The 57371-nt window shown below is 53.0% G+C and carries 57 protein-coding genes (1 of these 57 running past the window's edge); 39 read left to right on the top strand and 18 right to left on the bottom strand.

The features are described 5' to 3' along the window. Both ACLPGZ_RS14950 and ACLPGZ_RS14945 read right to left on the bottom strand, forming a co-directional pair. A protein-coding gene (locus tag ACLPGZ_RS14950) for an autotransporter outer membrane beta-barrel domain-containing protein (RefSeq protein WP_060186689.1) crosses the window boundary here: on the bottom strand, positions 1-919 show its 5' end (the start). It extends 2369 nt beyond the left edge of the window; the window shows 919 of its 3288 coding nt (coding positions 1-919); its start codon is at positions 917-919; its stop codon lies off the left edge, out of view. 185 nt (positions 920-1104) lie between these two features. Continuing rightward, on the bottom strand, positions 1105-3063 hold the full coding sequence (locus tag ACLPGZ_RS14945; protein WP_429641609.1) for an alkyl/aryl-sulfatase: 1959 nt from the start codon (positions 3061-3063) through the stop codon (positions 1105-1107). A 154-nt stretch (positions 3064-3217) separates the two neighbouring features. Here ACLPGZ_RS14945 and ACLPGZ_RS14940 point away from each other — a divergent pair, with 154 nt between their 5' ends. After that, complete coding sequence (locus tag ACLPGZ_RS14940; RefSeq protein WP_042486323.1) at positions 3218-3976, top strand: hypothetical protein; 759 nt, start codon at positions 3218-3220, stop codon at positions 3974-3976. Here ACLPGZ_RS14940 and ACLPGZ_RS14935 read toward each other — a convergent pair. Further along, the gene (locus tag ACLPGZ_RS14935) at positions 3973-7563 is read right to left on the bottom strand and encodes a BTAD domain-containing putative transcriptional regulator (protein WP_181900197.1); all 3591 of its coding nucleotides are present in this window, start codon (positions 7561-7563) and stop codon (positions 3973-3975) included. The two genes, ACLPGZ_RS14940 and ACLPGZ_RS14935, sit on opposite strands and share 4 nt — an antisense overlap. A 365-nt stretch (positions 7564-7928) precedes the next feature. Here ACLPGZ_RS14935 and ACLPGZ_RS14930 point away from each other — a divergent pair, with 365 nt between their 5' ends. Further along, positions 7929-9575 (top strand): long-chain-fatty-acid--CoA ligase, encoded by a 1647-nt coding sequence (locus ACLPGZ_RS14930; RefSeq protein ID WP_429641607.1) that lies wholly within the window; start codon positions 7929-7931, stop codon positions 9573-9575. A 198-nt stretch (positions 9576-9773) separates the two neighbouring features. Here ACLPGZ_RS14930 and ACLPGZ_RS14925 read toward each other — a convergent pair whose 3' ends face one another. Together ACLPGZ_RS14925 and ACLPGZ_RS14920 are read right to left on the bottom strand one after the other, a co-directional pair. Continuing rightward, positions 9774-10997 (bottom strand): amidohydrolase family protein, encoded by a 1224-nt coding sequence (locus ACLPGZ_RS14925; protein ID WP_429641605.1) that lies wholly within the window; start codon positions 10995-10997, stop codon positions 9774-9776. 378 nt (positions 10998-11375) lie between these two features. Next, positions 11376-11993, bottom strand: a complete 618-nt coding sequence (locus ACLPGZ_RS14920) for a LysE family translocator (protein WP_083054595.1) — start codon at positions 11991-11993, stop codon at positions 11376-11378. 362 nt (positions 11994-12355) lie between these two features. Here ACLPGZ_RS14920 and ACLPGZ_RS14915 point away from each other — a divergent pair, with 362 nt between their 5' ends. Next, complete coding sequence (locus ACLPGZ_RS14915; RefSeq protein WP_115634406.1) at positions 12356-13234, top strand: LysR substrate-binding domain-containing protein; 879 nt, start codon at positions 12356-12358, stop codon at positions 13232-13234. Positions 13235-13243: 9 nt separating this feature from the next. On the opposite strand, the gene ACLPGZ_RS14910 is transcribed toward ACLPGZ_RS14915, so the two are convergent. Next, on the bottom strand, positions 13244-14365 hold the full coding sequence (locus ACLPGZ_RS14910; protein WP_081055444.1) for a transporter substrate-binding domain-containing protein: 1122 nt from the start codon (positions 14363-14365) through the stop codon (positions 13244-13246). A 260-nt stretch (positions 14366-14625) separates the two neighbouring features. On the opposite strand from ACLPGZ_RS14910, the gene ACLPGZ_RS14905 reads away from it, so the two are divergent. The 7 genes from ACLPGZ_RS14905 to ACLPGZ_RS14875 all read left to right on the top strand — a co-directional run bounded on the left by ACLPGZ_RS14905 (position 14626) and on the right by ACLPGZ_RS14875 (position 20192). After that, the gene (locus tag ACLPGZ_RS14905) at positions 14626-14949 is read left to right on the top strand and encodes an ArsR/SmtB family transcription factor (protein WP_009460707.1); all 324 of its coding nucleotides are present in this window, start codon (positions 14626-14628) and stop codon (positions 14947-14949) included. An 89-nt stretch (positions 14950-15038) separates the two neighbouring features. Beyond that, entirely contained in the window at positions 15039-16328 is a 1290-nt protein-coding gene (locus ACLPGZ_RS14900; RefSeq protein WP_060186681.1) for an arsenic transporter, read from the top strand. A gap of 22 nt (positions 16329-16350) precedes the next feature. Beyond that, entirely contained in the window at positions 16351-16782 is a 432-nt protein-coding gene (arsC, locus tag ACLPGZ_RS14895) for an arsenate reductase (glutaredoxin) (RefSeq protein WP_009460703.1), read from the top strand. Next, positions 16769-17485: an arsenical resistance protein ArsH gene (arsH, locus tag ACLPGZ_RS14890; protein WP_115634576.1), complete on the top strand. Its 717-nt coding sequence runs from the start codon at positions 16769-16771 to the stop codon at positions 17483-17485. Before arsC ends, arsH begins: the two co-directional genes overlap by 14 nt. Positions 17486-17631: 146 nt before the next feature. After that, positions 17632-18300, top strand: coding sequence for a response regulator transcription factor (locus tag ACLPGZ_RS14885; RefSeq protein WP_060186743.1), 669 nt, complete (start codon positions 17632-17634; stop codon positions 18298-18300). Next, entirely contained in the window at positions 18297-19697 is a 1401-nt protein-coding gene (locus tag ACLPGZ_RS14880; protein ID WP_239054665.1) for an ATP-binding protein, read from the top strand. The genes ACLPGZ_RS14885 and ACLPGZ_RS14880 overlap by 4 nt, the downstream gene beginning before the upstream one ends. Before the next feature lie 87 nt (positions 19698-19784). Then, on the top strand, positions 19785-20192 hold the full coding sequence (locus tag ACLPGZ_RS14875) for a YgiW/YdeI family stress tolerance OB fold protein (protein ID WP_060186678.1): 408 nt from the start codon (positions 19785-19787) through the stop codon (positions 20190-20192). Positions 20193-20277: 85 nt separating this feature from the next. Here ACLPGZ_RS14875 and ACLPGZ_RS14870 read toward each other — a convergent pair whose 3' ends face one another. The 4 genes from ACLPGZ_RS14870 to ACLPGZ_RS14855 all read right to left on the bottom strand — a co-directional run bounded on the left by ACLPGZ_RS14870 (position 20278) and on the right by ACLPGZ_RS14855 (position 23326). Beyond that, positions 20278-20475 (bottom strand): hypothetical protein, encoded by a 198-nt coding sequence (locus ACLPGZ_RS14870; protein WP_009460694.1) that lies wholly within the window; start codon positions 20473-20475, stop codon positions 20278-20280. Between the two features lie 9 nt (positions 20476-20484). Then, positions 20485-21789, bottom strand: coding sequence for a PLP-dependent transferase (locus ACLPGZ_RS14865; protein ID WP_429641601.1), 1305 nt, complete (start codon positions 21787-21789; stop codon positions 20485-20487). Continuing rightward, positions 21722-22936, bottom strand: a complete 1215-nt coding sequence (locus ACLPGZ_RS14860; protein ID WP_415709759.1) for an MFS transporter — start codon at positions 22934-22936, stop codon at positions 21722-21724. Before ACLPGZ_RS14860 ends, ACLPGZ_RS14865 begins: the two co-directional genes overlap by 68 nt. A gap of 90 nt (positions 22937-23026) precedes the next feature. Beyond that, the gene (locus ACLPGZ_RS14855; protein ID WP_429641600.1) at positions 23027-23326 is read right to left on the bottom strand and encodes a hypothetical protein; all 300 of its coding nucleotides are present in this window, start codon (positions 23324-23326) and stop codon (positions 23027-23029) included. Between the two features lie 253 nt (positions 23327-23579). On the opposite strand from ACLPGZ_RS14855, the gene ACLPGZ_RS14850 reads away from it, so the two are divergent. The 27 genes from ACLPGZ_RS14850 to ACLPGZ_RS14720 all read left to right on the top strand — a co-directional run bounded on the left by ACLPGZ_RS14850 (position 23580) and on the right by ACLPGZ_RS14720 (position 48723). After that, positions 23580-24563, top strand: coding sequence for a GlxA family transcriptional regulator (locus ACLPGZ_RS14850; protein ID WP_115634410.1), 984 nt, complete (start codon positions 23580-23582; stop codon positions 24561-24563). Between the two features lie 262 nt (positions 24564-24825). After that, entirely contained in the window at positions 24826-25134 is a 309-nt protein-coding gene (locus tag ACLPGZ_RS14845) for a plasmid mobilization protein (RefSeq protein WP_026485337.1), read from the top strand. Between the two features lie 252 nt (positions 25135-25386). Continuing rightward, positions 25387-25716 (top strand): H-NS histone family protein, encoded by a 330-nt coding sequence (locus tag ACLPGZ_RS14840; protein ID WP_026485335.1) that lies wholly within the window; start codon positions 25387-25389, stop codon positions 25714-25716. 99 nt (positions 25717-25815) lie between these two features. After that, positions 25816-26493, top strand: a complete 678-nt coding sequence (locus tag ACLPGZ_RS14835; RefSeq protein WP_321291568.1) for a TrbM/KikA/MpfK family conjugal transfer protein — start codon at positions 25816-25818, stop codon at positions 26491-26493. Positions 26494-26502: 9 nt separating this feature from the next. Then, positions 26503-27315 (top strand): lytic transglycosylase domain-containing protein, encoded by an 813-nt coding sequence (locus tag ACLPGZ_RS14830; protein WP_080655620.1) that lies wholly within the window; start codon positions 26503-26505, stop codon positions 27313-27315. Positions 27316-28059: 744 nt separating this feature from the next. Further along, on the top strand, positions 28060-28377 hold the full coding sequence (locus tag ACLPGZ_RS14825) for a conjugal transfer protein (protein WP_321291566.1): 318 nt from the start codon (positions 28060-28062) through the stop codon (positions 28375-28377). A gap of 2 nt (positions 28378-28379) precedes the next feature. After that, complete coding sequence (locus ACLPGZ_RS14820) at positions 28380-28739, top strand: VirB3 family type IV secretion system protein (RefSeq protein ID WP_321291565.1); 360 nt, start codon at positions 28380-28382, stop codon at positions 28737-28739. An 11-nt stretch (positions 28740-28750) separates the two neighbouring features. After that, positions 28751-31222 (top strand): VirB4 family type IV secretion/conjugal transfer ATPase, encoded by a 2472-nt coding sequence (locus ACLPGZ_RS14815; RefSeq protein WP_321291564.1) that lies wholly within the window; start codon positions 28751-28753, stop codon positions 31220-31222. 77 nt (positions 31223-31299) lie between these two features. Next, complete coding sequence (locus tag ACLPGZ_RS14810; RefSeq protein ID WP_321291563.1) at positions 31300-31461, top strand: hypothetical protein; 162 nt, start codon at positions 31300-31302, stop codon at positions 31459-31461. 29 nt (positions 31462-31490) lie between these two features. Beyond that, entirely contained in the window at positions 31491-31679 is a 189-nt protein-coding gene (locus ACLPGZ_RS14805) for a hypothetical protein (RefSeq protein WP_321291562.1), read from the top strand. A 78-nt stretch (positions 31680-31757) separates the two neighbouring features. Continuing rightward, on the top strand, positions 31758-32189 hold the full coding sequence (locus tag ACLPGZ_RS14800; RefSeq protein WP_321291561.1) for a hypothetical protein: 432 nt from the start codon (positions 31758-31760) through the stop codon (positions 32187-32189). A gap of 55 nt (positions 32190-32244) precedes the next feature. Then, the gene (locus ACLPGZ_RS14795) at positions 32245-32784 is read left to right on the top strand and encodes a hypothetical protein (RefSeq protein ID WP_321291560.1); all 540 of its coding nucleotides are present in this window, start codon (positions 32245-32247) and stop codon (positions 32782-32784) included. An 87-nt stretch (positions 32785-32871) separates the two neighbouring features. Further along, positions 32872-33243 (top strand): hypothetical protein, encoded by a 372-nt coding sequence (locus ACLPGZ_RS14790; protein ID WP_321291559.1) that lies wholly within the window; start codon positions 32872-32874, stop codon positions 33241-33243. 103 nt (positions 33244-33346) lie between these two features. Then, a complete protein-coding gene (locus ACLPGZ_RS14785; protein ID WP_026485328.1) occupies positions 33347-34033 on the top strand; it encodes a TrbJ/VirB5 family protein in 687 nt (228 codons plus the stop codon). Between the two features lie 8 nt (positions 34034-34041). Beyond that, positions 34042-34983, top strand: a complete 942-nt coding sequence (locus ACLPGZ_RS14780; protein ID WP_321291558.1) for a TrbL/VirB6 family protein — start codon at positions 34042-34044, stop codon at positions 34981-34983. 236 nt (positions 34984-35219) lie between these two features. Then, positions 35220-35906: a VirB8 family type IV secretion system protein gene (locus tag ACLPGZ_RS14775; protein ID WP_026485326.1), complete on the top strand. Its 687-nt coding sequence runs from the start codon at positions 35220-35222 to the stop codon at positions 35904-35906. A 19-nt stretch (positions 35907-35925) separates the two neighbouring features. Beyond that, entirely contained in the window at positions 35926-37047 is a 1122-nt protein-coding gene (locus tag ACLPGZ_RS14770; RefSeq protein ID WP_321291557.1) for a TrbG/VirB9 family P-type conjugative transfer protein, read from the top strand. Continuing rightward, positions 37044-38144: a type IV secretion system protein VirB10 gene (gene virB10, locus ACLPGZ_RS14765; RefSeq protein WP_321291556.1), complete on the top strand. Its 1101-nt coding sequence runs from the start codon at positions 37044-37046 to the stop codon at positions 38142-38144. Before ACLPGZ_RS14770 ends, virB10 begins: the two co-directional genes overlap by 4 nt. 25 nt (positions 38145-38169) lie before the next feature. After that, positions 38170-39171: a P-type DNA transfer ATPase VirB11 gene (virB11, locus tag ACLPGZ_RS14760; protein ID WP_321291555.1), complete on the top strand. Its 1002-nt coding sequence runs from the start codon at positions 38170-38172 to the stop codon at positions 39169-39171. A gap of 20 nt (positions 39172-39191) precedes the next feature. Continuing rightward, positions 39192-39458: a hypothetical protein gene (locus ACLPGZ_RS14755; protein WP_321291554.1), complete on the top strand. Its 267-nt coding sequence runs from the start codon at positions 39192-39194 to the stop codon at positions 39456-39458. Positions 39459-39499: 41 nt separating this feature from the next. Beyond that, the gene (locus tag ACLPGZ_RS14750) at positions 39500-40504 is read left to right on the top strand and encodes a TrfA (RefSeq protein ID WP_321291553.1); all 1005 of its coding nucleotides are present in this window, start codon (positions 39500-39502) and stop codon (positions 40502-40504) included. A 654-nt stretch (positions 40505-41158) separates the two neighbouring features. Next, a complete protein-coding gene (locus ACLPGZ_RS14745; protein WP_321291552.1) occupies positions 41159-41605 on the top strand; it encodes a hypothetical protein in 447 nt (148 codons plus the stop codon). Between the two features lie 42 nt (positions 41606-41647). After that, positions 41648-42391, top strand: coding sequence for a StbB family protein (stbB, locus tag ACLPGZ_RS14740; protein ID WP_321291551.1), 744 nt, complete (start codon positions 41648-41650; stop codon positions 42389-42391). Beyond that, entirely contained in the window at positions 42384-42818 is a 435-nt protein-coding gene (locus tag ACLPGZ_RS14735; protein WP_321291550.1) for a hypothetical protein, read from the top strand. The genes stbB and ACLPGZ_RS14735 overlap by 8 nt, the downstream gene beginning before the upstream one ends. A 61-nt stretch (positions 42819-42879) precedes the next feature. Next, positions 42880-44469 (top strand): helicase HerA-like domain-containing protein, encoded by a 1590-nt coding sequence (locus ACLPGZ_RS14730; protein ID WP_321291549.1) that lies wholly within the window; start codon positions 42880-42882, stop codon positions 44467-44469. Positions 44470-44507: 38 nt separating this feature from the next. Next, complete coding sequence (gene mobF / locus ACLPGZ_RS14725) at positions 44508-47432, top strand: MobF family relaxase (RefSeq protein WP_321291548.1); 2925 nt, start codon at positions 44508-44510, stop codon at positions 47430-47432. Between the two features lie 556 nt (positions 47433-47988). Continuing rightward, positions 47989-48723 (top strand): hypothetical protein, encoded by a 735-nt coding sequence (locus ACLPGZ_RS14720; RefSeq protein ID WP_321291547.1) that lies wholly within the window; start codon positions 47989-47991, stop codon positions 48721-48723. Positions 48724-48763: 40 nt separating this feature from the next. Here the strand turns inward: ACLPGZ_RS14720 and ACLPGZ_RS14715 are convergent, their stop codons facing one another. From ACLPGZ_RS14715 to ACLPGZ_RS14690, 6 genes are all read right to left on the bottom strand, one after another. Then, entirely contained in the window at positions 48764-49027 is a 264-nt protein-coding gene (locus ACLPGZ_RS14715; RefSeq protein ID WP_321291546.1) for a BrnA antitoxin family protein, read from the bottom strand. Next, entirely contained in the window at positions 49011-49310 is a 300-nt protein-coding gene (locus tag ACLPGZ_RS14710) for a BrnT family toxin (protein WP_321291545.1), read from the bottom strand. The genes ACLPGZ_RS14715 and ACLPGZ_RS14710 overlap by 17 nt, the downstream gene beginning before the upstream one ends. A gap of 64 nt (positions 49311-49374) precedes the next feature. Further along, complete coding sequence (gene ssb / locus ACLPGZ_RS14705) at positions 49375-49863, bottom strand: single-stranded DNA-binding protein (RefSeq protein WP_321291544.1); 489 nt, start codon at positions 49861-49863, stop codon at positions 49375-49377. A 452-nt stretch (positions 49864-50315) separates the two neighbouring features. Beyond that, positions 50316-50846, bottom strand: coding sequence for a hypothetical protein (locus tag ACLPGZ_RS14700; RefSeq protein ID WP_321291543.1), 531 nt, complete (start codon positions 50844-50846; stop codon positions 50316-50318). A gap of 76 nt (positions 50847-50922) precedes the next feature. Then, positions 50923-52728 (bottom strand): ParB/RepB/Spo0J family partition protein, encoded by a 1806-nt coding sequence (locus ACLPGZ_RS14695; RefSeq protein WP_240631493.1) that lies wholly within the window; start codon positions 52726-52728, stop codon positions 50923-50925. A 332-nt stretch (positions 52729-53060) separates the two neighbouring features. After that, positions 53061-53291 carry a hypothetical protein gene (locus ACLPGZ_RS14690; protein WP_162988191.1) on the bottom strand — a complete coding sequence of 77 codons (231 nt, stop codon included), beginning with the start codon at positions 53289-53291 and terminating at the stop codon, positions 53061-53063. Positions 53292-53773: 482 nt separating this feature from the next. On the opposite strand from ACLPGZ_RS14690, the gene ACLPGZ_RS14685 reads away from it, so the two are divergent. Beyond that, a complete protein-coding gene (locus ACLPGZ_RS14685; protein ID WP_026484376.1) occupies positions 53774-54049 on the top strand; it encodes a hypothetical protein in 276 nt (91 codons plus the stop codon). A 27-nt stretch (positions 54050-54076) separates the two neighbouring features. Here ACLPGZ_RS14685 and ACLPGZ_RS14680 read toward each other — a convergent pair whose 3' ends face one another. Together ACLPGZ_RS14680 and ACLPGZ_RS14675 are read right to left on the bottom strand one after the other, a co-directional pair. Continuing rightward, positions 54077-55384 (bottom strand): Y-family DNA polymerase, encoded by a 1308-nt coding sequence (locus ACLPGZ_RS14680; protein ID WP_321291542.1) that lies wholly within the window; start codon positions 55382-55384, stop codon positions 54077-54079. Beyond that, complete coding sequence (locus ACLPGZ_RS14675) at positions 55354-55785, bottom strand: LexA family protein (protein ID WP_026484378.1); 432 nt, start codon at positions 55783-55785, stop codon at positions 55354-55356. Before ACLPGZ_RS14675 ends, ACLPGZ_RS14680 begins: the two co-directional genes overlap by 31 nt. A gap of 218 nt (positions 55786-56003) precedes the next feature. Between ACLPGZ_RS14675 and ACLPGZ_RS14670 the strand changes: the two genes are divergently transcribed. Further along, positions 56004-57029 (top strand): helix-turn-helix transcriptional regulator, encoded by a 1026-nt coding sequence (locus tag ACLPGZ_RS14670; protein WP_321291541.1) that lies wholly within the window; start codon positions 56004-56006, stop codon positions 57027-57029. The last annotated feature ends 342 nt before the right edge of the window (positions 57030-57371 follow it).

Below are 57371 nucleotides of genomic sequence, written 5' to 3'. Positions count from 1 at the left end.
CCGCGATTTCAGCTTCCATGAAGTTGGTGTAATTGCGGTAACGTTGATGGCTCATCAGGCTGTTGCGCAACTCGCTGTGACTCATGTAATCCGTGTCTATACCGGCAGCAGGATTGTCATGAAAAGTCAGAATGCTGACCGGGACGCCGGGCATGGCATCACCCAACACCTCCTGCACATGCTGGCCGGTAAAGTAGCCCTGATCCTTGCGCAGATCGAAGGCCTGCGCATCATAGGGATGACTGCAAGGCGTACACAGAATGTTCTGCTCAGGGCGGGCCGGATTGCCATTGTCATCCCGCAAACCCGCCGCCCACCGATTCAGGAAAGGAGCAAACTGCGGTGTACCTGTGCCAGGCCCATTCCTGTCGGCAACCACATTCCCCAAACCCAGGGCATGCGCCAACTCGTGAAAAATGACCCCGTTATAGTCCGCCTGACCCGTCAAGGGTAATTGGCTGGGATTGACCGGGGCCGTATCAAAGGGCATCAGCCCGATATTGATAATCCCATGGGGGCTGTCGTAGTCCTCTGGCGACAAGGCATTGAACAGAGCGGCCTGCAGCATGGAAACCGCCACCGGATCACCCGCCATCAACCAGGGATCGCCGCTGGCAGAGGCACCGGGCGCCGCGAAGGTGCCCAGATGGACAACGCCGGGACGGTAATTCGGCGGCAGAATCAGGATTTCAGCCCAGCGCTCCAGCGCCGCACGAATCTTGCGGCGGCCATTTTCGTCCACATCAAAAGCAGACGGCCCAATATTGCCATAGGGACCATCCTGAGGGCCAAAGACCCGCAGTTCAAAGGCCGCTTCCCCTTTCTTGTTATAGATAATCTCAGTCTGATAGGCGTGGGCGCTGGCCGAAGCGGCCAGCAAGACACCAGCACTGAACAGGGTTTTCAAAATCGCGGACATGAGCTTGGGCTCCAGGCGTGGGCAATACACAAGACGTCCCGTGTAGTAAACGCCCCAGGGACAACCTCCGAGCAAGCACATTAATGCAAATAAAGCCTGGAAACCGTTTAATTCGTGCCACCCAAAACCCTTGTCGCCACATAGCAACAAGCACGCAGCCAGGCTGCGTGCTCCTGACTACCTGCTCAAGGCGTCACGATGTTGAACCACAAGCCGGGTTCCTCAAACAAACCCGCAAATTCCTGGAACTTGCGACCCGCCCCTTGCAACTTGGCACGATCCGTTTTCATAGCCGTTTTCCAGTCCAGCATCTTGCCTTGGATCAGTTTGAAATCCGCCAGGCTAACTGACATGGTGGCCTGAGCCGGCAAACCGGGGCGCGTACTGTAATTGAGCACCGAATTGCCAATGCTGATGGTGTAGGTCGTATCTATATCCACAAAGTGAAAAGCAACCGTCAGCTCCTTGTCTTTGACCTTTTCATCGTCCAGACGCACAGCCATCAAGTCAAACATCATCTCTGGCGTCAGTGCGGCCAGCATATCGGCGTTATTGTTCGGCGGCACAGGCAAGTCCGGCGCTCCATTGCGCAGTTCCAAAGCCCCTTGCAGGTAGATGGAACGCCACGGCCCGGATTCGGCCTGATAACCCAGCTGCTCATAGCTATTGGCCAGCAATTGGCGCGCTTCCGTATCTTTGGCATCGGCAAAGACCAGATGCTTCACCACCATGGCCACCCAACGGTATTCGCCACGATCGAAGTCTTCCTGGGCTTTTTGCAGCAGACGATCACGCCCTATATATTCCACATACTTCGCCCCCGCTGCCGTGGGTGGCAAGACATCCAGGCTGGAAGGATTGCCGTCGTACCAACCCATGTAGTACTGATACACCGCCCGCGCATTGTGCTTGAGCGTGCCGTAATAACCGCGCGTCGCCCAGTCTTTCTGCAAGGACGCGGGCAGCTCGATCAGCTCGGCAATTTCTTCGCCGGTATAGCCCTTGTTCATCAGGTTCACGCTGCGATCGTGAATGTACTTGTACAGATCACGCTGCTTGATCAGGTAATCGTGGACCTGCTCCTTGCCCCACACAGGCCAGTGGTGCGCCTGAAACTTCACCTCCGTGCCATCGCCAAACAGATCAATTGTTTCATTGATGTAGTTGGCCCATTCCCTGGCATCCCGCACCTGTGTACCGCGCAAGGACAGAATATTGTGCATGGTGTTGATAGTGTTCTCGGCCATCCACATGGCTTTGAACTGCGGCAGGTAGGTATTCATTTCTACCGGAGCCTCGGTGCCCGGCGTCAGTTGCATGACCATTTCAACGCCATCCACCACCAGTTTTTCACCCGACCTGGACACCGAACGCGTAGGCGCAATCAGGGAGACGGAACCCAGCGGATTAGTCATGCCCAGCCCCGAGCCCACGCTGTGCTCCGGACCGCGCGGCAAGAAGGCCCCGTACATATAAGTCGCACGGCGCTTCATGGCATTGCCGGCAATCACCCCTTCGCTGATGGCATGCTCCACAAAACCTTCTGGCGCAATGATCTGTACCTGCCCTGAATCCACCGCGGCCTGATCCACCAGTCCCTTGGCTCCGGCGTAATGGTCTATGTGGGAATGGCTGTAAATAATCGCCTTGATGGGGGCGGCCTGCACATGCTTTTGCAGCAAGGCATACGCAGCGGCGGCCGTTTCGGTAGAGGTGCCCACATCAAACACAATCCAGCCGCTTGTGCCGCGTACAAAAGTGATGTTGGACAAGTCATAGCCGCGCACCTGATAAATATTGTCCGTCACCTTGTACACGCCATCGAGCAGGTTCAACTGCGACATACGCCACAAGCCCGGATGCACCGTGCTGGGCGCAGCGCTATCGGGCTTGATGAAGGCCTTGTAGGAATCCAGATCCCACACCACGTTGCCGTTCACGCCTTTGATCTGCAGGCTGGGCTCGCGATAAATCAAACCGCGCTGAGCATTCTTGAAATCCTGGGTGTCATCAAACGGGAGCGTTTTCATCCACTGAGCGTGGCGCTCCTGCGTTGCCTGCGTGGCAGGTGCGGCCTGTGCCTGCCCCAAACCCGCACTGACTACTGCCGCCAGCATGACTGTTCTTATTGCTGCATGTGCCATGACACGCTCCTCCTGATGGGCTTTTTCAACAAGCGTCTCATTCTGGGAGCAAAGCGGACCTGATAGCCCAATCTGCGGATTTGCCACAGTGGCCCGCTTTAAATGCTTTTTCAACGCCGCTTTTCTACCTTCTGTTTTTCGAGGAGGTATGCATATGCAAAAGACAATATTTGGCCTGTTGGCCACCAGCCTGATCAGCACGGGTGCCCTGGCCCAGTCCCAGAACGACGCCAATAACCCGCTGAGCCCCCGGCCCATGGTCAGCCTGCACGACTACTACGTGCCCGAGCTGTACAAGCTCGACAATGCCTGGGCAAACCAGACGGTGCTGCGTGCCGTCCTGCCCAACAAGACCTTTGGTCTGCCGCAGCTATGGCGTTTGAATGTACCGATTGTGGCCTTGCACCATGATCGTCTGGGCAGCAAATCCGGCTTGGGCGACATCACCTTCATGGATGTATTCATGAAAAACGCAGGCAGTTTTTCCTATGGCATCGGCCCCTTGCTGGTGATGCCTACGGCATCGAACGATTTGCTGGGACAAGGCAAATGGCAAATTGGCAGTGCAGCAGCTTTGGTTGCCAGCCGGGATTGGGGTCTGGCAGGCGGGCTACTGACCTTTCAACAATCCTTTGCTGGGGACTCGGACCGCGAGAAGGTCAAGATGGCCACCTTCCAGCCCGCTCTGTTCTATAACCTGCCCAATGGCTTTTACCTGCGCTCCAGCGGGGTGTGGACCTTTGATCTGAAAAACCACACCCATCACATTCCTGTAGGTCTGGGTCTGGGCAAGGTGTTCAAGCCCGGCAAGAGCGTGATCAACGCCTTTATCGAACCACAATACTCCGTGGACAAGAAAGGCGCAGGAGCACCGGTATGGCAAATTTTTGCGGGTATCAATTTCCAGTTCTAACCGGGCTGGCGCTGGATCCACACACTGCGCGCCGCCAGATCGGGCAAGCGCTCGCGCCGATGTCGGATCCAGCCTTCATAGGCGTACAAGCCGCTGCGCAAGACTTCTTGCTGGGCCTGCGCCCAGCAAACCTGCGCCTGCTGTCTATCCGCACGGACCCAGGCCAGATCCCCCCGCAAGCAGTCAAGTTCCGGCAGATACAGGGTAGAAGCCCGCTCCTGCGCGATCTGGCCAACTTGATCCAAAGCCTGGCTGGCACGTTCGATTTCACCTTGGGCCAAATGGCAGCGGGCCACAATGCACAGAAAAGCATCCGTCGCCAAAGGCATGCTGCGTGCAAACTCGGGCAACAGCCCCAGCAGGCGCTCCAGCTCCGAGCCTGTTTCTTCACCTCGCACCAAACGGCAATACAGCACATAGGTTTCAGCCACGGCACACCACACACTGCCAGGCAAGACAGGTTGCAACATGCCCAGCAAAGCCTGACTGCGGCCAGCCAACATGTCCAGATTGCCTTGCAGATACAGGATGCGCAGCATCTGGATTTCTGCAATCACCGCCGAAATTCGAGACTGACTTTGACTGGCCAGAAACTGGGCATGGCGAGCATTGGCAATGCCCTGCTCAAAGCGCCCTTGCAGCACTTGGGCCAGCCCCAACAGGCTGTACACCAAAGCCGGACAATGATGCCCAAGAGCCGCATCCATGGCCGGAACGGGTTGCTCGTATGCCAGGGCACGCAGCGCCTCATCCAAGGCCAGCTCGGCCTGTTGCACACGACCTTTCCAGAACAGATATTGGGCCTCGGCATACAAACCCCAGCCATACCAGGCGCTTTGTCCCTGACGTCGCGACTGTTCCTGCAATTGCTTGGCATGGGCCAGACTTTCCGGCAATTTGCCAGCACCATGCAGCATCACCCATTGGCCCCACAGCACGGGCAAATCATCCTCACCGCCCTCACTACGTCCAGCAGCCTGCTCGTAAGCTTGCGACACGGGCATGGCGGCAGGTCCGCCACGACTGATTTCCAGCGCCCCCAAGGTGACGTAGCTGTCGCGCTCGTACTGACGGCGCAACTGCACATCGCTCATGTATTGCAGGCTGCTCAGAACCTGCGACAACTGTTCTGCCGCTTGCAGGTTGTCACCACTGCGCAGCGATGTATCAATGGCTTTACGCCACCAGATGGCTGCTTGCTCGCTTTGCGCCTGCGCCAGACAAGCGGCAATTTCTTCTTCAGCCTGCTGCATTTGAATCAGGCTATGGGCAAGCTTGCCGTACAAAGCCTTGCTTTCTTCCTTGGCAATCAAACGTCGCAAGGCGGAACGCATCACTGGAGCGCAAGAAATCTGGCCCTGGCTGTCTTGCTGCAACAAGCCTTTGTCCAACAGGCTGATCCAGGATTGCTCTACAACGCCTAAAGGCAAATTGCAGGCCTGGGCCAAACCCGCAGGCGTGGCACGCTCCCACAACACAGTCATCAAGAGCACGCAACGGCTGTCCGCATCCAGTTGCTCCAAACTCAGCAGCAAGCGGTCTGCCAGACGTGGCAAGTAATCCAGCGGCATGCCAAAACGCTGCAAATGCAGCATGTCCTTGATCAACATGGGATTGCTCAAACGCTGGCTACGAATCTGTGTACTGGCGTCCGAGGACAGGCGCTTGCCACGTGCATAAAAGCTCATCGCCTTACCCACATCCGCCTCGGACAAACTACGCAAAGCCATACTTTGAGCAAAGTCCAAAACCAACTGAGCCTGACGCGACAAGATCAATAACAGGACCCCAGCAGACTGCTTTTGCACTGCAGCCCATATCGCCGCCAAGCTGTTTTGATAACCGGCATCCAGTACATCAACATGGTCCAGAATCACCAGCACAGGCTGGTTCTGACTAGTAAAGGCCTGCACCGCCGCCAATAGCAAACGGCACGGATCGGGTACCACTTGGGTATCTTCCGTATTCAGACAGTGAACATCTTGCAGCACTTGATCCCAATGAGAATCAGACAGGCCAAACCAGGCCTGCAGGCACTGACTTAACGCAAGAGGCAAGTCCTGGGTTCCGTTCCCTTCCCCTAGACTAGCCTGCATCATCTCGCGCACGCCTTCCAACACATCCTGACGCGAGAAATCAATCAGCAAGGGCTGCCCGCCATCGCGAACAACGTAGCTGCGAAAGGCTTCGGCCAAACGAGATTTGCCCGAACCCAGATCACCATGAATTCTGAAGGCGGCTTTGTGAGACTGACGGCTGCACTGCTGCCATTGCGCCACCAGTTGCTCGAACTCGGGTTGACAGCCATAAAGAGGATCGTTCATCCACCTCCCCTCTCCCAAGCTGAAATAAACACCCTCCGGGCCTCGATGCTGATTGATCTGCCAATCCGCCATACGAGCAACGGCCTGCGCGCTCAGCAGAATCTCGCCATGCCTGGCCTTCCACACCAAAGGCATGACCAACTGCCCAAACAGGCTATGTGTATTGACCTGCTGTTCGTCCACCAAGGCCAGGCTCACATGCACTACCTGACCGATACTGATCCCCGGCGGCGTTCGCAAAGCACGAATCACGCAAGCCAGTTCAACCGCCCGACTCACCGGCTCGGACTGCGCATGTGGCCAGCCAAAATGAGCCAACAAGGTGGACCCGCTGGACTGACTTAACCAAGCCCCGTGCTGACGCAAAATATCCAGCAATTGCTCGTGCCAGGATTCCAGATACGCCACGGCTTGATCCGGCACCAGATCGCCATCCAGATGCGCCTCGGAGTCCTCTGCTGGCAGCCAGGACAGTGCCAAGGCCAGCGTGGCAACCGTACGATGAGCCTGGGCGGATTTGGGGGGTGTCTTGCTTGTTGCCACCGGCCATTGGGCTTGGGCCAGGCGGCGGGTTTCAGGATCGGGACGTACTCCCAGGTACTGACGCAAAGCCTGCTCGCAATGAGCATAGGCTTGCAAGGCGGCCTGCCTGTCCCCTCTTTGCATCAAGACACTGATCAAGAGGCGGTGATAGACCTCCTGCTCGGGAGCTTGCTGCACCCACTCCTGCGCCAATGCAAGCGCCTGATCCAGTTGACGAGCCTGCAAGAGCTGCTCGAAAAGGCGGGCACGCAAGCTAAGCAATTCCAAAGCAAGGCGATCTTCCCAGCTTTGTCGCCAGGAAATAAAAGTTTCAGTATCGGGGGATTGAATCGCGTCTAGAAAAGGACCGACATACAGGCTCAAGCGCTGTGAAAGACGAGCATTCTGCGCGGCATCGGCCTGCAGAAATTCCAGCACATCCATTTGCACGCTTTCAGGCTTGAACGCCATTGCACCTTCGGCATTGGCGACCAGACAAGCGGCCTGCTCGCCCAGGGCCTTGCGCAACACATGCAGCGCGTGGCGCAAGCGCGATAGTGCCTTGTCTCGTGTCAGATCTGGCCAAAGCATTTGTGCCAGCCGCTCGCGCTGCAGCGCCTTGCCTTGCGCCAGGCACAGCACCGCAGCCAGCAGTTTGACCTTGTCATAGCTAAGCAATGCAGTGCGATCCACCTGATCGACAATAAAGCGAAATGGGCCCAGCAAACCTAGCACGATCATTGAACGATGCTCCGAGCACAGGGCCATTTCGGCCCAGCGTCACTCGTGTCAAATTGACAGCAAATCCGACACTACGTCTTAAAAAAGCTGTAATTAGCTGCCGATTGTACTCAAAGCCCTTCAATCTTCAATCAAAGAGTATTAATTGTGTCCAGAAATTTCCCGGGGTTCCGGATTTTGTAGAAGCCTTGGCATTGCGCAAGCAAACATAAACGACTACGTAGACGTATTTGTGAGTTTTAGGCTACTGTTCCTGAAGAGGCCATGACAGTCAGTGGTGTAAATTCATCCATCTGCTGCTCCCAATCCCCATGTTGTAGGGCCCGTCAGTTCTGTTTGATTTACTCCCAGGGAGGACGAAGACCATGCTTGGCATGATGATGAATACCCCACTGCTAGTATCATCCATACTGCGTCACGCAGCGAACTATCACGCAGACCGAGAGGTCGTCTCGCAAACCGTTGAGGGCCACATTCACCGGTACACCTATACCGAGCTATCCAAACGCAGCCAGCAACTGGCCAATGCGTTGAAGAAAATGGGCCTGCAACATGGCGACCGTGTCGGAACCCTGGCCTGGAATGGCTATCGTCACCTGGAGTTGTACTACGGCGTATCGGGCTCGGGCCTGGTGTGCCACACCATCAACCCGCGTCTGTTTCAGGATCAAATTGGCTACATCATTGAACACGCAGACGACAGCGTGCTGTTTGCCGACCTGAACTTCATGCCGATTCTGGAGTCCTTGGCCGATCAGCTGTCCAAGCTGAAAGCCGTGGTCATCATGACGGACGAAGCGCACATGCCCAAGTCGGACCTGCTGCCCAACCTGCAGTGCTATGAAACCCTGATTGCGTCTGAATCCGATCATTTCGACTGGCCGGTGTTTGATGAGAACACGGCCTCCGGCCTGTGCTACACCTCCGGCACCACGGGCAACCCCAAAGGCGTGCTCTACAGCCATCGCTCCACGATCTTGCATGCCTTTGCCTTGAGCATGCCCGATGCCCTGTGTCTGTCTGCTTCTGACACCATTACCCCCATCGTGCCCATGTTCCACGTCAATGCCTGGGGCCTGCCCTATGCGGCCTTGATGGTGGGCGCCAAACTGGTCTTGCCCGGCCCGAAACTGGACGGCGCCAGCCTGCATACCCTGTTTGAAAACGAAGGTGTCACCATGACAGCCGGTGTGCCTACCGTCTGGCTAGGCCTGCTCGACTGGATGCAAGCCAATGGCAAAACCTTCAGCAGCCTGCAACGTCTGGTGATTGGCGGCTCGTCTGCGCCTCCAGTCATGATTACCCGCTTCCAGAAGCTGGGTGTCAAGGTACGCCACGCCTGGGGCATGACGGAAACCAGCCCGGTCGGTCTGGCGGCTGCCCTGCTGCCCAAGCACGAGTCCTTGCCGGAGAACGAGAAACTCAAGCTGCTGGCCAAGCAAGGTCGTCCGCTCTTCGGAGTCGAGTTCCGGGTAGATGGCGACGATGGTCAACCCATTGCCCGCGACGGCAAGATGTTTGGTGCCATGATGGTGCGCGGCCCCTGGATTGCGGGTTCTTACTTCAATAGCAATGACACCTCTGCCCATACAGAAGATGGCTGGTTCAATACGGGCGACGTGGTGACCATTGATCAGGATGGCTTCATCCAGATCGTGGACCGAACCAAGGATGTGGTGAAATCCGGTGGCGAATGGATCAGCTCCATCGAGCTGGAAAACATTGCCCAGGCTCACCCGGCGATCAAGGAAGCAGCTGTCGTAGCCAAGCCCGACGAGCGCTGGGGCGAGCGTCCGGTTCTGGTGGTGCAGCTCCAGGACGACGCTACCTTCACCAAGCAGGACATGATTGATCTGTTTACAGAACAAGTCTCCAAATGGAGCATTCCTGATGAACTGATCGTGGTGGATGAACTACCTCACACAGCAACCGGCAAGCTCTTGAAAACCGCTATTCGCAAGCTGATTCAGGAGGATCTGAACAAGCTGGCTGCGCAGAACAAGGTGGGTTAACCAAGCTGCATCCAGCCAGATGCCTGACAGCAGAATCAAGGAGCCAAGCTCGGCTTTCTTGACGCGCAATCGCAAACAGCCCCCCGACAGTTATCCAACTGTCGGGGGGCTATTTTTTGCCTTTGCCATTGGCTTTGAAAGGGCCAGAATCAAGTCCAGTATCTATGGCTGATCGCCCATATCAACAGCATGCCTCCTTCAAGGATGCACGGGCGTAGGAATATCCCAGATATTGAGATCCGCATTCTCGCGCTCCCAGGCCCGCACAGAGAACTTGGCACGATTGAACAGACCCAGATAGTTTTCATAGCGAATCTTGTTGCCTATGGCCACTGGCAACTCGTCCAGAAACTCCCTCATCTTGGACAAGTCCGCATGGTACTGAGCAGGTTCCATCAAACCGCCTGGTGTCACTGACGTGGGAGGGGCCGACTCAAAGCGATTACGCGTAAAAATCACCACATCTGAACCCCACAGAATCCGGTTCTGGTATTCATTGAAGAAATTCAGCCAATCCTGGCGACTGGGCATGCCCGGCTCGGGATTCAACATATAGTCCTGCACCAGATCCCAGGAAATATCGGTAGACCAGCTGGGGCAGGCATCCAGCACTTCTTTCACGCGCGTAATGTGGTCGATGGTGGGTTTCACAAAACGCCCCAGGCCCGTATGCGCCCACACCACCTTGGCTTTGGGCGCATGTCCGCACACGTGCTTCAAGCCGTCCACATAGTCCTGATCGGGATAGGAATGCTCCAGCTCACCCTGGTAATTGACCTCTACCCGGTACATATCATTGTGCAAGATCGCGACCAGACCAATCTCTTCAATGGTCTTGAACAAATACTCCAGCGACTCGGAATACAGCGATACCTTGCTGCCATCGCCCGCATCAGGCGGTAGCGGCACAGAGGGGGCCTTGGTTTGTTCTACCGTTTCACCAGCCAGCTTGCTGGACACCAGCTCCTTGTGAATGGTGAACTCTCCCACCCCGGCAAACACGCCTGGAAAACTGAGCACCGCACGCTTGATATGTTGCGAGGCATATACGTCCATGGGATTGAAGGCCGTAATCATGACATCCAGCTTTTCCTGATACTGGGGCGGCAAGCGTTCGTACTCGCGCGCAAACATGGCATCCACAAAAGAGTAGTAATACAAGTCTGCTTTGGGGCCTATGTAGTAGTTCGGGCCATACATCTGATCGCCAGACTGTGCCTGGTACTGTTCAAACCCATCCCAGCGTTGCTGCAAAGGAATCGGCATGATGGTGGAGCGCACAATTTGCTGGCGATTGGCGCTCATATAGCGCTCTGCATATTCCTTTAAGGAAATACCTTGCATGGCGTAATTGGAAGCGTGGAAATGCACGTCTGCATACAGCTGGCTGGTATCCAGCCGGGGCTCCGGGCTTTGAGCCATAACACTGCTCTGAACCGCTGCGAATAAAGCCAGGCCAGACGCAGCCAGCGCTTTTGCGTTTATATGATGGCAAGTCATTCTTGTCTCCCTCTCTACAAGTAGTGTGCGAAACCTGAAACGGCAACGTAACAACCATACCCAGAGCGCCGTCAATAAATGACAGAAGATAACAGACATTCTTTTAAAGAATTTAACTCACATTCTTTTCCATACTTTTATATTTTTATTATTAATAGCCATACAAATATAATTCAAAATCAAATTAAAAATAAAATACTCAATTAAATTCTGAATTTAATTCAAACCAATTTATTAATCACTTCAATAATCAGGCAGTACAAATCGCCTGTGCACAGCACCTGCTCCCGCATGGCCGCCCTAAGACACCGAGTTGGCAAATAGCAGCGAAGCGCCCAAGCTGAACAAGGCCACGCCTATCACCCTGTCCAGCAATCTTTGCCGGGCCAGCATGGCTGCCCGCAAGCGCTTGTTTGAGAACACCAGCGCCACAATGCTGAACCAGACCCAATGGGCAAAAGACATGAAAAACCCATAAGCGAAATTCAGCCAGAACGATGCATCCGGCTGCACCAGCTGCGTAAAGGTGGCCACCACAAACAACATGGTTTTGGGATTCAAGGCATTGGTCAAAAACCCCATGCCAAAAGCTTGCCAGGCGCTGGGCATATTTCCCGCCTCACCGTCCGTATTCAAAACAGTGCGATTACAGAAAGACTGATAGCCCAAGTACATCAAGTACGCTGCCCCCACCACTTTCATCACCAGAAACAAGGTGGGAGACTGAGTAATCAGAATTGCAACGCCCAGCACCGTGTAGACCACGTGCACCTGCACCCCGGCAGCAATACCCAGAGCCGAAATCAGGCCAATCTTGCGGCCAAAGGAATAGCCATTACGAGTGACCATGGCAAAGTCGGGGCCTGGGCTGATCACGGCCAGGATAGTGATAGTGGCAACGGCCAACAGTTCATGCATTTTTAACAAGCCTAAGTTTGATGAAATCGGTGTGACAAGCTAGGTCAAAGGCAGCCAAACCACAGAGCCAGTCCTACACTCTAGGAATGAGATCGTTCCTTCGCGGACGATCTACCAGTCTGCAAAGACCGCTCCAGTCAGAATGTGAAAACCCTTCCTGGTGAGCTATGTATTCATCGAATTTATATAGTTTTTGCTATTCTCAACGGGACCAATCCAGATTTTCAAAACCCAAGAAAAACCCTCCAAAACTTCTATCGTTTTCTTGTTTTAATATTCGCTCTCAGGATTTCATTATTGATAATCCTGTGCTAATTTAAAAACGATAATTCCTGCGCTATTTCTGTGAGTTTTCATCGACCATGCAAATCCCCAATCTCACGGCCTTCCGCTACTTCGACACGGCCGCCAAGGCAGGCAGCTTTGTGCAGGCAGCCCAGCTGCTGCATGTCACTCACGGCGCGGTCAGTCGCCAGATTCGGGCGCTGGAAGAATCTTTGGGGGTAGAACTGTTTGAACGGCGCAATCGAGCTGTATTTCTGACACAGGCAGGCCGCCAGCTTTTGCATGTGACCGCGCCCATGTTCGAACGCTTGGAAGACGTGGTGTATCAGTTGCAGCAGACACAGCGTGAACATGCGCTGGTCGTTTCCTGCGAGCCCACCATTGCAATGAAATGGTTGATACCCCGACTGGGGGATTTTCACACTCTGCACCCTAATATCACCGTGCATCTGATTACAGCCGGGGGGCCAGTGAACTTTGCTCAAATGGGAGTGGATCTGGCCATACGCCGTGACGACTTTCATTGGGCAGACTCGGTCTGCGGCCTGAAATTGTGCGAAGAAATGATAGGGCCGGTCTGCCAGCCCCACTATCCCCACATCCAGGACACGGCCAAACAGGTGCTGATACAAAGCAGCTCCCGTCCGCAAGCTTGGGCCACCTGGGCGCGACTTAGCGACCAAGTCATACGCTCTGCCAACAAGCTGGAACTAGAGCATTTTTATTTATGTATCCAGGCCGCCTTGTCCGGACAAGGCATGAGTATTGTGTCGCGTCTGATGGTGCAAGATGAACTGCAAAGCGGGCAGCTCATTGCCCCGCAAGGATTCATTGCGGACGGCTCGGCGTACTACCTGCTCTCTCCCCAGGCTTTGGATCAAAACCCGCGTGCGGAAGTATTTGCCGACTGGTTAAGTGAGCAGCTTGAGCCCTCAAAGATGAACCCAAGCCAATAAGCCTGGCTACTACTGTCCCAAGCCAAAATACTTGGTCTTGAAGGCCTCCACCTTGCCTTCATCCACGGCCCCTAGCACAGCCAAAGTTACTTCTCGGGATAGCTCACTTTGCAGTGGCAAGGCAAACCCATACTTGTCACGCTCGAACAGTCGCCCCACTACCTTCACCGGCAAGCCAGGGTTGGAATACACGTAGTACTCCAGTACCGGAGCGTCGGCAATCACGGCCACAACATCGCCATTGTCCAAAGCTGCCGTGGCTTTGTCCAAACTGGCATAACTGCGCATGGCAAGTCCCTGCTTGCGGGCATAGTCCTCTTCTACGGTCCCGATCAGCACGCCTACTGGTCGCCCCTTCAAATCGTCCACACTATTGATCTGGTTTGAGATAGCCAGCGTTGTCATCACGCTGGTGACAGAGGACGTTACAAAGGCCAAGATGCCCACCCCACACACCAGCCACAAGCCCTGCCAGATACGTCCTAACCAGCCAAAAAGATTCTTTCTGGCCGGGGCACGCCCCGAAGTCACAACAGACATCACGGTATAGAAACTCTCTGCCACGCCATCGCGCCAGCGAGCAGGGAAGGATTGGTCAAACCGCCGGTCAAACAAGGTCAAAACAACAGTGGCAAACAAAATGACAAAAGCGATCCATGCATACGCCGTAATAAAACCGGCCTGCGCCAAACCCTTGAGAACACTTTGAAAACCAGTTCCTTGATCGGAACTGACCATCAGGCGCATACCACCATCAAACCAGGGCTGGGTGAAATCCACCTTCAACGCGCGTTGCTGCGTGATAGTCAGATTAGTCATGGCAACATCAAGAGAACCCGACTCTGTGGCACTGAGCAAATCCCGAAACGTGCCGTATTCCTTATATTCAAATACCCACTGCTTTTCTGCTGCCAAATCTTCCCATAAATCGATAGCCAATCCGGTGAAAGCACCATCACTTTTCATTACGAATGGTGGCGAGACCAATACGCCGACCGTCAATGGCGGCTCTTTGCCATAGCCTGTTTGGGGAAGCGCCGCCAACAACATCAACAGAGCAACAAGGCCAAAAAGACGTGCTTGAGCAATGCGGCGGCCAAACTGATGGTGGCTCAGAAATGGGATTTTCATAGGCAATCTTGGGGGGTGTAGTCCGAGATTCCACTTGCCAGGCGGGCTGAGAATAACAAGGACGGGCGAATATTGTCTTAGAGGATAGCAAATTGGCATCGGCCCTGTTCCCGGTTCCAGAAGGATCTGCTGTCGCAAACCACGAGTTTCACAATGCCTGACAAATCAATAAAACGTCACACGCGAATCTTGTCATTCAAAGCTCTCTATGGGAAACATCAAACTATTCAATAATTCTTGAATTATTGTATTATTACTCTATGGAAGAATCTCAAGTTATCCGCTCCCTGGCCGCTTTGGCCCACGAAGCCCGCCTACGGGTTTTCCGCGCACTCGTTGTTGCCGGGCCCACCGGACTGACACCCGGCTCTCTGGCTGAGCAGCTAGGTATTGCCCCCAACGCCCTGTCCTTTCATTTAAAGGAGCTTAGCAACGCCGGGCTGATCCACGCCGAGCGGCAAGGTCGCAATCTGCTCTACAGCGCCACCTTTCCCGCCATGAACAATCTGCTTACTTATCTGACCGAGAATTGCTGTCAGGGTCAAACCTGCCTCCCAACGCAAGACCTGTGTCAGAACTGCTAGAGCGCCGAACACTTGATATCCACGTCCTGCAAAAACCACTCGGAACTTAACTGCCTTGCTGGCTATCCCCCTGATCAGAGCACTCCGTCATGCTTCTTGCTGTACTCATTTTTATCGCTACCTTAACCCTGGTGATCTGGCAGCCCAAAGGTTTGGGCATTGGTTGGAGTGCCTCTTTAGGCGCAGTTGCTGCCTTGCTGTCTGGCGTCGTGCAATGGACTGACCTGGCCCTGGTCTGGAATATCGTCTGGAACGCCACCGCCACATTTGTCGCCATTATCATCATCAGCCTGATATTGGACGAGGCAGGTTTTTTTGAATGGGCCGCCCTGCATGTCGCCCGTTGGGGAGCCGGCAACGGGCGCAAGCTCTTTGCCTTTATCGTGATTCTGGGCGCAGCAGTCTCTGCCCTGTTTGCCAATGACGGGGCCGCACTGATTCTGACGCCGATTGTCATGGCCATGTTGCTGGCCTTGGGCTTTTCACCGGCAGCAACTCTGGCTTTTGTCATGGCAGCCGGTTTTATTGCGGACACAGCCAGCTTGCCGCTGGTCGTCTCCAATTTGGTGAACATCGTCTCTGCCGACTACTTCAAACTGGGCTTCACGGACTACGCCGCCATCATGGCACCCGTCAACATCGTGTCTGTACTGGCCAGCCTGGTCGTTCTGATGCTGTACTTCCGTCGCGACATTCCCGCCCACTATCGCCTTGAACAATTAAGAGCGCCTGCTGAGGCTATCAAGGACATGGCCAGTTTCAAGGCTGGCTGGATTGTGCTGGCGTTATTGCTGACAGGCTTTTTTGCACTGGAACCCCTGGGTGTCCCCGTCAGTGCGGTTGCCGCAGCAGGCGCCATCATTTTGCTGGCGGTTGCCGCCCGTGGCACAGTCATCAGCACACGAAAAGTGCTGCGTGGCGCCCCCTGGCAAATCGTCGTGTTCTCGCTGGGCATGTATCTGGTGGTTTACGGCCTGCGCAATGCCGGGCTAACCGATTACCTGGGCTTGTTGCTGGATCAGTTCGCCCAAGCTGGCGTGTGGGCGGCGGCCATGGGTACCGGCGTCCTGTCTGCGTTGCTGTCCTCGGTGATGAACAATATGCCCACAGTCCTTGTCACCGCCCTGTCCATTGACGCTTCCAGCGCCGAGGGCATCGTCAAGGAAGCCATGATTTACGCCAACGTCATTGGCAGCGATCTGGGCCCGAAATTCACACCTATAGGCAGTCTAGCCACCTTGCTGTGGCTGCATGTCCTGGCCCAGAAAGGCACAAAAATCAGCTGGGGCTACTACTTCAAAGTAGGAGCCATCCTGACCACACCCGTCTTGCTGATCACCCTGGCAGCCTTGGCGCTGCGACTGGGTATGGCCCACTGAACCCTGATATCAAGATCGCGCCATGACAGACATCATCATCTATCACAACCCCGCCTGCGGCACTTCGCGCAACACCTTGGGCCTGATCCGCAATAGCGGACAAGAACCCACCATCATCGAGTATCTGCAAACACCGCCGGACCGCAGCACGCTGACTAAGTTGATCGCAAACTGTGGACTGAGCGTGCGTGAAGTCCTGCGACAAAAAGGTACGCCCTATGAAGAACTCGGGCTCGGCGACCCGAAATGGAGCGATGAACAACTGATTGATTTCATGTTGCAGCACCCGATTCTGATCAACCGCCCTATTGTTGTCACCCCATTGGGAACGCGCTTGTGTCGTCCCTCGGAACAGGTGCTGGAGATACTTCCCCAAGCACAACAAGGTGCCTTCCGGAAAGAAGACGGCCAAGCCGTTATTGATGAAAAAGGACAAAGAATTGAGCAAGCCTGATTTACCCAATCTGGACGAGCACGCATTTAACACTCCAGATATGGCAGAACTGCTGCCTCAAGCACGCGCCACACACCCACCTCGAATTCTGCTTTTATATGGTTCCCTGAGAGAACGCTCCTACAGCCGCTTTCTGACGCAAGAAGCTGCACGGCTGCTGGAAGCAATGGGTGCAGAAACCAGAATTTTCGACCCGCAAGGCCTGCCCTTGCCCGATGGTGCAACAGAGGACCACCCCAAAGTGCAGGAGTTGCGCCAACTCATGCAGTGGGCCGAAGGCATGGTCTGGACATCGCCCGAGCGCCACGGTGCCATGAGCAGCGTTCTGAAAGCACAAATTGACTGGATACCGTTAAGCATCGGTGCTGTACGCCCAACACAAGGCAAAACACTGGCCGTGATGCAAGTGTCAGGCGGCTCGCAATCCTTTAACGCCTTGAACCAGATGCGGGTTCTGGGCCGCTGGATGCGCCTGATCACTATCCCCAACCAGTCTTCGGTTGCCAAAGCCTTTCTGGAATTTGACGAAGAAGGCCGCATGAAACCTTCGTCCTACTACGAGCGCGTGGTGGATGTGATGGAGGAACTGATGAAGTTCACCTTGCTGACGCGTGACTGTGCGCAGTATCTGGTGGATCGATATAGCGAGCGCAAGGAGACGGCGCAGGAGCTGTCGGCACGGGTACAACAGCGCAGCATCTAGCGCGCCAATCAGAACGGAAAACACCTCGCTGCGCTTTTCAAAAACACACAGTCGCTATACAAACAAGGTAGGGGCTTGCCCCTGCTTTACCTCATACCCCGCAGCAACATCAGTTTCCCTTCATCTTTCCCTGCCAGGCTTTGCACATGCGTATTCTCTTAATCGAAGATGATCCTTCGCTGGGCAGTTCCTTGCAGTCCTGGCTGCATCTGGACGGCTACGCTGTGGACTGGTTGCAACGTGGCGACCAAGTGGCCACGGCCCTGGCCACTCACACCTATCAATGCATCTTGCTGGATCGGGGCTTGCCTGGTCTGGATGGCGACGCGGTCTTACGCAGTCTGCGAGGGGCCAATGGATCTCACGCACAGGTGCCCGTCATTGTGATCACTGCCCGCGATACCTTGGCCGACCGGGTACAGGGTCTGGATCTGGGCGCGGACGACTATCTGGTCAAACCGTTTGATCTTGAAGAGCTGTCCGCGCGCGTACGTGCAGCCTTGCGCCGCAGTGCCGCCCAAGCCTCTCCCCAATGGCGTCACGGTCCCGTCGCCATTGACCCGATAGCCAAGCGCGTCACCTTGAACGACAAGCCTGTGGCCGTAACAGCACGCGAATTCGCTGTTCTGCAAGCCTTGATGCACCATCCCACCCATATTCTGAGTCGTGCCCAGCTTGAAGAAGCCCTTTATGGCTGGAGCGAAGAAGTGGAGAGCAACGCTATCGAAGTACACATCTACAATCTGCGCAAGAAATTGGGCAGTGACTTCATCGTCACCGTACGTAATCAAGGCTACGTTCTGGCACCCGCATGAAAAACCTGCTCCAGAAACTAACGCGTATCCGCTCTGCCGCCAAGTCCCCGGTGTCACGCCCGAAAGGCTGGTCCTTACGACGTCGTCTGCTGCTTACCGTCATGGGCACCAGTATTGGGCTGTGGCTGGTCAGCCTGGCCATCGTAGTCGGAGTGGCCTGGCACGCAACCGGCGATGTGCTTGATGATGCCCTTGAAGAAGGGGCGCGTCTGGTACTGATGCTGGACCCGCAAGAGGCGCAGGCTTCTGCCAATACTACAGACACACGACTGAACCGTGACGCGGCTCTCAAGCTGCGCATGTATTACCAGCTCGTGGCCGCAGATGGCCGGGTACTGCTGCGCGGCGACGACACTCCCAAAACGGCTTTTATCCCCCAGGCGAAACGCAAGCAAATCACCACTGTCTGGGTTGATGACGAACTCTGGCGGGTTTACGTCCGCCCCGGAGCCGGAGGGGTCACAGCCCAGGTTGGCCAGCCTATGGAAGAACGCCTGGAGCTGCTTGAAGACATGGCCGAGAACCTGGTTTGGCCCGCAGTGGGACTACTGGCGCTGCTGGGTCTATCCAGCTGGTTCCTGATCCGACGCCTGATGCGTCCTTTGGAGGACACGGCTAAACGCATCAATTCCAAATCGCCCGATGACCTCACTCCTGTAGAAGGCGGAAATCCCCCACGCGAGCTGCAACCCATGCTGGATGCATTGAATGCGCTCATGGCACGCTTGTCTTCAGCACTGGAAAGTGAACGGCGCTTTACGTCCGATGCCGCACACGAACTGCGTACGCCCTTGGCCGGGCTGCGCATGCGCGTTCAACTAATTGAGCGCGAGCTGCAACTGCCTGACGCCCATCTGCAGCAATTACGCGCAGACCTGGACCGTTGTACCGCCCTGGTAGAAAGCCTGCTCGCCCTGACGCGACTGGAGCCGCAGGCCGAACCCTTGAAGCGTGAAACCGTAGACCTGAATCAGGTCCTGGACAGTCTGATTCCATCCCTGCCTTCGACATCCATCAACATGGAAAGAGCCCTGGCCGTCACAAGCATACAGGCGGCGCCAGTGCTGTTAAACAGCGCTTTACGTAACCTGATTGGCAATGCCATTCGCTACGGCGGCGCAGGCGTCCGAGTACGGGTCGAAACAACACGCAGACACGATGGCGGTGTACGCCTTGCGGTCCGAGACAATGGGCCTGGCGTCCCCCCCGAACAACGGCCCAGACTGGGAGAACGCTTCTTTCGCGTATTGGGAACCGGCCAAACAGGCAACGGACTGGGTTTGTCCATCGTGGCCCGCATCGCGGCCTTGCACGAGGCCACGCTTTCCTTTGAAGAGGGGCTGGACGGCCAGGGTCTGAGTGTCGTGCTGGATTTCCCACCCAATTACGTATCTTAAGATTGCCTTCAGGTTCGGGGGGTCTAATAAAACTATTCCGCAATCGGCGGAACATTGACCCGATAACCCGATACAGGAAACTCAATCATGCGATTCACTTTACCCACTCTTGCTGCCGTACTTGCTCTGAGCGCCACCGCTGCCCTCGCACAACCAGCCAACTACACAGGCCCAAGCAATGCACCTCAAGCCGCCACGGCTGCCGGCTCCTACTCTGGCCCTAACAATGTGCCGCTCATGACCGTCAAGCAGCTCCTGGAAACCGGCCGCGACGATCAAATCGCGCGTTTGCAAGGCCGTCTGGTGTCGTTTGAAGGTGATGAGCGCTATATTTTTGAAGATGCCACCGGCCGTATCACGGTAGAGATCGACAACAAGGACTTTCCGGCTGGTCAAACCATCAGCGCCGAACAGAAAGTGGAGCTGACGGGCGAGTTCGACAAAGGCCTGCGCAAAACCGAATTTGAAGTCGACCGCCTGAGCCTGCTACCTTAATCCTGCCTGGTCTGATGTCCCAGTGGAATTGGTACCGGACAAGCTGAAACCAATGGGCTTATCCGGTACCAGGCCCCCTCAGCCATCAACCGCATAAGCCACCAAAGGCGAGGCCGTCAATCCGGCGGTCGCTCAGGGTGGCAAAATCAATCGGCAAGCTCAGCAACAGAGCCATCAAGCTAATAACAAGATACCGAAACCATTGCCTGGAGCGTCGCCCGCTATCTGACAACACCAGCGCATGGAAAGTCAGTACGACAGAAAACAACAACGTCAAAAACATCAGTCCTCCTCATTCCAGCGCCTCAAGCAAGGAGTAGCCCCGCACACTCTGATCCTTCTGAGCAAGGGCAATCTGGAGTGCCAGATCAATATCCTGCTGCAAATCGCCAAGCGACTCCAAGCCCACAGACAAGCGCACGAGATTGTCCCCAATCCCACAGAGCATGCGATCCTCCGGCGACCAGCGTCCGTGTGTCGTTGAAGCCGGGTGCGTGACCATGCTGCGTGTATCTCCAATATTGGTGGCAATTGAAATCAGCTGCAAAGCGTCCATGAAAGCCCAAGCCTCTTTTTGGCTCGTGCCCACTTCAAAGCTGACCACCCCTCCAAAGCCGGCCTGTTGCGCGCAAGCGATTTCATGGCAGGGATGCGACTCCAGGCCCGAGTAAAACACCGAACCTACATTTGGATGCTTCTCCAGCCAACGTGCTATCAACAGTGTGTTGGCACTGATATGCTGCATGCGCAGCTCAAGCGTCTCAAGACTCTTGAGCAGTAACCAGGCATTCATGGGGCTCAGACAGGCTCCTTGCGAACGCAACACCGCCCGCAGTGGCTTCATCAATGCCTCGGCCCCACCGACTACACCGGCAATGCACCGACCTTGGCCATCCATATACTTACCGGCAGAATGCAATACCAGATCCGCACCTTGCCTTAATGGCCGCTGCAAAACAGGCGTCAGCATGGTGCTGTCTACCAGAAGCAATGCGCCATGGGCATGAGCCATGCGTGACAGCCGGGCAATATCGGCGACATGCTGCATTGGGTTTGCTGGAGTTTCAACAATAAGCAGGCAGGTAGCGCTATCGATCGCCTTTTCCCAAGCGCCGTAATCCAACATGCCAACGACGCGCACCTCCACTCCATAAGGGGAAAAGTGCTGACGCAACATCGTCAGAGTCGTGCCAAACACATCACATGCGCACACGATGTTGCGACCACTCGCGGCAAACGCCATCACCACCGCTGACAATGCAGCCATGCCGGATGCAAACGCCACCGCCGCTTCAGCCTCCTCCAGAAAGGCAACCCGCTGCTCGAACGTCTTTACTGTTGGATTGGTAAATCGACTATAAACATTGCCCGGCTCCGTCCCGCCAAAACGAGCGGCTGCCTCACTGGCTGAACTGAAGCAATAGGCAGAGGTCAGTGCAAGCGGCTCGCAAAAGCTGTCAGAGACATCGATACCCTGTCCAATCCTGAGCATTTGAGTAGCACCTTGGTCATTGAACATCATGGAGATCTCAGTTGAATTCAGTTTGAGTCCGTCGAAAAGCAACAGACGACAGAAAGAGTGAAGAAATACCGGCAATCGCGGTCAGCATGGCCAGGACCATGACTGTGGCCTGATAGCTACCCAAACGGTCATAGCCGTAAGCACCTAATTGAGCAGACCCAAAAGCGCCGATCTGATGAACCAGAAAAAGCATGCCAAATACCTGTCCCTTGACGGCGCCTCCATAGCGATCCAGACAGATCGCTGAGGTCAATATGACTGTTCCGAGATAACTGGCCCCAAATACAGCCGCAAATACATAGGTCGTCACTATCCCGGAGGGAGCCAATAACAAGCTCATGGCCAGACAGCGTAGTACGTAGAATGCCGCCAGCAGCCGATGCTGGGAGAAGCGCAGCGCCAACCAGCCAGCCGCTAAACCGCTAATCATTTCCAGCACGCCAAACAGGCTCAAACTCATCCCCATGCTGGCGCGGCTGACCCCGGCATCGCGCCATAAAGGCACCAGATGAACGTCAATGAACGCCATCGACGCCCCACAGCCGAAGAAACCAAAGGCAAGCACGTAAAAGCCAGGATCGCGCAACACAACAGGCCAAGTGCCAACGCGTTTCTCCTGAATATGTCCGACAGACTCTTTCGCAGGCAAAGGCACTCGTGCTCCCAGCCAGAACAGCAAGGCCAAAGGCCCCAGGAACAGCAGACCAACAACAAAAAAGACCTGCTGCCATTCGAAATGGGCTTGCAACCACAACCAGAATGGAGAAAGGACAATGAATCCAATTGCCGTGCCATTAGTGATCAAGGCATAAGCAAAACTTTTATTTCTCTGGTCAAACAATCGGTCAACCAATATGCCCATGGGCACAAACGTCATCGCCGCCAGAGAAAACGCCGCCAAAAGTCCATACAAGATGACAAAAAGCCAGTACTGATGAGGTAGAAGGCCAAGCAAAAGAAATGCTCCCCCTCCAAGCACACTGCCGATCAAGACGGTCCAGATGGGCCCAAAGCGATCCGACAAGGCGCCGACCATCGGCGATGCCAGCCCGGATACCAAAAGGAACACCCCGCCCACAAAACCGAAATCTGATCGGCCGCGCTCAAAAGACAGAGCCAGGTCATTGAAATAAACCTGGAAAACCCCTTTGAACGCGCTCGAGAGAAACATGGCAAGAAATCCCAGCCCGACCAGAGAGCGGACAACATTCTTGTTTTGCATGAAGCAACATCCACCTCAGATTTTCAATGGCGCACCGAATCAACTCAGACGAACGGGGCTTGGCTGGCAGTACTCTCGATGCAAGTTGTCCTACATGTTCCAGAACAAGGTGCAGGTATGGTCCACGGCCTCCAGCGCCTGTTTCGGTAAACCTTGTCCACGAAACCCCGGCGCCACGACCGCCTTGGCGAGTTCAGCACTGTGTCGGCAATTGGGCATGCCACTCAAATTCATCATCACAAAGAAAGCGGGTTGACCGGCATAGCTGGCATACAAGGCTTGCGTGTCGCCGTCTGCCACTTTGCGGTTCAGGGCGTCCAGGAACAGACGCGCCTGCTCTCCCGACAGCTCAGAGGCAAACCCCAGCGTGCCCTTATCAGCGACCGTCATATTGATAAGCTCCAGCACCCCCGAGCCCATTGATCCCGTAAAAGCGGGATTCCAATGAAGCTCAATAACTCTTGATTCTTCCGCCACGAGGACAAATCCTTTCGATGTAAAAATTTCTTGTTTATCGTAAGTTCTCGACCATCCAGGCTCCAGACCGTTTCAGGACATAAATAGAAAAGAAAACACCATTAAGAAAAAGGAATAAAAAGCGATAACATCGCTAAATCAAATCAATGACTCATCCGAATAACACATGAAACGGATTTTCTTTGTCGTCCTTCCCCAGATGCACATCCTGGATCTGGGAGGGCCTATGCAGATTTTTGCTTCTCTAACAGAACTGGATATAGCCGACATCAAGATCCAGTGTGTCGGGCCGGAGTCCCACATAAAAAGCTACCAGGGGATTTTTCTAAGCGCGATTGCCCCCCTCCCCAAGCGTCTGACTGCAGGAGATGTCGTTGTCGTAGTCGGAAGCAAAATCCAGGCCGAACTCCCCGCAACGCCGGCACAGCAACAAGTGACGCAATGGCTACGTGATATCGGGGGCAAGCTACCGTCGGGAATAGTGATCGCCAGCGTTTGCACAGGCGCTGTGCTGCTGGCACAAGCAGGACTGCTGGATGGTCGCCTCTGCACGACACATCACAATCACCTCAAGACCCTGCAACAACTTGCGCCACAAGCACGGGTTATCAGCAAACGCATCCTTGTGCAGGATGGTCCTATCTATACCTCAGCTGGCGTTTCTGCAGGAATAGATCTGGCATTGCACTTGATCACTCAGTATTTCGGCAGCGCAGTCAGCGCACGCATCGCGCGCGAAAATCTGATTCAGTTTCGTCGTCTGGAAGCAGACCCGCAGTTAAGCGTCCATCTGAGTTATCGCAATCACCAACATCCCTTGATTCATGAAGTGCAAGACTGGTTGGCACAACAGACGGTTCAAACCCCGCTCAACGAATCCTTATCAGCACAATTTTCAGTCAGCTACAGGCATCTGAGCCGCCTGTTCATGAAAGAATGCGGCATCAGTCTGAAGCAGTACCAACAAACCATGCGGCTGGACAGATCGCGCCAATTATTCATGGATACCGACTGGTCTATTGAGCGAATTGCCGAGCATTGTGGTTTTGCCAGCTTGCAATCATTTCGCGCCGCCTGGCGGCAACACGAAACACTTCCTCCCTCAAAATGGCGAGATAAGCAAAGGCAAGACTCTCAAGGCCTGCGCTGATCTTGCGCGGTTCCCAGTCAGCGACCTTTTTTGCAACGACGACGCAGAGCCTGACTAAAAATGAATTATTAATTTCACCGACTCTGTAAAACGCAGCCAAGAAAAAAGCCCCCGCACATTGCTGTGCGAGGGCTTTTGAATTCTGGCGGACAGAGGGGGATTCGAACCCCCTGATATTTCACGTTTAAAGCCGCTTCTCAGACTATGCATGTCTTAAGCCTGTCTTTGATTATTCGTGGCTTACTTTCTCCAAGGAAATCGTATGGTAGAGCCCCTGTCAGAATTACTGCGTGTGCGCATCACACCCTCTCAAAAACAAAATTTCAGTGAAGCGGCTGCCCTGGCAGGTATCACTCCCTCGGAATATGCTCGTCGCTTACTCACAAGTTCAGACTCAATTCAAACCGAATTAGAAGCCCTGCGATACGCCATCGAGTTGTTGACTGAAGATAAAAGAACAGTCCTCGAAACTTTGTTATTGCTCCGAGAGATAGTTCCCTTAGAAAAGGCCAAGAAAGCACATCAACGCATGTCGACGCTGGGTTACCAACCCGTACATTTGGAGGAATAACAATGGAGTCCACAGTTAGTAAACAGCGCAAACCTGTGCGCCGTGCATTTCTTCTCGGTGTCCTTTCGACTCTGATCGTCATATCAGCGTGGAACGCTATTCCTGAGTCGGGAGAGCACTGGGTAATCAAAGTTGTAGTGTTTGGAGCGCACATTTTTTACTGGCTCGTGCTCGCCGCTTTCGTTTTCAAATTTTCTTCAACCATCTGGAAGTGGCTGAATCGTTAACTGGCCAAATTAATTAGAGAAAACAATGACCGACAAGCTTGAATCAATTGCCGCGATCCAAAATGAGATCACACGCCTTAAACGCAGAGCAGAACAGCTCAAAAGACAAAAAAGCAAAAAAACCATTAGTGATATTGTCCGCACCATGCGCGACAACGATATAAGCCTAGAGGAAGTAACCCAGGCACTTTTGCAACCACAAGAGAAAGCTCGCTCTGCCGGTGTTATCAAGTATCAGCACCCGGACGGCCCTACCTGGACGGGTAGAGGGCGCCCTCCCCTTTGGATAGTCCAAATTGAAGCAACTGGTGGGTCACGCGAGCAATACCGAATCACTAATCCTGCCAACGATTAATCATTACTCGTTGATGCGTCCCCGCTTCTAGCAGTCTTTATTCTTCTTTTCTTGTAGTTCTCCGGCCTTAGCCCCGTCCCTTTTTCCATTGGAATCACCATGAAACGGCTCCCCATTACCTTGGGCGCGCTGGCTTTGGCCTGCGCGTCCTCTTCGTACGCTCAATCTTCTGAAGTTATGACCGGCCTGCCCGCTCTAGCCTGCAAAGCAGTACTGTGTTTATCCAGCAGTTTTCAACCAGGCGAATGCAACGATGCCCTCAATCACTACTTTGACATCCGTAAATACGCCAAAGGCATGCTCGATTGGGAGGCCACAGTAGATGCCCGACGCTTTTTCCTAGGTATGTGTCCAGCTGGCAGTGAAACGGGTATGTCCGCTCGCATGGATGCAATCTCTCGTGGAGCCGGTAAATGTGATGCCGACTATCTCAATGCGGCCTATGGGAAAGATCTCTATCGCTATCGCATAGTGGGTTCGAATTACCTTGGCATCCCGGCCATTCGAGATGTTTCGCTCATCAAGACAGTCACCCTAACCCAACTGCCTAATTATTGCGTGGTCTATAACGACCATGCCTGGACCTACGATCTATCGATCAAGTATGTCGGCAACCCAAACAGTGGTGGCTATTGGGTACCAGCTCGCGAGTTCGAGAAAGCCCAGGCTAAATGGGAGGCAGATCACAACGGGAGCTGGGCCAACAACTGGCACTACTCGTTTGAAGATCCTCGTCGCAATATCGACAACTCCGCAGGCACTGGGAACAACCATTGAGAGAGAGCCGTGCTAGCAGAAATCGCGCTTTTGGCCGCCACATGCGCGCCCAATATTCATGAAACAACGTTATCAGCCCTGGTACGACATGAATCAACGGCCCAGGTGTATGCGATCGGTATCAATAAAGGTAAACGGCTGAAAAAACAACCAACTGACTACGAGCAAGCAGCACAGATTGCCAACGATCTCATTGAGCGTGGCATTGATTTTGATGCCGGGCTTGGCCAAATCAATGTGCGGAACTGGGCTTGGCTTGGATTGACGACAGAAACGGTCTTTGATCCCTGCACGAATCTGCAAGCAGCTCAAACAGTTCTGACGGACTGTTATGAGCGAGCCTTGCGGCAATCCAGCGATGAGCAACGCGCGTTACGTTCAGCCCTGTCCTGCTACAACACAGGCAATTTCGAGCGAGGCTTCAGCAATGGATATGTCGGGAAAGTCCTGGCTCAAGCAGGAATCAAAGTACCCGCCATTAAAGCCATGGATGATGAACCCATGATGAGTTCGGCCAAATCGTCAACACGTCAAACTCAGCGCACAGGTACCCCAGATGGGTTTACACAGCATCGTCTTACTGACGGGTTCAAAACCTCAGAGGACAATACGGCCACGCCTGTTAACGAACCAGACGTAACGCCAGTTACCGTCACTCCTGAATCGCTACCACATCAACCTGAGCGCCTAGGTTTCCCTGATGGGTTTGGCCAGCACCGCATCACCGACGGTTTTAAACCCCGAGGCAACGATACGAGCAGGCCTGCTAACGAGCAAGACACTGCGCCCGTTATCGTCACCGCTGAGCCGCCTCCTGTGTGACGCCTCTCTGTCAGCGTGTAATCAAATCGAACCCAGCCCCAGCCTGCTTTCCCACTGAAGACAGCAGCGCGGCAGAGCCGCGCAGGGGGAGCCGCGCCCGGTGACGGGCGTGGGGGGCAAGGCCCACGGGGAAGGGTCGAGGCTGCAGTCCGACCATAGGCGGACTGGACAGGGAACCCGGCAGGGGTTCCGCGGCCAAGGGGTACATCCATCCCCGCCCGTCAGGGTGGGGACCGAGCTTTAGTCCTCACTCTGCCCATTCGGGCTCTATTTTTCTTCTTAACCACCGCAATGCCTTACGTCCCCAGACGTCTGAGGCAGGAGTACGTATGCCTATTAATCCCGCCCATCCCAACCTTTCCAACCCTTACCACCGACCGTTGGCTGCAATGAACGTCAAAGGTGATCCGGCTCCCGGACACTCGCTCATTACTGGACACATGGGGGCAGGGAAAACAGCGTTGAACGTTGAGCTGTTAGCCCAAGTCCTCGGTCAACAGTCACCGCGATAACCCAAATGCCTGAAATCCATTCTTATCTTTTTGTTCCTGCAGCCCAACGTCACTGCTTGCACGAGCAATACCGGCTTGCATTCGCGTTGACGGACACAGAGTTTGCCGCGCTTAAGTCTACGACATTCGGCCGCTTTTTCACCGTTATGTAGTCAACGCTCAATCGAGCACCATTCCCGTTTTTTCAACCATCAATGCCAATGTCAAATGACACTTGGCACAGGAGTTATGCATGTTCATTAAGCAATACCTGGCTCGTATGGCGCAACACCGTCTTGTTCGCCATCTATATCAAACGGCTGTGCTGACGATGCTCACCACGGGCGTCGCGCACGCTCAAGTGGGCGGTCTTACCAAAGCCCGATCATCGCTGGAAATGTTCCGCGACAACCTTTACATCATTCTGCCGATTGCCTGCGTAGTTATCGGCCTGGTCATCTGGGTGCTGTATGCCGCAGAAATCATGCGTAAAGACGACGCAGTTCGTTGGGGGATCGGCGTACTTGGAGCCGGGTCGGTGGCTGAGATGGTTGTCTTGTTCTGGAAGTAGCCATGGCTAAGGATACTGATCAAGACGAGGATGACAACAGTATCGAATTGAAGCCATTTCACTACCCCGTCTTCAATGGGCTTAGCCGCAAAGCCACCTTCATGGGTGTTCCCACCATGATTTTTCTTGGCACTTTAGCCGGTGTGGCCATCTCAGCCATGTTTATTGGTCTTTACATGTGGGTTGCTGTTTTCATCTTAATTCCCCTGTTCGCTGCCATCACAAAATCGGATGACAAAGCCTTCCAAATATGGGGATTGGAGCTGAAAACACGGTTCAAGAACCGCAATAAAAAGTTCTGGAATGGCTCCAGTTACGCACCCACATCCTATTCATCACGCCGTCCCTGGCGTAAACCATAAAGGAGTCCCTCATGAGCGCCCTGACTTTGAAGGAGCGTCCGGTCTCGCACTATGTGCCCTATTCCCATCACGTCACGGATGAAATCATCAAGGCCAAAAACAATGAATACCTGGCCATCATCAAAGTCAGCGGCCGCTCTGCCATGGCCGCCAGCCTGGAAGAGCAATATGACTGGGTTGAAGCCTTGCATAACGTCATACGCGGCTTACCGCTGGGCAAATTGGGCTTGTACACCCATATTGTTGGTCGTCATGTGAGTGAGTATCCCGACAGCACATTCCCGCAACCCTTTGCTCAACAGTTCGATGATCAATACCGGGCCACGTTCAACAAACGGGGCCTCAAGATTAATGAACTGTTTCTAACCATCTCGATTCACCCAGTGCAAGATGCGTTGTTGGGAGCGGTCGCCTCATTGGAGAAGGCTGATGCACAGCGTTTACTAGCCTGGCAGGAAGAGTCAATTGAGGACCTGCAAAGCGCCATCCGAGCTGTGCTGGCTGGACTTCATCGATACGATGCCGAAGTGCTAAAAATCGTTGATCGTAACGGCTTTGCGTTTAGTGAACCTGGTGAGTTTCTCGCTTTCTTACTTACTGGTCAACGCCTGCCAGTACCTGTGACCGATGGCTACATGTGGGATAGCCTACCCAGTGCCCGCCCCATATTTTCACGATACGGTGAGCTCGGTGAACTGCGTACGCTCGAGAGCACGCGCAAATTTGGCATGTTGGAATTATTTCGAAGCCCAGGACAATTACGTCCTGGACACCTGGACCCCATTCTGTCCAGCCCTCACGAATTTATCATCACCCAATCTTGGGGTAGCTATACCGGTGCAGCAGCCAAGAAACTCGTTAAAAAACATTCGAGGCTCATGCGTGATTCCAATGACGATGCGCCTCGTCAGCTTAAACAGTTGAAGGATCTCATTGAGAGGCTGGAAACTGGTGAGCTCGGTTTAGGAGATCATCACGCAACCATATTGGTGTGGGGTGACGAACCTGCTGGGCTGCGTCGCTCGATGTCCAACATGGTAGCCAAAATGGCTGACCGAGGGCTAACGATCAAACCTCTTGAGAAGGCACTCGAAGCCGGTTTCTGGTCTCAGTTGCCTTGCAACTGGAATTGGCGACCTCGCCCCGAAGCGATTACGAGTGAGAATTTTCTTTGCTACAACAGTTTCCATAACCAGCTCACGGGCAAAGCAACAGGAAACCCGTGGGGGCCAGCTGTGACGATGTTGCGTTCGGTCACGGGTGATCCGTACTTCTTCAACTACCACTCTTCCTTGGAAGAGGTAGATTCAACAGGCGAACGCATGCCTGGCAACACTCTCATTATTGGGTACATCGGGACCGGGAAAACAGTACTTCAAGGAATGCTCTTAACCCAGGCACAAAAGTTTGGTGCCACCGCCCTGATTCTCGACAAAGACGAGGGATTGCATGTTTTGACACTGGCGTTGCGTGGACAATACTTCACGCTACGCTTGGGTATTCCTACAGGCTGGAACCCCTTCCAACAAGAGCCTACGCCCGGAAATAAGGCTTTTATGCGTAAATTGGTGACGCACTTGGCCGGTTTGTCCGGCGAAATTGTCACGACCTTTGATAAGAAGCAGATTTTCAATGCGATCGAACAAATGTGTCGTGACAGTATCGACGTGCAATATCGAGGCGTTACCCTGCTTTGCCAGTACCTGACAAATCCCATGAAAACTGATGGGGAAGAAGGACGCCCTTCAGTCAAAGACCGATTGATGGCCTGGTGTCGAGGCAATGAATATGGATGGGTATTTGATAACCCGTCGGATCGGTTAAATCTGGAGGCACCACCCGGACATAATCCGATTTTCGGTTTTGACCTGACAGAAATTCTTGATGACGAGTACGTACGTGGAGCAGTGACCTTGTACCTACGTCACCGCAGCCAGGCTATGCATGATGGGCGACGCATCATGAACTTGATCGATGAATGTCAGCACCCATTGGAAGATAAACATTTCCAAGATGATATGCAGGACGATTGCCGCACGATTCGTAAGAAGAATGGCATCTTGTGCTTCTCGACTCAAGAGCCAGAAGCCATTGCCGACAATCCGATTGGCCCCTCCATTATCCAGCAGTCTGGCACCCTGATTTTTCTACCAAACCCACGCGCCAAACGTGAAACCTACATGAAGGATTTTGGGTTAACTGCTCAGGAATTTGAGCTCGTCAAGAAGCTCGGTGAAAAAAGCCGTCAGTTCGTCATTAAGCAGGGCTCAAGCGTGACCGTTGCAGAGCTGGATCTGTCGGCGTGTAAAGAGGCCTTGCTCGTATTCTCAGGCAGTCCAGATATGGCCGTAGTCGCACGACAGGCCATTGCCGAGGTTGGTGATGATCCTACTGATTGGCTGCCACTGTACGTTCAACGGGTCAAACAAGCCCGAGCAGACGAACAGGCGGTTCAGAAAAAGGCCGAACTTACCAATCAATAACGTGGCACCTGCACCAAGCCCCTGCACAACAGGGTGCTTGGGCAGGGTTCGTCACGCCCTTTGAAAGAGATGAAATTATGAACCGAAAAGAAAACGATAAAGAAGCTGCGCAAATTGATCATTTTATTAAATACGCTGCGGTAGGTATTGGTTTAGTAACGGCCATGATCGGTTCTGCGGGAAACTCTGTTGCCGCTGCGCTTGTCTGCATTGCCGCTGGTATTTTTTATCATCGATAAAGGTTTTCATTGATAGGAAAGGAAATGCTATGAATTTAGCAGATTGGAATTATTACGTGACTCTCTTCTTTTTCTTGCTGATTTTAATCATATTTATTATTGGCCTAATTCTAGCCATCAAAGAATACAACAGAGAGCACAAGCCAATGCGAGTGGTGAAAACCGCCCGTCCCGCCAGTACGCCGAGTGACGAGAGTGGCGACACAGCCCCGCAATAAATGACAGCACCAGCAGCAAGCGCCTTGCCTCGGCAGGACGCTTGCGCGGGGATTGTCCCGAGGCAACAAGGAAAGGAAATGACCGATCATCTATCCACTCCCACATTGGCTGAACTGCAATCGTTGGACGGCCGCACGTATGCGGAGCTAACTCCTGATGAAATTACAGTGCTGAATTTCTTTTGTAAGTACGGCCGCAAGTACGGTGTAACCGTCATCAATAAAGCTGACTCGCACAGTCGTGTGGAAGTCATCAATGGCGCTACCGCTGGACTGGCTGGACGTTTACGCGGGAATTGCCCCGACATTAAAAGGAAAGTCCAAATCGGTGGCGCGACCGCTGAAACAATGGAACAGAAACGTGTGCGACATGAGGCTTTAGCCAAAGCAAAAGGCGCGACGAAGTTTCAATTCGTGGTTATGCAAGATGGTGTTGATTTTGGTTGCCACGCTGATTTTGGCAATGGGATGGAACCGTTTTATCCCGACAATGAAAATCCCAATTCTTAGCACTTCATGGCTACCAACCAATGAGCAAAATGGCTAGCTTGACCAAAGGAAACAAATGAACAAATCCTCATTTAATGTACCGCCCGGTGAACCAAGCATGCTCCTAACCATGTGCCGTTTGCGTTATCTTCGTCTTCATGGGTTCGTGTTGACCTACTGCGGTGACAAGGCGATTCGAGCCGCCCTTAATGATCTTAAAAGCTCCTCTAAAATGTCTGAGGATGAAGCTCACGAGATGGCAACTCTTATCGAATCTTCGCTGTTCGATCTGAACGCGATTAAACCAGTTAGTGCAGCCGCCGCTGTGAAAACTGCACTCAGAGACGGTACGGCCAAGTTTCATGGTGTTCGGCCAACGCGATTTGACACCCTTGCTTTGGCCAAGGTTGGATTCACAATAATTCGCGGTCTGCTTGATGGTCGCATACCTGGTGGATTAGCTCCTGCAACTGATCTAGCAGACGCCCTTCACAATCTTCCGGAACCCGGCAATAAATTTCTTGAAGAACTCACATTGCTAGATTTAAACGACTTCGTTATCAAGTATCCGGAATTTCGTTCGTTTCTTTCAGTCATTGTTCAATTCCCTGAATAAAACAAGGCCGAACGTCGCACTATGGTGACGTTTTGCTTATCATGGGCCTGGCATTACTAATCTCACCTACTTTACAAGGAGCCTTCCATGAAACGACGTTATTTCCTGAGTGTATTAGGAGCAGCAAGCCTCGCCCTCCTTTCGGGATGTCAAGATAATCTGAATGCTCCGTTCGTAGGATACTGGTTAGAGCAAAAAGACGAACGTCCCGCAACACTTCACGTGACTGAAGATGGGCCTAATCTAGTAGTAAGAGTAAGACAAATCTCCATGATTTCTGGTACGTATCGTCAACACAACTTCCCTGCAAAAGCCAGAGAAAATGGAGTCATGACAATCTCTGATAAATGGCAACTTACATACGATAAGTCTCAAAAATATCTGATTGATTCAGATGGGCGATACAAACCTTTTAAAAAAATCAGTGAGAGTGAATATAAAAGCCTAACTTCTGACTAACTTCAATTTAGCAGTACCTCTTCATCTTAGATAGCAGCCAACACGGCTGCTAATCATCTCGTGCGTTTCAGCACACTATGTAAAACACTTTAGGAGTCATGCGATGACACGCATTCGCGCGCGTGTGGTCAGCGTTCTGCTGGCCACATGCTTAAACACACCCTTAGTCCAGGCAGCTGGTGGCATCCCCACGCTAGACGTTAACTCAATCCCTCAACTAAACGCTTTGCTTGATCAGCTGGAGACAGCACGAGCGCAACTTGATCAAACACGGGCACAACTAAACGCTTTAACCCAGTCATCCGGCTTCGGATATGTTCTAAATAATCCGTCCGTACAACAAGCCATTCGGGCATCTCTGCCAACGGATGCTGCTGCACTCATTGACAGGCTTGATGGGCAAAACTCAGCTCTGTCAGGAGCAGTTCACAACATTACCGCTGATGTAAATTCTTCAGTCGATTTTTCACGAGATCCAGAAGCGCTCCGTGAAAAAGGCGTTCGCTTGGCTGCGACACAGAGAGCGATGTCAGAACAAGCATATAACGCGATGACAAAACGCCTTGAAACGATTGACGGCTTGCAAGCTCAAATCAATCAAACGACAAATCCCAAAGAGATTGCTGAACTACAAGCGCGTATTGCAGTGGAACAAGCAAATATTCAAGCTGACCAGACACGGGTGGAATTGGCCAAGCAACAGTTTGCAGCAGAGCGTGAATTACTGCGCAAACGAGCAAACGTCGTTTATGGAGGGTGGTTGGGAAAGAGTCAAGCCGCCAGTGAATAGGAGCCATCATGGCCTTTAATTCGTCCCAAATTTCTCAACCTGAGAACGCTGACAGAATTGCCGAATGGTTGATGAAGCAGGTAGATGTGGTCCTAAATTCTGCGGTTGCTAAACCCATTGAGCAACTGGCCCAGGCTCTTGCACCCATCATTATTATTGGTTTAACAATTCAGTTTCTGTTCTACACAATAGCTATTATGCGTGGCTATGGAAACATGAATGTTACTGAACTGGTATGGAAATACATACGTATCGCCATAATTGCAGGTTTCGCAACAACAGGAGGGCTTTATCAAACTAATATTGCCAACACGATGCTTTCATTACCAGATGATATGGTTTCCATAGTGGCAGGAAAAACAACTGTAGCTACAGAGATTGATCAGCTTCGACTAAGCTCAAAAGAAGCAGCGGATGAAATTGACAAAAGAGATACCGGATATCTGCCAAGCTCTGAAGACATCGTCTTGTGGTTAATGAAAACAGGCATCCATGTGAATGCTATGGTCGTTGGCGCAGTTATTGCTATTTTAATGATTGTCGTTAAAGTCGGTATGGCTTTAATAGTAGCCACTGGACCTATCTTTATCTCGGCATTGGCCTTTGATCGTACCGAGGGTATGTTCAATAGTTGGGTTTCACAAGCCTTAAATTTTGTTTTCTTGGCACTGTTGGCAGGGCTCCTCTTTGGAGTCCTGATTCAGATCAATATCTCCTACGTTAAAATGATGATCCGACTTATTGGTAATGGAACCTTTTCGGTACTCCCTCTCGTTACCGCTCAACTCCTCGTTGCCTTAGCTAGTATTTTTGTCATGATCATGATTCCCGGCATAGCACAAGGATTGTCAGGCGGTTTCGGCGCGCAATTTGGTGTTGGTAGCGCCAGCCGTGGAGCCATGAGCGCACTACGTGCCGGGCACCTTCTTCGCAAACTTCTCGGTCGCTAACTCTTCGTCGGCTCTACAGCTCGACTGAAATTCTTCCCCATCTTTAATTCAGCCCTCTACGTTACGTCGTAAGTGGGCCAGGAGTCGTTTTCCCATGAAAGTCTCTCTCATCACGATGGCCTTGGCCATCGTGTTGGCCGGTTGCGCCTTTACCCCACCCCAACCTCGTCAACCGGCTGACTCACCTCAAGTCCCTGTCAACGCAACCCCCCCGTTGCACGTATCTGGAGTTGTTCATGAGTAAGCACCTGGAAACTATCAATGTCGCCCAGGAACTGGAAAAAAACCGTGGCCTAGAGCGCGATCTGACCCATGAGTTAGTCTCCAGTCGTCGTCTGGCGTGGCGACTTTGCCTGTTCATGGGTGTGCTGGCAATGGCCAGTGTGCTGGCCGTAGCAGGGCTAACGCCGTTGAAGCAACCACCCGAGATGTATGTGGTTCGTGTCAACGACGCCACCGGTTCCATTGAACATGTCAGCCGTTTAGGTGACCCACTGGATACCTATGGTGATCGGGTCGACAAGTATTTTCTCAACACGTATGTACGTAGTTGTGAAGGATATAACTGGTACACCATCCAAGAGCAGTTTGACACCTGCGCTCTACTTTCTTCACCGCCCATACAGGCCCAATACGGCAAACGATATGTAGGACCGAACGCACCGACCGAGCGCCTGGGTCAACTGTCAAATCTGGATGTACAAGTGCACTCAATCACACTGGGTGCCAATCAAACAGCCACGGTCCGTTTCAGTACGACTCAACGCGAAGTTGCGTCGGGCCGCAATGAACGCGAACAGCACATGATCGCCACTATTGCCTACGGATACATCAACGTGCCGCTGGATGAGTCCGTCGCGCGTCGTAATCCCCTCGGATTTCAAGTAAATCGCTACGACCTGGCGGCCGATCTCTCACGTTAATCCACAAGAAGGAGTTCCCATGAACCGATTTGCCCAAGCGGCATTGGCGGTGGCCTTGGCGTGCGCGGTCGCCACGCCTGCTGCTGCCCTGAATGAACCCGAACGCTCTGCCTCAGATCACCGCGTGCGATACGCCAGCTTCGACCCTGCAAACGTCATCCAGCTTGATGCAGTGATTGGCGTTGCAACCATGATTGAGCTTGAGAAAGGAGAGCAGCATCAGTTCCATGTCTTCGGTGACAGTGAAGCCTATGACTTCACCGCTCACGATAATTACGTCTTTTTCAAACCGATGATGGAGCAAGCCGACGGCAATCTGATCCTCATCACTAATCGACGCAATTACACCTTTCGCATCACGTATCACAACGACCGTGCGACCAACCGCACGCTCTACAAACTGGTCATGCGCTATCCGGACAGCGACGCCGTACAGACACGCCAACAGGCGCGTCAACAGTATGTTCAAAGCGCCTTTGCCCAAGCTGGCAAGCCGGTGAACTGGCAAGCGTACACAAAAAGCGGCGACCTGGATCTGGCCCCCGTACACGCCTGGGATGATGGGCAGCAGACCTGGCTGCAATTTGCGTCTGCTGCTGAGATTCCAGTCGTGTACAGAGTGACAGAGGATGGCCAGGAAGTCCTGACCAACTATCACATGGCAGATCAACGAACGATGGTCTTGCATCGAACCAGCAAGCGTTGGCATATTCGATTAGGAAACCGGGTTGTGGCCATTCATAACGCCGCATTCGGACAAATACCACCAAAACCGTATACCGGCACTGTCTCACCGTCGGTCAAACGCGTCGTTCATGGAGCCGAACCAGCCAGCTTGCCACCACCGGCTATCGTGCCTACGACACCAGCAGCCACGTACCCGGTTGAGCCGACGGTAAGCCCACAAGCCAATGCGTTGGTCCCTCATCAACTCAACGTGCAAGACGGTCAGACCTGGATGCAATTTGGACCTGGCTCCTTACCGTTGGTCCAGCCACTTGACGAGTCGGGTGTGCCTTTTCAGGCCAAGACCACGATTCAACCAGACAACGTTCTGGTGATCGACAGCACGGCCTCTGCCTGGCAATCGCAGCAAGGGACATCCACTCATACCTTCACCACGAAGGAGCATTTGAAATGAGCAGCATCGAAAAGGACGCCAACAGCGTTGAGGATCGCGGGCCCAATGAATTAAGTGGCGCACGACGTCCATTACCACCTGGCGCGAAAGGCTTTCTGTGGCTATGTGTGTTGATCGCCATTGGCATCATCAGCTTTGTAAGCTGGCGCTGGCTCGCGAGCAGTGATGAAGCCTCCGATGGTGCGGATGATTCATCAGTCAGCGGTATCAGCAACTTGCTTCAGTTACCTGAGCTCAAAGCGCCTCAAACTCCAGCTTCCAGTGTGGAGCCCACGCTACCTGAAGAAACGACTCCCAACGAGCCACTGGGCGATCTGACTATCCCGATGCTGCCCAAAGTGATTAATAGCGTTGATGCTCGACGCTTGCGTAGCCCCTTACGAGCACAAAGCAATGAAGGGCAGCAGACAAACCCACAAAACGCGACTTCAGTTGCGGTCAATAGCGATGCAGGTCCCTTGGCGAATCAGCTGCGTCCACTCGAACTGGCCCCGTCAGTGGCCGGTCAACTCGGGAACCGCAACTTCTTGATTACCCAAGGCACGATGATCGATTGTGTCATGCAAACCCGACTGGTCACCGCCCAGGCTGGCATGCTCACGTGCAATGCCACGCGTGATGTGATGAGCGCCAACGGCAAAGTCGTACTGATCGACGCCGGTACCAAGTTTGTTGGCTATCAAAGCGGGGGGATTGTCCAAGGTCAGCCACGCGCTTTTGTAACTTGGCACCGTCTGGAAACACCTACAGGCGTCATTCTTAATCTGGGCTCACCTGGAACCGGTTCACTGGGAGAAGCCGGGGTCGATGGGGCCATTGATCACCACTTCTGGGATCGACTGGGCAATGCCATTTTGCTTAGCTTGCTGGGGGATTTAGGTAGTTGGGCTTCGAACCAGGGCAACAAAGGAGATGGAAACATCCGATTCGACAACACCCGCGAAGGTGGTCAGGAAGTGGTGGCCAAGATTTTGGAACATTCCTTAGATATTCCCCCAACCCTTTATAAAAACCAGGGCGAACGTGTCGGCATCATGGTCGCTCGCGATCTGGATTTCAGTAAAGTCTATGAACTCAAACCTACTTACACCCGATGAGTCAAAGAGCTGCAACACACCCGTCATGAACCAACTTCTTGATCCGGGATTCGCCGCACGAGCTGAGTTGCAGACCTTGGCTCCATTTTTGAACGACACCACAATTACCGAGTTAGCGATTGTGCGACCTGAGTTTGTCTTTGTGCGTCAACGCGGGACCTGGCAAGAGCACCCCTGCCCTGAGCTCACATTAGCTAATCTGAAAGGACTGGTATTGAGCTTGGCCGTCTATAACGGCCTGGATTTAACTCCAATCATGGTTGTGCGCTTACCGGATGGTGAACGGGGACAAGTGGTGCAGTCGCCGGCCTGCCCAGAGGGCACGTACATTATCAATATACGCAAGCACACAAGGCTCGTTAAGACACTTGAAGAGCTCGAAGCCGATGGCGCCTTTGATAACGTTCGTGACAGTTTGGACTTGCTTGATGAGCAAGGACTCACGCCCATTGACCAGTATCTGCTTGATCTAAAACAGCAGCGTAAATTCACTCAGTTTCTGCATGAAGCTGTTCAAGCCCGCTACAACATCATTGTGGCCGGCCCCACCAATTCGGGCAAAACCACGTTTGCACGATCACTGATTGAACGAGTGCCGGTCAAGGAGCGCTTGATTACGATCGAAGACGTGCATGAGTTGCTATTGCCCAACCACCGTAACGTGGTGAACCTGTTTTATGGCAAAGGTCAAGGACGTGTATCAGCAACGGAGTGCGTAGAGGCCTGCATGCGATTGTCACCTGATCGTATTTTTCTGGCCGAGTTACGCGGCTCAGAGGCCTGGGAATACATGACAGCGTTAAACACTGGTCATCCAGGTTCAGTCACAACAATCCACTCAAACAGTTCACTTGAAACCATCGATCGAGTGATCACTTTGATCAAACAATCGCCTACCGGCGGCCAGCTGGATCTGGAGACAATCCGCATGTCGTTACGGAACACAATTAACGTCGTAGCGTTTTATAAAAACTTCGAACTAGAAGAAGTGTTCTTTGACCCGCGCAATCGTCGCCCTGGCCTTTAACCCCATAAAAGGAGAACACCATGGTCGAACCATATGAGGGTGTCGGCTTCGCCGTCTATTCCTATAACTTGATGACCGAAACTTACAACAACGGCCGAGCCGAACGCAAGAATCTGGAGCAAATCGCCTCCGACATTGATGCCAGCTATCCCTGGGATGAGCGGTCCGGTTGGCGATACAAACAATGGTTGCGTGCCCGTCGCGAATTCTTTGAGCAACATGACCTACCGGGTCTGCAACCACGGCGCAGCCTCAAACTGAAAAACGAATTTGCGACTTATAGCTAGACAGCGACGTATCCCCCCTTTGTTAATCCAATAACCGCCCCATGCGTATTTCGCATGCGGCGGTTGTCTTATTGAACGGCATAGGGGCGCACCTCATCGACAAGGCCGTCCTGTGCCTATCTGCCATCAGGACCATCATGTCTTTGCCAAACCAACGACTGAGTACGGCTTTACATCGCTTGACGGAAACAGCCAGGCAACGTCAGACCACGGCAACTGCCTGCGAACCGGACAAGCCCGCCTTCAAACGAATATTCCTACCTGGCATCAACGAAAACACGCGAGCAATGCCCAATTACATCGCGCGTAGCAGCGTTTTCGCACCCATAGCAAGAGGCCATCGCAAAATGCACGATGACGTTGAGTTCCTACGCAACGAACGAGTTGTTATCAAAGGCTCCGGCAAACAGTTGTGCGAAGATCATGCTGATGTTTGGATGCATGCCATGTATCTGCAAATCACATGCCCATCTGACCAACGCCCCGTAGTCAATCGTGCTGATTTTTTACGGGCGCTTGGCCGAAATACGAGTGGAGCCAGTTATCAATGGCTGCACAATTCGATGAAAGATCTGGCTCGATTCACCCTATCGATCGAGGCAACAAGACCTAATGGGATCTTGAAATACAGCTTTGGCAATCACCCTTCCAGTCGAGTGCTGGCCATGTTAGGGGGGTTTGATTATGACGATGAGCTCAATGAATACACGCTGTATGTAGACCCACGCTGGACGCAGATTTTTGGCAATCGTGAATTTACTTTGATCGATTGGAATACCCGGTTAAGCATGCGCTATGCGTTATCTAAAAGCCTACAGCGCTTGATTGGCACCTCAAAAGATGCTGAGCAGCGCTACAGCCTGCAAATTCTCAAAGAACGCTCACAATACGCGGGCCGGATGCGCGATTTCAAACCGGCGCTGGAGCGAGCGATCAATGAGCTGGCAGAACTCGGCCTTATCCTTTCACCTCGTATCGAAACAAGTCGACGCGGGGTGGAACAGGCAGTCTGGAATCGACTTAGTGATGCACCTCAACCAGCCTAAAAGCTAGTCTTAATTAGATCCCTAATAACGTAATAGCATCGCGCTTGCTGACCATTGTGTCGCCGAAATAGACCTGTGGGTAACTCATTCAGAGCATCGTAATAGCATCGCGCCCCATCGTAATAGCGTCGCGCCTTATCGTAATAGCGTCGCGCTTTATCGTAATAGCATCGCGGTTACATTTCTGAACGCCTTTACTCATGCGGGTTTCAGAGCCTTTGTTACACCTCTACCTTCTTTCTACCTTCTTTCTACCATAGGACTGTGGATAACTCGATATTTGCACACAAAGAAAGTTACATTTTAGAAACAATTATCTTATGCCCCCTTTCTCTGCATGCAACGCCTGACGCTGTAATCGAGGTTCGTATCACGTCAGTCCCCCACGCTGGTCGCGTGGGGGAAAGGTAGACCCCCAAAGAACATTGGTCCCCACCCTGACGGGCGGGGATGGATGTACCCCTTGGCCGCGGAACCCCTGCCGGGTTCCCTGTCCAGTCCGCCTATGGTCGGACTGCAGCCTCGACCCTTCCCCGTGGGCCTTGCCCCCCACGCCCGTCACCGGGCGCGGCTCCCCCTGCGCGGCTCTGCCGCGCTGCTGTCTTCAACGTGGAAAGTGACATTTGCTTTCCAGCACAACTAGGAATCCAACCCATGCAAGTTGACAAATTCGTCGAGCAATTTCGTCAAGCATTGGCCGATGCTGACCCACGTTCCACCAAAACAGCACGCATACGCCTGCTGTCGCCGCTCATCGAACAGCGGCTTGCCAACGGTTCGTCATATGCCGCGATCGTGGAGGATCTGAACAAGGCGGGTATCGCCGTTTCGCAGACAATTTTTTCCACCGTCCTTTGGCGAATACGACGTGAAAAACAATCCGCCTCACAACAGGTAATTCCTTCCTCTTTAAAACCACAACCTCTCGTTGCATCGGGAGCCCCAGTCCGAACGCCGCCACCAAACTCACTCGCTGTTCAAGGACGCCCCAGTTCCATCGAAACACCCGCCGATCTGCGCCAGATCCATGACATGGAGATTGACCTGGATGCTCTGCGAGAAGAAGGCCGCGCTCTGCGAGCTAAGCCGAAATCCTCTTAACCCCACCTTTGATTCACCCTCACAACCTGAAGGAAAACTTTCATGAAAATCGCCGTTTTGAACTACACCGGCTCGGTCGGTAAAACCGTTGTGGCATCGCACCTGCTGGCCCCGCGCTTGAATCATGCCCAGATTTTCGCTATCGAATCGACCAATGAAACAGCGCAAGATCTGGGGCTGGATGTCGACCAGCTACGCGGAATGCAGTTTGGCAAACTGTTCCGCGGTTTGCTCACGCTCGACGATGCAATCGTGGACGTCGGGGCATCGAACATCGAGGAATTTTTGGCACACATGTCGCGTTACGACTTGTCCCACGAAGAAATTGACCAATTCGTGTTGCCGGTTGTCCCGACAGGCAAAGCACAGCGAGAAACCATCAAGACCGTTGCCGCCTTGAGCGGCCTGGGCGTGCCGGCCAATAGAATCCGCGTGCTGTTCAACCGCGTAGAAAGCGATGTGGATGAAGAGTTTCTGGCGCTGCTGACCTACGCCAAGAAAACTGGCGAATTTGTCGCCAATCCTCAAGCCGTCATTTTCGAGAACGAAGTGTTCGAGCTGCTGGCAGATAAACGCATCACCATCGCCTCGATACTGGCCGATCAAAATGACTACCGCCAGCTTTTGCGCGAGGCAGACCCAAAAGATCGCAAACGCATCTCACACCTGTCGGATATGCACACGTTAAAAGCACTGGCACGCCCAGTAGATCGTCAGCTTGACCGTGCTTTTCAGGCCCTATTCGGGGATGTGCTGCCTGTCACCAACGGAGCTTCGCATGAGTGAAGAAAAAACAGCGCGGACAAAACTGGATCTGTTGTACCAGGAGACTCTGGGTGATGTGGCCGGGCTGATTGAGCGCGCAGAACGCATCAACGACAAACAGCGCGAAATTGCAACCGCTCTTGTGGCCGGTATCGAGGCCTTTTCCGCTGCCAATAAGCAGTTGCAAGACTTGCCCGAAGATTTGGCCAACACCCTTGGAGCCGTGCTCGATCGTGCCAGTATCGATCTGACCGATCAATTGGTGCACAACGTGCAAGGCAGTCTCTCACCCATCCGCGCTGAGTTAAAGCTGATCAGTGCGGACACCGCTCGATACGCCAGGTTAGCCCATGCCTCGGCACGCAAGATGGCCATCCTAGCGTTGGTCGTTGGGGCCAGTGCCGGGGCAGGCGCCACCGCACTTTTGTTGCGCTTTCTTGCTTCATAAACACGTCTGTATGCCTATGCCTCGGGACTCTGACCAAGGCATAGCTTTTCAAGGATTTTTTATGTCACCGATTACGAGACGACGCTTGTCGGTATTGTTAATTGTTGCATTCCCGCTTCTGGCATGGATAACAGCTGCGAGCTTGGCCAGCGGGGTAGCTGTCAATCATTGGGATGCACGCACCACCTGGCATCTAATGACAGCAACAGTCCAGTACCCCGTCCTCTATATTCCCCCTGCCATTGGATTTGTCTTGTCATTGGTTGCCGTTATTGCGTTAAGCAAAATGTTTAAACGCACGGCCGGATTTGAAGGCGACCGTTTCACACGACATATCCGAGGCACGAAAGTCGTTCCCATCGCCAAGCTGCGTTCACAATGTACGGACCGATTACACCGACAGGTGGACGTGGCCTCTGTACCGATGCCGGTAAAAGTAGAAAACCTTCACACACTTATTGGAGGGGCTACCGGCAGTGGTAAATCCGTGGTGCTACGCAGAATGGCCAAGTCCGTGAGAAAGCGTGGGGACCGAATGTTTGTGATCGACCCCGATGGCGATTTGCTCAGCAAGTTTTGGAAGCCAGGCGACATCATCCTCAATCCGTACGATGCTCGTTCACCGGGCTGGGCGTTCTTCAATGAAATTCGGGCGGAATATGACTGGAAACGCCTATCCCATTCAATGGTACCGATGAGCCAGGATAAGAGCGCAGAAGAATGGAACGATTACGGACGTTTGTTGCTACGCGAGACAGCCAAGAAGCTCTACACCGTCACACCTGACAAGGCTCACATCGACGAGCTATTTAGGCTGTGTACGATTGAGGACCCTGCCAAGCTCAAGAGCTACCTGGCAGGAACATTGGCTGAATCGCTGTTTGTAGGTTCATCTGAGGCCAGTAAAGCGCTTTCAAGTGCTCGCTTTGTACTGTCGAACAAGCTATCCGAGCACACCAGCATGAAATCCGGCCCATTCTCAATTCGTGACTGGATTGACGATCCCAACGGTGGAAACGTGTTCATCAACTGGCGTGAAGACATGGTGACCGCAATGAAGCCATTGGTCTCCTCTTGGGCTGATGTGTTCATTACGGCTGTCCTGTCATTGCCCGAAGATGCAAAACGACGCTGGTGGTTGTATATCGACGAGTTGGCCAGCCTGGACGCCCTGCCTTCATTGGAGGATGGGCTGACCAAGGGCCGTAAAAAAGGCCTGCGTATCGTCGCTGGCCTGCAAAGCACGTCCCAACTGGACTACATCTACGGCGAGAAGAAGGCTCAAACGATTCGTGCCAGTTTTCGTAACTTGCTGGTGCTGGGTGGATCTCGCACTGACCATGAAACGGCTGAGGATCTGAGCAAGAGCCTGGGCGAGCATGAAGTAGAGCGTCATAAATACAGCGTCTCTCGCTCCGTGGGTGATCGCAATACCAATGATCAAAATACCCCGGTCACAGAGCGGGTGGTCACCGCTGCGCAGATTCAAGCCTTTGATGACTTAAGCGGCTATGTCGCTTTTGCCGGTAAGTACCCGATTTCACGGTTCAAGTTGCAGTTTGAACCCTTTCCTCAAGTCATTGAACCGTTCATTGAATCGAGTCAACTCAAACGTATTCCCCGTTCAACACAAGACACCGCTGCCGCTTAGTGACGTCCTTCCCTTATCTTGCCAGTAGGAAACACATCATGATTACCAAAGAGGTTTTACACCGCTCTGCGGCCGCCAAGCATACGCATTACTACGGCGATCAGGCTGATGACTACTACAGCCGTGACGGCCAAGCAGCTATCTGGCAAGGCAAGGGAGCCGAAATGCTTGGCGCATCCGGCATAGTCGATACCCAGCGATTTCATGCAATGTTGCGTGGTGAGTTTGGCCATGGCGTGAATGCGGGCAACAGCATCCGCCACGATTCACAGGCCCGCTCAGGCCTGGATCTGACGATCTCAGCACCTAAAAGTGTTTCATTGCAAGCCTTGATCGGTGGTGATGAGCGCATTATCACGGCCCATGACCGAGCTGCTGAACGCGCTTTAGCCTACGCAGAGCAGCACTTTGCGCAGTCTCGACAAACCATCCGAGGTAAATCACAGGTCGAAAACACAGGCAACCTGATCATCAGTAAGTTTCGCCATGAGACTGCCAGAGCGACGGATGGCTCCCCGCCGGACCCCCAACTTCACACCCATGCCGTCATCATGAACCTGACCCGACGCCAAGATGGCAGTTGGGCCGCGCTGAACAATGATTTATTAGTTCAGTCCCGTCCGCTCCTGGACTCGATTTACATGGCTGAATTGGCTAAAGAGTTAACCGCCATCGGCTACGATCTGCGCTTTGAAAAGAACCATATCGAACTGGCACATATCTCACGTGACCAGATCGAGCACTTTAGTAAACGCAGTGCGCAAATGCACCAGCGACTGGCCGACGCGGGCATGGACGGTCACACTGCCTCTCATGCGCAACGCCAGATGGCCGTTCTGGCCACACGCAAGGCCAAAACCCAGGAGTTCACCCGCGACCAGCTTCAAGCGGACTGGACAACACAAGCCAAGGACATTGGCATCGACTTTCAGAATAGCCTGCACAACTCTAAAGAGCGTGCCAAGGATCTGGAAAACCTTGCTCGCCACTCACCAGAGCCAGAGGCTCGTCAGCGCATTGCTGATACCGCGATGATCTGGGCGATCAAACATTTGTCTGAACGCGAAACGGTCATGAGCCAGTCCGAATTGCTGAGTCACGCACTACTCCATGGGGAAGGCGCTGTTAGCGCAGAACAATTGCGGCAGTCTTTAAACCGACTGGTCGAGCAAAACAAGCTGGTGGCCAGGGCCTTCCATTATCGCAGCAGCTCTGACCATGAAGCCAAACCGCGCACACGGCAGGCCTGGGCGCAAGAGCTCGTCCAACTGCGCCGCATCCCTATAGAAAAGGCGCTGCAACAAGTCGACCAGGCCATCGATGTCGGTCGGTTGACACCCACTGAACCTCTCTTTGCGACTCAGACTGCATTGCGCAGTGAACGCGATGTCGTATCCATGATGCACGCGGGACGTGACAAGGTAGCGCCGGTGCTCACGCGTGATCAATTACACGCGGAGTTAACCGACACCACTCTCACTCCTGGCCAGCGCAGCGCCATCGAACTGATGCTGTCAGGCCAAGACCAGGTAGTTGGTGTGCAAGGATTGGCCGGTACAGGCAAATCATTCGCACTTCAAGAGACCAAGGCTTTATTAGAGGCGCGTGGATATCGCATGATTGCCTTGGCTCCGTACGGTGCACAGGTCGCTAATCTGCGCCAGGACGGCATTGAAGCCAACACGGTCGCCTCAATGACAACGGCTACCGAGACCGAACGCCTCGACAGCAAGCTGGGCGAAAAAACGGTCGTCGTCATTGACGAAGCGGGGGTTATTCCGGTGCGCGAGATGCAAAAGTTGCTACACCGATTGCAACCCAGCGGTGCTCGCGTCGTATTGCTCGGGGACACTGGCCAGACAAAGGCAGTCGAAGCCGGTCGGGCGTTTGCACTGTTACAAGAACAAGGTATGAAAACCGCCCTCATGGGTGATATTCAGCGCCAGAAAAGTGACACGCTTAAACAAGCGGTCGAACTGGCTGCCGTTGGCAAAGCCAGCGCATCGCTCAAAGTCCTGGAAGATCATGTCGTTCAGATTGATGATCGCATCACTAAAAGGGATGACGGCACCCAAATTCGCGATAGCAGTCCTCGCTATGAAGCAATCGCACGTGAGTACGTCAACCTGTCTGATACTGCACAAGCCAATACGCTCATTGTCACTGGGACCAACCACTCTCGTCAGGCCTTGAATCAACGCGTGCATGAGCTCAGAGGTCTGAGCGGCAAAGGACGGCCATACCGCCTGCTCACCCGACACGACACTACCCGAGCTGAGCGTCGCTGCGCCAAGTACTACACGGTCGGTGATATCGTCCAGCCCGAGCGCGATTACAAGAACGGAATGAAACGTGGCCAACTGTATGAGGTCGTCGAATGCAACCGCTCCACCGATAGGTTGATCGTTTTACCCCTGCGCCCCGATCCTGGCCAGGAAGCGAAACCCATAGAAGTAATCCCGAAAACCATGAGCACGCTATCGGTCTATCACCAGCACACCGCAGAAGTATCCGTAGGCGACATGGTTCGGGTCACTCGCAACAATGCTGAGCTCGACCTGGCCAATGGCGAGCGCTATGAAGTACTCGGTATTGCGCAAGACTCGGTGACCATTGCTGCCAATGGCCGAGCCGTCACCTTGTCCGCTGATCAACCTCTGCACCTAGATCATGCCTACGCGACGACTGCCCATAGTGCCCAGGGCTTGACCTGCGATCGCGTGCTCTACAACGCGGAAAGTTTTTCGCGCACTACCGCCCAGGACACATATTACGTGAGCATTTCACGCGAACGGCATGAGGTCACCGTCTTTACGGATAACGCCACGATGCTCCCCAAGGCAGTCAATCGAAAGGCCTACAAAGGGCTGGCTCATGACTTGCTGACCACCCGCAACAAGGCCAAGTCGCACACACTTGACCACACGAAACCAGAGAAACAGCATGCCGAGCTTGAGATTTGAGTTTTTAACGATGAATTGTTCAGCAACTGTTTAAAAACTGTTTGCTGGTTGTTGGGAGTTTGATGAGGCAATGTTTAAAAACTGTTTGCCAATAGTTTGATTCTGTTTATGAGTTGTTTAAAAACTGTTGGTTAGTGCATAAAACTCTCTTGTCTACACGCCTAAAAGCCACAGACGTGTCACAAATAAATGGCTTGGCCATTGGCTTTAAGATGCTTTTGTTGCTCTATTTGTTCCACACTGCCTAAAGTCACCAACCTTTTGAAAGCCCGCATGCATGCGGCTTTCGGCACCCCTGCGGGGGTGCGTCCTGTGTGAGACCTTAAGGGCCACAAAGAGCGCCAGCTCGTTGAGGGACTTTTGGTCTCTTGCCTGGTCCCCAGACCAGGCGGCGTCACTATGATGGGGCCCCGGCAACGCCGGGGAAACTCACTCTCCCACCAACTCCGATTTAGCCGCTGCTATTGAACAGCGCGGCCAGATTGTCACGCCTTTATCACTCTGATGAAGGCTTCACCATGCAGTGCATCAAACTGCGCGTATTAGGAGAATTACGATGATGGAAAAGAAACTGAAGAATGGGGATGACAGCACCAAACGCAAATCAATAGATGATCGCGAGCGACGGCGGCAAGCTGAAAAGTCACATGCTGTTGAGCAGCAACGGCGCTCCAGAACCATGGATGGACCCAGATTATTCCGGGATGTGATGGTCAAACTGGGACTTCAGCGACAACCGGCTGAGCGTGAGCACATCAATACGAAGATTTATGAGGCCAGTATGTCATTAGAAAAATTGACGTCAGCCGATCACGCAAGAGAGGAGCAACGAACTTTTGAGCGTCCGTTACAGGAACATCAATTGGAACATGAAGATCGTGACTATCAGTCGGTCGACTGGAGTGCCTACTATGACTCTGAAAATGCGGGATATGTAGGGAAAGAAATACCAGCAACTGCTCACGGAGACCCGGACCTACTTCAAGCCTACAAAAATGGAGTGAGACTATTTAATAACTTGGCTGAAGCGTCATATGAGGCAGGCCGAGACGGGCTTGAAATGCCCCAATCTACCCAAACCCATCCAGATCTACTTAAAAACTATATCCAGGGACTAGAAGAACATAAAGTTGATCTACATATGAAAGGAACGGAGGCTCCTCGATCCAGTTTTGAGCGTGTCAATCAGTTGATGATCAATGCCAGGGCTATCTCTGGCAAACTGCCGCAGCCAAGCCTGGAACGTCATGACAGACAGTTCAATTCAGAAGGGCCGGAGCTGGAACGGTAATCCCGATAGACAAAGGCCACCGAGAGGTGGCCTTTGTCGACTAGCGAGAATGCGAAATATCGTTTTCTAGCAGCATCCGAACATAACGAGTATAGGGAATGCCTTTACTGGCTGCCTTCGCTTTAACCGCAGATAACAGCGCGGATGGAATACGCATGTTCAACGCAGCTTCCTTCTTAGCGAATTCAAACTTCATCGGCTTGAAACCGGACAAATCGTATTCCGACAGATCAGCATTCTCCACAAATTTTTCGGCTTCTGCGTCACTGCGCAACGATGGTAGAGGCTTAAGTTTTCTGTTCATAATGATCGATCTCCTTCTGGTGCATGAAACGTGCGCTGATGGGTCGCAATTTGGTTTGACCACCTACCTTGCGAAACATAAACACCAAAAACACATACCGGCCAGCAACAGTTTTTCCAATAGCCCTCATGCGCGGCTCATCAGGAAACGGATCAGGCATAACAGCAGGGCCACCCAAGAAAACCTGCTCGATTTCCTCGCGAGTAACACCGTGCTTGCCGCACTTGGGCCAGTTGCCGTCATCCCAGTCAAGTCCATGTATTTCCATAGAATCAATATACACTAACGTCTACACAAATGCAAAACAAGGCCCTGTGACAGCAGGGCCTTGTGATCCCTAGTATTCCCTAGAACGGAATATCATCATCCATATCGGCCAGATTGTCAGAGGGCGGCGGTGTCTCGGGCTTCGCTTTTTTGGCTGCTTGCTTAGCTGGACGTTTGCCTGCTGGCTTGCCCTGCGGTTGCGGTTCTGGCGTTTCGCTGGCGCCCTCTCCGCCCCGTCCACCACCCAACATCTGCATCTGCTCGGCTACAATTTCCGTGGTGTAACGGTCTTGGCCATCATCACCAGCCCACTTACGAGTGCGCAGACGGCCTTCTACGTAGACAGGGCGACCTTTACGCAGGTACTCACCCGCGATTTCAGCCAGACGGTTGTAGAACACCACACGGTGCCATTCGGTTTCCTCGCGGCGCTCGCCGGAGGTACGGTCTTTCCACTGCGAAGTTGTGGCAATGGAAATATTGCAGATAGCAGCCCCTTCCGCGCTATAGCGTACTTCGGGGTCACGTCCAAGATTGCCGACCAAGATCACTTTGTTTACCGATGCCATGATGATTGCTCCCAAAAAATCAATTCCAAGGATTTACCGCTGACCGGGATCGAAGATTCCGAGCCCGATTTGTAGATATGTGTTGCGTTCTACATTTCGGCTTGCGGTGTATGCCGCCGGTCTCGTTAGTTCGTCGCCCTTGCCGTGCCGAACCATGGAAGGACAAACGGAAAGGGACCGTGGAATAAATAGGGAGCGAAGCGAACGGTTTATGCCGCGAAAGCCCTTGGAGTGCGGGCCTGGAGTGGTACGGTCGGCGTTTTTGGGGCGACGGACTGACGAGACCGGATTCGCGGTAGCCCATTGATGAGAGGACGCAACACAGCCGCGCGGCGAGCGCCTTCTGTGCGCAGCACACCAACTAGGCCGCGCCGCGGCCCCGGCAAGCAAAGCGGGGACAATCCCCGCGCAAGCGCTCTGCCTCGCAAAGCGCTTTCTGCTGGTTCTGTCACTTACTGCGGAGTAGAGTCGTCACTCACGTTACTCAGCGATTTTGGAGCCAATTCTACTGTGTGTCCCATCCGAGTCAGTATCTCCCGCTGAAACTTCATAATTTCCTTATCATTCAAATCCGAGCTTTTGAATTTGCAGCGGTCTTTAGCAGTCTCGTAATCAAAAACAGTGAATGGCTTGTTACGCGCATATGGTTTCATTTGCGCTAGCTCACGGAGTTCGCACTCTTCCCCCTGATTACTAAAACGGGCAATGTCTCCACTTGTGAGGTATGTTGTTTTCATATAGAACCAGCTACCTGAGCCTAGGACGAGAACAATAACGATAGACAGAAACCAATCCATTACATCCGTCTCTTTAAGAACAGCCATAAACCCGGTTGTTTTATACGGCACCATCTTCCCACTGGCTTCATTCCATTGGAGCCCTTCTTTAGATGTGATCAGATAGACCAGGAGCACTACAAAAGGAACCGTAAGCGCCATAAACTCGTAGTAACTCATAAAACGAGCTATCTTCATCAACAACATGCCCTTCTCCCTAAAATAAACATAAGTTATTTCACCGCCTATGAGCTACCCCAAAGCGGGGTAGCTTCCCTAGCACTCAGTTCTGTTTAATAGTCATGATTGATGGCAGCCAATTAGTACCCGCAAGCGCTTTCTCTGCGGTATCAATCGCCTCTTTTTTCTTCATCCGCACCAAAGGTGCGGCTTGCTCGGGCGAAGCCCCTTCGGAAACGACTTCCACCAGCCGGTCTTTCGAGACATGGTTTAGGTAGGTTTCACCTGTAGCGCTCCACCACTCGGGCATCTGGATGTTCAGCAATCCTGCTAGTTGATCAAGCGCGTTCGCCTTGCTGGACTCTTGGTGCTGGATACCCTGTACAGTGGTCGCCACCAAGTAGGCCAACAACTCAAGCAACGTTTCAGTATCCTGGCTCAATGCCCAGGCCAACTCGCCGCCATCGCTACCTGGAGTAATCACATCGCCCCAATGCTGCTCTATACGCGCTAACTCCTGACCAGCGCGGCTTTCCGTGAAGTCTGGCGCGTTTGACGCCAAGGGTTCGCAACTGGTCGAAATGCCCAAGCCAAAGCCGCCGTGACTGTAATAGCCAGCACCGAAATGACGACGAGCCAGCTGAGCGACCAGCACGGCCAGGGCCACGTTAGGATTGTTAGCCAAGGCGGCTTGCACAATGGCCGTTTTATTGGCGGTTAACTGGCGGACCAAGCGTTCAGAATGCGTTGGGCGGGTTTTCACTGCTGGAAGGGAAACACGCCCTACTCCGTCAGCGTCTTGTTGCTGTTGCTGCTCCTGAGCCTGCGCACGATCTTCTGGGCGAATCAAACCTTCAACTATGTTCAGTACCCCTTGGTAATCCAGGCGAACAATGCAACCTGCTACTTTTTTCTGGCTATCGGTATAGGCTACGCACTGATCTTCAATCGCATCGATTTGCTCTCGTAGCTCGTCAAGCTGCTGATTCAATGCGTGCCATTCATCTTCATCAGCCTTTTCTTCCTCTTCTTCAAGAATCGCTATCTCATGCATCAGCGATTTTTCTTGGGTTTGCAATTGGGCAACCGTCGCCTGCTGCTCCGGCGTCAGATCAACCGGTTCTGGATAAACTCGACCATAGCGATTGCTGACTGGCTCAGTATCAAGCGTCACTTCTGCCCAAGCCCAACCCTGTGCTGTCAAACTAGCCGCAGTTTCTTGCAACTTGCTTAGCGCCAGCTGATCGACTAACGTTCTATCAGTTAGATAAATGCCGTTCAGGTCATCTTCATCAGCAAACAAATCTCGCGTCACTCCGCCGCCAGCAGCTTGATAAGCGTCCAGGCCGATAAAATGCACAAGCCGGTGATTGGCTGTCATAGCCTCTTCAATCATGCCGCGAATAACACGGGGATTCTTTCTGTCCCACATATCCAGATTGGAATACACCTGCACTTGACGCTCTTGATTGTCCGTCATTGCATATGCCATCAGTGCATCCAGGGATACTTCGTTGTCACGATATGCCTGCATCAACATCGGTGCCACACGGCCCAACTGCAAGCGACGTCGCACAACGGTTGCCGTGACTCCGAATGCGGCAGCCACATCTTCAATGGTTTTGCCTTGGTCTATCAGCTCTGCAAATGACTCAAACTCGTCTGCCGGATGCATCTGCTCACGCTGCACGTTCTCTGTGATCGACACAAGCAAGGCGTTTTCTTCGTCGTAGAGATTGCAAGCGACTAATTGCCCTTCAGGCCAACGCCCATCGTTCAACAAATGATGGATTGCCTGCAAGCGCCGTCCCCCTGCAACAACCTCATGGAAACCACGTTTTTTGCTTTTGACGACAGCCAGGGCATGAAGCAAGCCGACAGCCGCAATCGAGTCAGCCAGTTGTGGCAACGGTGTCTGACCGGCGGTTTTACGGGCTTGGTACTTCTCAGAGACGATCAGCTTGCGCGGGTCCAGTTCAATGGCTTTGTGTTTCATAGTGCGTACCCCTACCGACTTAGTGAACCGTCGAATTGCCAGCTACTGGCAATGCGTCGGAAAGCAATGCGGACAATCGGCCCAATTGGGCAACGGTCAACGCTGGCAAACGAAAGGGAGTTGCGGTCGCATGGGCTTCTCGCCATTCCTGGGCTAATTTGATAAGATCAACTTGCATTACGTGAACTCCTTCAAGGTTGTGTGATGCCTGCCCCTGTTTCGGTTGCGTCCGAACAGGGGCTTCTTTATGCAATGTGTATATAGAAAAAACCAACGAACACGGCGCATTCAGGCAAGGTTGTTGACTGGCCCCAATCATCGCTATTTCGTGGGCCAAAACGAGGGTCTTGTGGGTCGTGGCCTGAACTGAAAAGGACAGCGCCATTCGGTTTGACCACATAGTGAGTTTCGGTAGTTTCATCACCGTCTTTCACGGTTACGATGTACCCTTTAAGTCGTGTTTTCTTCGCTTGCATAAACCACCCCTTTAAACATTCCAAGGATTTACCGCTGACCGGGATCGAAGATTCCGAGCCCGATTTGTAGATATGTGTTGCGTTCTACATTTCGGCTTGCGGTGTATGCCGCCGGTCTCGTTAGTTCGTCGCCCTTGCCGTGCCGAACCATGGAAGGACAAACGGAAAGGGACCGTGGAATAAATAGGGAGCGAAGCGAACGGTTTATGCCGCGAAAGCCCTTGGAGTGCGGGCCTGGAGTGGTACGGTCGGCGTTTTTGGGGCGACGGACTGACGAGACCGGATTCGCGGTAGCCCATTGATGAGAGGACGCAACACAGCCGCGCGGCGAGCGCCTTTTGTGCGCAGCGCACCAACTAGGCCGCATCGCGGCCCTGGCAAGCAAAGCGCGCAGGCCCAATAGGGCCGAAGTCAAAAAGTTAAATGGAACTCGTTGAACTCAACGACAGACGGTTAAGCAGGTATTGATCAAGAGGACACTGATGAACGCAATAATTCAGCCTTTAACAACCTTTATGTGGTGGGTACCACCAATTGGTTTGTTAATTACTGCTGGTCTCATTACTGCTGGCGTATTCCATGCTTATCGTGCTGTACGGCTTTGGCAACTACGTAATACTCCGATCTCAGATCCCGTGATAGCCAAAGCCTTGGAAGGAGTGAAACCACCACCCTACGCGCTATACGCTGCGATGTATTTTGCTGGGGGCATTATTATGGCAATTGCTACGTTCATATTGCGGCAAACCACTCTTTAATCCACGACTCGCTTCATTCAGGCATCCTTATTTCCAAACGTCCACAATTTGACTCCAGTCAGTGGTGTACGCCGGTGTCATGCGTTCTTGCTTCATCTTCCACACAGCATCAACTGGTGCGAACGAACTAGCCGCTGAAATCGTGCTGCGACCGTACCGTTGATTGATGCCATCCAGTACAGCCATCAGCGCAGATCGGTCGGAGGTATCGACCACTTCACCGGAAGAGAATAAGGTGCGCTGCGCATCCGCTTGCTGCTGCGTAGCGAGATCCAACAGACAAACCCCCGCTTTTGAGTATTTAAAACCTTCACGATAGATTTTATGCAGGCCTTGCAGCGCAGCCTGCACCAGACTGGCCGTGCAGTCCGTCGGCGTCAACAACCGAACCACTGTGCCGCCGGAGTACTGGGGGTCATTGCGAAAATAACTGGTGCGGATGAATACGAGAATTGACGCTGTCACGCCCTCCTGTGCCCGCAGTTTTTCAGCGGCGCGACTGGTGAACGTGCTGATCGCCTGCTCAAGGTCCTGCAGCTCCAGAACAGGCTTGCCGAACGAGCGTGAACACATGATTTGCTGCTTCTCAGCTGGCATGTCCTCCCACTCCATGCATTGCTCCCCTGCCAACTCACGCGCTGTCTTGGCTAGGACGATAGAAAACCTGTCACGCAATACACGCCAGTCAGCTTGGGCCAGGTCAGCAGCGCTATTGATGTTCAACGCCTGCAACTTCGGCGCCAGCTTTCTGCCTACTCCCCACACCTCCTCAATCGGCACGTGGCGGATGGCACGCATCAGGTCCGCCGTGGGCAGCCCGGACAAATCGCACACGCCTTGTAAGCGCGGCATTTTCTTGGCCAGGTGGTTCGCCAGCTTGGCCAACGTCTTTGTCGGCCCGATGCCCACGCATGTTGGAATCCCAACCCATTGGCGCACGCGTTGACGGATCTCACTGCCGATCTCCCGTCCAGTACCGGAGACGCCCGTCAGGTCAAGAAACGACTCATCAATCGAATAGATTTCCTGGCGTGGCGAGAACTGTCCGATGACGTTCATCATTCGATTGCTGAGATCACCGTATAAGTTGAAATTGGCAGACAGGGCGACTAATCCATGGGTGTCGGCAAGGTGTTTGATCTGAAACCAGGGCGCACCCATCGCGATACCAAGATTTTTAGCTTCTTGGGTCCTAGCAATGGCGCAACCGTCATTATTTGAAAGCACCACAAGTGGCCGCCCTTCATACGCTGGACGCATTGCACGCTCACAAGAGCAATAGAACGAGTTTCCATCGATGAGGGCTATGCGTGTAGATGGCCTTTTAGTGTCCATGTAACAACCCCCCAGACTGCTAGCTCTTGACCGTCACGGAACTCGATATCAGTAAAAGTAGGATTTGCAGCCTGCAGCTTTACTCGACCTGCTCGACGAAATAGACGTTTGATCGTGAACTCACCATCAATAACAGCGAGCACAATGTGGCCATGTTTTGCCTCTATAGAGCGATCGATCACAACATAGTCGCCTTCATCTATTCCGGCATCTCGCATCGAAGGTCCGCGGACACGCATAAAAAAAGTAGCGTCAGCTTGTTGAACAAGCAGCTCATTCAAATCCAGGCGCTTCTGTGCATGATCTTCGGCAGGACTGGGAAACCCACACTGAACTGTTGTTGGGGTAGCCCATACGTGTACCGGTAACTGTGAAAGAGGGATAGGTAGCATACTATTCATGCCTAAATACTGTATAAATAAACAGCAATTTAGCAGGATACAAGGTAAATGTCACGGCTACATTTTGACCATTTCTTATCATTGTCTCTTTTCTTAGCAGGTCTTTTATATAGATATATCAATACGATGTTGCGCTTTTAACGTTCAACCCATACACTAGCAAAAGCACTATGATTTCATAACGCAAACTAATTTAATCAAAATGAGGTCAAATTGAAATGATGGGTGACAAAGCAGGTAAAATATTGATTAGAGGCATTGACTCAGAAGTACTCAAACAACTTGAGCTGATGGCCAAAGAGAATGAAAGATCCCTTGAAGCCGAGGCGCGTTTCGCACTACGGTCTTGGGCAAGACCTGCTTTTTCTGCCATAGAGCAGAGCCTACGACGCAAGGACATTTCAGCGCGACTTAATGAAGCATTAGACAACATCAATGAAATTAGGCACGCAAACAAATTACGACCGTCTCATATCGCAAAAAAAATTGGCTCCGCTTACGCTGAGTCTGTTGAAAACTGGTTTCTTGGACAAGAGGAGCCGAGCTTCGCTGAGCTTGAGAAAGTTGCCATGGTACTGGGCGTAAATAGCAGTTGGCTTGCGCACGGCGACGACACTCCATTCCCAATTGGCTACGTCCGCTTAAGCGAGGACCCAACAATTGCAGCTCGGTGGTTGCTTGATTTTTCACCTGCAGCTGAGCCCGCCATCGTCCAGCCTTTAGATCCCTCAGACAAACACGAGAAATTAGTATTTGTACGTAGTGATGACCAAACAGGCTCACTAGCGATTATCAAAATTATCGGAAAACATCACTGCACAACATTTCGGACCCCGACCCATGTCAGCAACTCTATTGGAGCCGGAGGAGCCGCACAGCTTCGAGCCCTTTTCCTGACGCTTGAGCTTCTTTACAAAGTATTTACCCGCGGAGGCATTACCATCAAAAGCATGATCATGCCCAAAGAGGAGTTCTCCGATGTAATTGCCGGGAAGATACACCCGCTTTCCCTCGACCCACAAGAGCAAAATGAACGCCCTTGGTGGGAGGACATATGGGATGAAAAAGACAGCGGTAAATATAGCTATTGGGATGAGTGGGAAAGCATCACCAATCGTATTCATCGAGAAATTGAGCTCTCGAAACACTCCAATGAGCTGCGAGCGCAAATTCGAAGCGGGGAATATCCAGGCATCAAAGAGCTACGGGACTACTTAGAAACCAAGGATTCGCAAAATAACTAAAATTGCCCGGACCGTAACTTGAGCACAGATATCGGTGGTGGGGGGCTCCTGCAAGCCCCCACCATCTAAGAACCTAGAATAGGCTCATCTGCCCTACCTCCACTCCTTTATGAATAGCGCGCACCACATGCTGCACTGGCTCCACCTGACTCGATTCAACTCCTGCACGCTTCATCTTAGGCATCAGCAACTGATCGACATTGCTAACGGCCCGATGTTTGCGCAAACGAGGTGACCAGCTGCCCAGGATATGAGCTGGTGTGTACCCCCCGCTGTCAGAATAGTTGGAACCTCAGTTGCTGTTAGAGTCCCAAACCATTGGGGGCAAAGAGAAGGTTCCGA

The sequence above is a fragment of the Alcaligenes sp. Me129 genome (assembly GCF_050487245.1).
Classification (GTDB): Bacteria; Pseudomonadota; Gammaproteobacteria; order Burkholderiales; family Burkholderiaceae_B; genus Alcaligenes; species Alcaligenes phenolicus.
The sequence above is the reverse complement of the archived record's forward strand: the minus strand, read 5'-3'. Positions and strand labels throughout refer to the sequence as shown.

Excerpts from the sequence above, each read along its gene's own strand:
- arsC (WP_009460703.1), top strand. The coding sequence starts at position 16,351 with ATGACAGACATCATCATCTATCACAACCCCGCCTGCGGCACTTCGCGC.
- ACLPGZ_RS14870 (WP_009460694.1), bottom strand. The coding sequence starts at position 20,475 with ATGTTTTTGACGTTGTTGTTTTCTGTCGTACTGACTTTCCATGCGCTG.
- ACLPGZ_RS14805 (WP_321291562.1), top strand. The coding sequence starts at position 31,491 with ATGAATTTAGCAGATTGGAATTATTACGTGACTCTCTTCTTTTTCTTG.
- ACLPGZ_RS14675 (WP_026484378.1), bottom strand. The coding sequence starts at position 55,785 with ATGAATAGTATGCTACCTATCCCTCTTTCACAGTTACCGGTACACGTA.
- ACLPGZ_RS14915 (WP_115634406.1), top strand. The coding sequence starts at position 12,356 with ATGCAAATCCCCAATCTCACGGCCTTCCGCTACTTCGACACGGCCGCC.
- ACLPGZ_RS14685 (WP_026484376.1), top strand. The coding sequence starts at position 53,774 with ATGAACGCAATAATTCAGCCTTTAACAACCTTTATGTGGTGGGTACCA.
- virB11 (WP_321291555.1), top strand. The coding sequence starts at position 38,170 with ATGAACCAACTTCTTGATCCGGGATTCGCCGCACGAGCTGAGTTGCAG.
- ACLPGZ_RS14815 (WP_321291564.1), top strand. The coding sequence starts at position 28,751 with ATGAGCGCCCTGACTTTGAAGGAGCGTCCGGTCTCGCACTATGTGCCC.
- ACLPGZ_RS14880 (WP_239054665.1), top strand. The coding sequence starts at position 18,297 with ATGAAAAACCTGCTCCAGAAACTAACGCGTATCCGCTCTGCCGCCAAG.
- ACLPGZ_RS14690 (WP_162988191.1), bottom strand. The coding sequence starts at position 53,291 with ATGCAAGCGAAGAAAACACGACTTAAAGGGTACATCGTAACCGTGAAA.
- ACLPGZ_RS14750 (WP_321291553.1), top strand. The coding sequence starts at position 39,500 with ATGCGTATTTCGCATGCGGCGGTTGTCTTATTGAACGGCATAGGGGCG.
- ACLPGZ_RS14920 (WP_083054595.1), bottom strand. The coding sequence starts at position 11,993 with ATGCATGAACTGTTGGCCGTTGCCACTATCACTATCCTGGCCGTGATC.
- ACLPGZ_RS14945 (WP_429641609.1), bottom strand. The coding sequence starts at position 3,063 with ATGGCACATGCAGCAATAAGAACAGTCATGCTGGCGGCAGTAGTCAGT.
- ACLPGZ_RS14835 (WP_321291568.1), top strand. The coding sequence starts at position 25,816 with ATGAAACGGCTCCCCATTACCTTGGGCGCGCTGGCTTTGGCCTGCGCG.
- ACLPGZ_RS14745 (WP_321291552.1), top strand. The coding sequence starts at position 41,159 with ATGCAAGTTGACAAATTCGTCGAGCAATTTCGTCAAGCATTGGCCGAT.
- ACLPGZ_RS14825 (WP_321291566.1), top strand. The coding sequence starts at position 28,060 with ATGTTCATTAAGCAATACCTGGCTCGTATGGCGCAACACCGTCTTGTT.
- ACLPGZ_RS14785 (WP_026485328.1), top strand. The coding sequence starts at position 33,347 with ATGACACGCATTCGCGCGCGTGTGGTCAGCGTTCTGCTGGCCACATGC.
- ACLPGZ_RS14840 (WP_026485335.1), top strand. The coding sequence starts at position 25,387 with ATGACCGACAAGCTTGAATCAATTGCCGCGATCCAAAATGAGATCACA.
- ACLPGZ_RS14845 (WP_026485337.1), top strand. The coding sequence starts at position 24,826 with ATGGTAGAGCCCCTGTCAGAATTACTGCGTGTGCGCATCACACCCTCT.
- ACLPGZ_RS14720 (WP_321291547.1), top strand. The coding sequence starts at position 47,989 with ATGATGGAAAAGAAACTGAAGAATGGGGATGACAGCACCAAACGCAAA.
- ACLPGZ_RS14925 (WP_429641605.1), bottom strand. The coding sequence starts at position 10,997 with ATGGCTCAAAGCCCGGAGCCCCGGCTGGATACCAGCCAGCTGTATGCA.
- ACLPGZ_RS14930 (WP_429641607.1), top strand. The coding sequence starts at position 7,929 with ATGCTTGGCATGATGATGAATACCCCACTGCTAGTATCATCCATACTG.
- ACLPGZ_RS14860 (WP_415709759.1), bottom strand. The coding sequence starts at position 22,936 with ATGCAAAACAAGAATGTTGTCCGCTCTCTGGTCGGGCTGGGATTTCTT.
- ACLPGZ_RS14855 (WP_429641600.1), bottom strand. The coding sequence starts at position 23,326 with ATGACGGTCGCTGATAAGGGCACGCTGGGGTTTGCCTCTGAGCTGTCG.
- ACLPGZ_RS14680 (WP_321291542.1), bottom strand. The coding sequence starts at position 55,384 with ATGGACACTAAAAGGCCATCTACACGCATAGCCCTCATCGATGGAAAC.
- ACLPGZ_RS14885 (WP_060186743.1), top strand. The coding sequence starts at position 17,632 with ATGCGTATTCTCTTAATCGAAGATGATCCTTCGCTGGGCAGTTCCTTG.
- ACLPGZ_RS14850 (WP_115634410.1), top strand. The coding sequence starts at position 23,580 with ATGAAACGGATTTTCTTTGTCGTCCTTCCCCAGATGCACATCCTGGAT.
- stbB (WP_321291551.1), top strand. The coding sequence starts at position 41,648 with ATGAAAATCGCCGTTTTGAACTACACCGGCTCGGTCGGTAAAACCGTT.
- ACLPGZ_RS14795 (WP_321291560.1), top strand. The coding sequence starts at position 32,245 with ATGAACAAATCCTCATTTAATGTACCGCCCGGTGAACCAAGCATGCTC.
- ACLPGZ_RS14800 (WP_321291561.1), top strand. The coding sequence starts at position 31,758 with ATGACCGATCATCTATCCACTCCCACATTGGCTGAACTGCAATCGTTG.
- ACLPGZ_RS14940 (WP_042486323.1), top strand. The coding sequence starts at position 3,218 with ATGCAAAAGACAATATTTGGCCTGTTGGCCACCAGCCTGATCAGCACG.
- ACLPGZ_RS14780 (WP_321291558.1), top strand. The coding sequence starts at position 34,042 with ATGGCCTTTAATTCGTCCCAAATTTCTCAACCTGAGAACGCTGACAGA.
- ACLPGZ_RS14910 (WP_081055444.1), bottom strand. The coding sequence starts at position 14,365 with ATGAAAATCCCATTTCTGAGCCACCATCAGTTTGGCCGCCGCATTGCT.
- ACLPGZ_RS14715 (WP_321291546.1), bottom strand. The coding sequence starts at position 49,027 with ATGAACAGAAAACTTAAGCCTCTACCATCGTTGCGCAGTGACGCAGAA.
- ACLPGZ_RS14905 (WP_009460707.1), top strand. The coding sequence starts at position 14,626 with ATGGAAGAATCTCAAGTTATCCGCTCCCTGGCCGCTTTGGCCCACGAA.
- ACLPGZ_RS14810 (WP_321291563.1), top strand. The coding sequence starts at position 31,300 with ATGAACCGAAAAGAAAACGATAAAGAAGCTGCGCAAATTGATCATTTT.
- ACLPGZ_RS14770 (WP_321291557.1), top strand. The coding sequence starts at position 35,926 with ATGAACCGATTTGCCCAAGCGGCATTGGCGGTGGCCTTGGCGTGCGCG.
- ACLPGZ_RS14820 (WP_321291565.1), top strand. The coding sequence starts at position 28,380 with ATGGCTAAGGATACTGATCAAGACGAGGATGACAACAGTATCGAATTG.
- ACLPGZ_RS14700 (WP_321291543.1), bottom strand. The coding sequence starts at position 50,846 with ATGTTGTTGATGAAGATAGCTCGTTTTATGAGTTACTACGAGTTTATG.
- ACLPGZ_RS14790 (WP_321291559.1), top strand. The coding sequence starts at position 32,872 with ATGAAACGACGTTATTTCCTGAGTGTATTAGGAGCAGCAAGCCTCGCC.
- ACLPGZ_RS14755 (WP_321291554.1), top strand. The coding sequence starts at position 39,192 with ATGGTCGAACCATATGAGGGTGTCGGCTTCGCCGTCTATTCCTATAAC.
- ACLPGZ_RS14735 (WP_321291550.1), top strand. The coding sequence starts at position 42,384 with ATGAGTGAAGAAAAAACAGCGCGGACAAAACTGGATCTGTTGTACCAG.
- ssb (WP_321291544.1), bottom strand. The coding sequence starts at position 49,863 with ATGGCATCGGTAAACAAAGTGATCTTGGTCGGCAATCTTGGACGTGAC.
- ACLPGZ_RS14775 (WP_026485326.1), top strand. The coding sequence starts at position 35,220 with ATGAGTAAGCACCTGGAAACTATCAATGTCGCCCAGGAACTGGAAAAA.
- virB10 (WP_321291556.1), top strand. The coding sequence starts at position 37,044 with ATGAGCAGCATCGAAAAGGACGCCAACAGCGTTGAGGATCGCGGGCCC.
- ACLPGZ_RS14875 (WP_060186678.1), top strand. The coding sequence starts at position 19,785 with ATGCGATTCACTTTACCCACTCTTGCTGCCGTACTTGCTCTGAGCGCC.
- ACLPGZ_RS14900 (WP_060186681.1), top strand. The coding sequence starts at position 15,039 with ATGCTTCTTGCTGTACTCATTTTTATCGCTACCTTAACCCTGGTGATC.
- mobF (WP_321291548.1), top strand. The coding sequence starts at position 44,508 with ATGATTACCAAAGAGGTTTTACACCGCTCTGCGGCCGCCAAGCATACG.
- ACLPGZ_RS14935 (WP_181900197.1), bottom strand. The coding sequence starts at position 7,563 with ATGATCGTGCTAGGTTTGCTGGGCCCATTTCGCTTTATTGTCGATCAG.
- ACLPGZ_RS14730 (WP_321291549.1), top strand. The coding sequence starts at position 42,880 with ATGTCACCGATTACGAGACGACGCTTGTCGGTATTGTTAATTGTTGCA.
- ACLPGZ_RS14670 (WP_321291541.1), top strand. The coding sequence starts at position 56,004 with ATGATGGGTGACAAAGCAGGTAAAATATTGATTAGAGGCATTGACTCA.